Below are 40,696 nucleotides of genomic sequence, written 5' to 3'. Positions count from 1 at the left end.
CGTCAGCATTCACACCTTTGGCAACGCCCCGGCTTGGTTGGCCGCCAGCCTAACCGGCGGCTTTGTGGCCTTTATGGCGATGCTCTTTGCCCTGCCTTTTTGGCTCTGGCAAAGGTTCAATCCGGGCCCCTTGGCGCTCTGGGCACTGCCGCTCCTGTGGGTGTTAAACGAAGGTTTTCGGACCTGGATATTTACCGGCTTCCCGTGGCTGTTGGCGGGCTACGGCCACCTCCAATCCCCCCTGGCTGGTTGGGCGCCGGTGATGGGCGTCTATGGCATTGGCCTGTGGCTATGTTTTACCGCCATTACCCCTATGTACTTCTGGCGCCGGCGCTGGCGCCCAGCCCTATTGGCAAGTAGCTGCACGCTACTCGTCTGGTGGGCCGGCTCCTACCTCCAGGAGCTGCCCTGGACCGAAGCCGCCGGCTCACCCAAACAGGTGGCCATGGTACAACCCAATATTCCCCAACAGCACAAATGGGATCGCGACTGGCTAGAGCCCACCTATGACCGGCTGTTAACCGAAAGCAAACCCCATTGGCTGCAGGCGGACTGGCTGATTTGGCCGGAAGCGGCACTGCCCACACTCCTGAGCGATGCGCAGCCCTTCATGGCCGAACAGGCAACGCACGCCAACGCCACGCACACAGCGCTGGTGACCGGCGTCATTGTCGATAATCCTCAAGTCATCGAGCGCAGTGGCCGCAAGTTCCTGGCCCAGCGCTATCACAATAGTCTGGTGGTGCTCGGCCAAGGCCAGGGCGTCTACCACAAGCAGCGCCTGGTGCCCTTCGGAGAATACGTCCCTTTTGAAGAGCAGTTACGCGGGCTGATCGAATTTTTCGACCTGCCAATGTCGGTATTGCACCGAGGCCCAGATAACCAGGCACCCCTACTGCTGGGCGATACGGCGGTCTGGCCCGCCGTCTGCTATGAAATTGTCTACCCGGATTTGATTGCCGCCGGCAGTCGCAACGCGCAGGCTATTTTGACGGTCAGTAACGACGCCTGGTTTGGCGCCTCCATTGCACCCATTCAGCATTTGCAAATGGCTCAAATGCGCGCGCTGGAGACCCAAAGGCCGGTGGTGCGTGCTACCAATAACGGAATTTCGGCCATCATCGACGCCCAAGGGCGCATTACCGCCCAGGCGCCCCAATTTGCTCAAACCTCGCTCACCGGCAACCTGCAACCCCGTCGAGGGGACACCCCCTTTATGGTCACCGGCAGCTTGCCGCTCATGATCCTTTGCGCTGTGGCACTGGCAGCCGGTTATGGCTATCGGCGGAAACACCTAGCGCGTAGATCCGCATCGGAACCCATTACTCAACAACCCTAAGCACCTCGGCCAATGGCGCCCTTTCGGTGCGGGCATCATTGGCAGGCGCCTGTGCGGCGACACCAAAAGACACCCCCGTCAGCAATCCGCAATCCGCATCGATGCCCAGACACTCGCGCACAATGGGTGCATGGTGCGCCAATGCGCCCTGTACACAGGCGCCCAGGCCGGCCGCGTGTAGCGCCAGCACCAGGTTCTGCACATAGAGCCCCACATCGAGCGCATTGTTGTAACCAAGGCGCTTATCCATGCCGATAAATGCCACCTGAGGTGCATCAAAAAATGCGTAGTTGCGCCGCATGGCCGCCCAGCGGGCGTCCCTGTCTTGCCGGGCAATGCCCATCGCCCCGTAGAGCGCCCGGGCACAGTCTACCTGGCGTTGTCGCAAGGGCCCTTCAAAGTGTTCAACTGCGGGAAACTCCTGTGGGTATATCTCGCCGGCGTCGATGGCCGCCAGCAATCGGGCCCGCAACCGCTTGCAAGCCTCTCCGCGCACCAACCACACTCGCCAGGGTTGTGAGTTACAGTTTGAGGGCGCGCGCTGTGCGGCGCTAAAAATTTTGTCTAATAACGCTTTGGGTACCAGCTCGTCGGTAAACGCGCGCACCGAGTGGCGCCTGCTCAACCAGCGGTCAAATTCGTCGAGGTTCATAGGCTCTATTTGTGCGGGTAAAAACCTGAGTTTGCCGGACAGGGCGACCAGAGCATAGGATTTTTGCAATCAAACATCAGGGCCAATATGCTCACTGTTACCGATTGTGGGTGCCGTCGCAAAAAGGCGTTGTTGCGGTAGCCTTGCAGCCGCAGAAGAATTTTTTCTCATCTTTCGATGCCGTGAAAGCCACAGGCAGGAAGGGTGTGGGCTTGTGGCTACCGTCGCAAAAGGGCTGCGTCTGACTCAGGCCACAGGCGCACCAAAAATAGGTTTTGCCCGCCTGCACATCTATTGCGAAGGGCACATTGGCAGCGCGATGGGGTTTGTTCATGATGAGCTCCCGGCGCGACAACCAAATGGCCGCGCTCCGCTCAGTATAGCCCTTAAACCGCAGACGCCAGATTGCGCAGTTTCGCGTAAGACACCGGCACATGGCGCCCTTCGGTCAAAAACCGGCGAATATTCAGGTCTTCCAACTGCGGGGTCATCATGGCAAAGGTGTAGTGACCAATGGTGCGATCGGCTTTCCAGCCTAGCTGGAAAGCCCCAAACACGCTGCCCTGGTGCGGCAAATAAATATGGCGGTAGAACTGGGTACTGGCCAATGGCAAGTCCAACCGCGCCACCAACTGAGTGATTAAAGTGGCGGCATTGCGCGCAAGCACTGCGGCGGCCGGGCCGTCGGCCATAAATAAGGCATATTTCCCCTGTAGCTCGTACAGGCGAATTTGTAATTGCACCGGGTTGCCGCCCTTATCGTGCAATTCCACGTTGGACAGGTTCGGAAGTAGGTTGGGCTTCATACAGCGGCTCCGCTAAAACTCGTATTGACTCAATGCTCTGGTAAGCCACAAAGGCTTCCTCGCCAAATTCCGTTCAGGCGGCTGCAGCCGTCAGGCTGCTTAACAGTCCATTTATGTGCTTGTGATGCCCTGCTTTCACGGGGATCAACTTGGCGTCCAAAGGGCAGTCTGCCACCCAGTTGAAACGCCAGCGCCATAAATTGGCTCCGTTTTCGAACTCGCGCCACTCCACTATTTGCAAGCGCTCGTGGTCGCTGTCGCACAGGCTCATCAGCTGCCTGGCAAAGGGTTCTATATTTTTGGCTAGCCGACGGGCGGCAATATTATCTGCGATGCGCAGCACCACTAAATCGTGGCTGGCATCCCGGTGGCACAATACATCGACGTCCACCGATTGCCCCAGGCGGTTGCTCAGCACCACCGAGGTAAATTTGCTGTCACTAATGTACATCTCGACTCGCAAAACACGTCTTATCGTTATAGGTATACGCACTAATCTTGTAGATTTTATTGTTGTTATCTACAGGTGTCTGAAGGGCAACCCCCAAGGCGAATGAGTCTACCATAGAGCAATTCGGAGCCAATGCCTTTTCCTCTTATTCCAAAAAAGGCAGCATTTTCGTTTCGAAATGTGACAATAAGATGTTACCGCCGGAGACATTCGCCGCTAAGCGCCGCGCCACTCAGTCAGCGCTCAACACACCCGGTTGCGGCCGGCCTCTTTGGCGCGGTACAGCTGCTCATCGGCCGCCGCCACCAGGGCTTGCCAATCCTCGTCGCAGCCCGCCACGGCGCCAGCGCTTAACGTAACGACCTGTAGGGGACTGGATTGGTGCGGCAGAGCGAGCTGTTCTACCGCCGCCCTGGCCCGCTCTGCGGCCTGATGAGCACCTCGGGCATCGGTGTCGGGCAACAACAGCATCAACTCTTCGCCACCATAGCGGTAGAGTCGATCGCCCTGCCGCAGGGTACTTGCGATAGCCTTGGCCACAGACCGAAGCGCCTCATCGCCCATTTGGTGGCCGTAGTGGTCGTTGTAGCGCTTAAACCAGTCAATATCTAACAATGCCAACCCATAGGGGGCCTGTTTGCGCTTCGCCGCCGCTTGGGTGTAACTCATATCGCGCTCCATGGCGCGCCGGTTGCCAATACCCATCAGCGGATCGACCAAGCTCAGTGCCTTTAATCGCTCATTGTCGGTCTCCAGCGCCAGTTGCCGCTCCAAAATGTGTGCGTAGGCACGCACCAGATCCGTTTGGGTGACCACGCCCACCAGCTCGCCGGCCTCGTTGAGCACTGGTAAATGGCGAATCGACTTGGCCATACACAACTGCAGCGCAACCACTAAGCTGTCATTGCTGTACACGGTGTCCAGGCGCTCGGCCATGATACCGCCCACATGCCCCAGCTGCTGGGCGTTCAATCGCCCCTGGGCGAGCAAACTGTCGACGTGGGTCACCAAGTCGCGCTCGGTAATAATGCCCCGCAAGCCGCCCGTATCCTTCACCAATAAGCAGGAAACATTGCGACTGCGCATAATATGGAGGGCATTGGCCACGGTTTCTGCAGGCGCCACGCAGGTTAGCCGGCGCGACATTAACTGCGCGATGGGTATGTCGTGGAGCAGGGTCACGGGCTAGTGCGCCGTTAGGGTTTTAAACAGATCGCAGCCGCACGCCTGGCAAGGCGCGAGCGTTACGGTACCTTTGATTCGGGTGACAGCCCCGCAAGCCAGGCACTGCAATCGGCCATTTTCGACCACCTCGTCGGCCATGGCCAGCTGTTCGCCGTGACTGATGTGTCGCTGCAATTGCAGCCAATCCACCGAAGTGGGATCTGCAGCCTCCAATAGCCAATTGGCCGCGCGCGACTCCAACAACAACAGCTCGGACTTGAGGTCGGCCAAATACGACTGGGCATGGCGCACATCGTCCTTCAGGTAGGCGCTCACCAGCGAAGCCTCCTCTTCCAACATCTGTTCGGCGGCCAGTTCCAGTTTGACGAAGCTGCCGATTTCAGAGGCTAATGCCTCGCTCAGCTGCTCCGACAGATCGGGTTTTTGGACGCCACCCGGGTCTTGCTCATCGCGAAAATCTGCCATGCTGTCACCTCCCATTCACAGGGCTTGCGCAAAATCGCCAACCACCGTCCCTTCGCCGTACCATTCTGGCAACCGAGGCCCTATAATTGGCCGCTTTGCGCAGACCGCGCTGCACACATTACCAGTAAGTATAGGCCTATCGTGACAACTAACCTGCCGCTCGACGAACACTACCATCCCGACCAGATCGAATCTGCCACCCAGGCTTTCTGGGACGCGCGCCAGAGCTTTACCGTGACTGAAGACGCGCAGCGCGAAAAGTTCTACTGCCTGTCGATGTTCCCCTACCCCAGCGGCAAGCTGCACATGGGCCATGTGCGCAACTACACCATTAGCGACGTTATCGCCCGCTACCAGCGTATGCAGGGCAAGAATGTCCTGCACCCCATGGGCTGGGACGCCTTTGGCCTGCCGGCGGAAAATGCGGCCATCAAGCACAAAACCGCGCCAGCTAAGTGGACCTATTCCAATACCGATTATATGCGCGGCCAGTTGAAGCGCTTGGGTTTTGGGTTTGACTGGAGTCGCGAAGTCACCACCTGCAAGCCCGACTACTACAAGTGGGAGCAATGGTTCTTCACCCGTCTGATCGAAAAGGGATTGGCCTACAAAAAGGTCTCGGCGGTAAATTGGTGCCCTAACGATATGACCGTACTGGCCAACGAACAGGTGATCGACGGCTGTTGCTGGCGTTGCGATACCAAAGTAGAGCGCAAGGAAATCCCCCAGTGGTTTATTAAAATCACCGAATACGCCGAGCTGTTGCTCAATGATTTAGACCAACTCGACGAATGGCCAGAGCAGGTGCGCACCATGCAGCGCAACTGGATTGGCAAGAGTCAGGGCGTCGACATGACCTTCGCTCTGGCCGAGGCCGTGGGCGAACACACAGCGTTCGACGTCTACACCACTCGCCCGGACACCCTCATGGGCGTCACTTATGTCAGCCTCGCCGCCGAGCATCCCATCAGCAAAAAACTGGCTGAAACCAACCCGGCTCTGGCCGCGTTCATCGCCGAGTGCAAAATCCAATCTGTGTCCGAGGCCGATATGGCCACCATGGAAAAGAAAGGCGTGGACACAGGTATCACCGCTCTACACCCGCTCACTGGCGAACCCGTGCCCGTGTGGGTGGCCAACTATGTGTTGATGGATTACGGCTCCGGTGCCGTCATGGCCGTGCCCGCGCACGACCAACGCGACTTCGAATTTGCGCAGAAATATCAGCTGCCCATCGCGCAAGTGATCGACGGCGAAGGCGATCTGAGCCAAGCCGCCATCGTGGAAAAAGGCACGCTCATTAACTCCGGTGAATTTAACGGGCTAGACTTCCAAGCCGCCTTCAATGCTATTGCCAAAAAACTCGAGAGCGAAGGCAAAGGCAAAATCACCACCAATTACCGCCTGCGCGACTGGGGTGTATCCCGCCAGCGCTACTGGGGTTCGCCAATTCCAGTGATGTATCTGAAAGACGGCCAGGAAATACCTGTGCCCGCCTCGCGCTTGCCCGTGCTGTTGCCGGAAGAGGTCACCATGGATGGCGTCCACTCGCCGATCAAGCAAGACGAAAGCTGGCGCAAGACAGAGATTGACGGCCAGCCAGCCGAGCACGAAACCGATACCTTTGACACCTTTATGGAGTCCTCCTGGTACTACGCGCGCTACACCTGCGCCAATTTTGACGGCGGCATGATCGACAAGCAGGCGGCCGATTACTGGCTGCCCGTGGATCAGTACGTCGGCGGTATCGAACACGCTATTTTGCACCTTCTGTACGCGCGCTTTTTCCACAAGCTCATGCGCGATGAAGGCCTGGTGAGCGGCGACGAGCCCTTTAAACGTTTGCTGTGCCAGGGCATGGTATTAAAAGACGGCACCAAAATGTCCAAGTCCAAGGGCAATACGGTGGACCCACAAGAGTTGATCGACCAATACGGTGCCGACACTGTGCGCTTGTTCACCATGTTCGCCGCACCGCCCGAGCAATCGCTAGAGTGGAACGACGCCGGCGTGGAAGGCGCGCACCGCTTTTTGCGCAAACTTTACAAGGCCGTTTACGCGCACCAGCAGGCCGGCACGACACCTGCGCTGGATGTGAACAAACTCACTGGCGCGCAAAAAGATTTGCGCCGCAAGACCCACGAAACCATTGCAAAAGTAAGCGACGACTACGGCCGCCGCCAAACCTTCAACACCGCCATAGCCGCGGTGATGGAATTGCTCAACGAGGTCTCGCGCTTTGACCGCCAGGCCGACCAAGACCTGGCCGTAGAGCGCGAGGCCTTGGTGGCCGCCGTACAGTTGTTGGCGCCCATCGTGCCGCACATCTGCCACCTGTTGTGGCAGGCTTTAGGCCATAGCGACAATCTTCTGGATGCCGGTTGGCCACAAGTCGACGATGCAGCACTGGTAAAAAGTGAGCTGGAACTAGTCGTGCAAATCAATGGCAAGGTACGCGCTAAAATCACCGTGGCGGCCGACGCCGACAACGACAGCATTATCGCCCTGGCCAAGGCCAACGAAAATGTGCAAAAGTTTTTGGACGGGGTTGAGATCAAAATGTGCAAGGTAATTCCGGGCAAACTGGTCACCTTCGCGGTGAAATAATCACCTGCCGCACCTCTGGGTGCGGCGCTATTACACGGATCGACATGAAAATATTGACGCGGGCTACGGCCCTTCTCTGCGTGTTTTTGCTCTCCGCTTGCGGCTGGCACCTGCGCGGTTCCCTGAACTTACCCAGCGATCTGCACAGCATCTACATCCAAGGCGCCAGCGCCAGTCTCCATCAAGCACTGAGCCAACAACTGCAAGCAAGCGACATCGCGGTGGCGCAATCGGCTGCCAATGCACAGTACACACTGGCCATCGCCAACGAGCGCAAGGATCGTCGCACAGCGGCCCTCGGCAGCGACGCACTCGCCGCTCAGTACGAATTTATCAGCAGTGCCGATTTCGAATTCCGCAATCCCGCCGGAGCCTTGCTCGGCTTGCCAGACCAAGTACAAATCACCCGCAGCGTCAACTTCGACGCCAACCAAGTGCTCGGTTCTGCCAGCGAAAGCGAATTAGTCCAGCGCGAAATGACGCGCGATCTCGCGAGCCAGATTATTCGCCGCCTGAGCTTCCTTATCAAAACGCCGCCAACAAACGCGGTAACCGCACAGGACGCCAATGGCACGCCTGCGCCCTGAACAGCTGAGCGCAGCCCTTAACAAAGGGCTGGCGCCTATTTATGTGATTAGCGGCGACGAGCATCTGCTGGTGCAGGAAGCCTGTGACGCCCTGCGCGCAGCGGCGCGAGCCCAGGGGTTTTGCGAGCGCGAGCGCTACCAAACCGACAACCAGTTTGAGTGGCATCAATTGGCCAACGCCGCGGCCAACATGTCGTTGTTCGCCGATAAAAAACTCATCGAATTACACATCCCCAATGGCAAGCCCGGCGCCGAGGGCGGGAAAGCATTGCAGCAGTACGCGCAGCAACCTCCCGATGACAACCTGCTGATGGTGGTTTTGCCCAAATTAGATCGCAACAGTCTCAAGGCCAAGTGGTTCGGCGCGCTCGAAAGCGCCGGCGTGTTTGTACAAATTTGGCCAATCAATAGCGCACAGCTACCGCAGTGGCTGAACAACCGGCTGAAGCAGGCGGGACTAACCGCCGACCGCACGGCGGTGGACATGCTCGCCACCCGTATCGAAGGCAATCTATTGGCCGCCGCGCAAGAAATCGAAAAATTGAAATTGTTGGCCGACGACGGACACATTACGGCACAGCAATTGGGCAACGTCGTGGCTAATTCGGCCCGCTACGATGTATTTGGCCTGGTGGACCGCGCTCTAATGGGCGATACCCAAGGCGCGGTGCGCAACCTCCAAGGACTGCGCGGAGAAGGCACCGAACCCCTCGCCATTTTATGGGCACTGGCCCGCGAAATTCGCAGCCTCATTCAAGTGGCGCACGGCGCCGAAAACGGCAGTAATTTCGACTGGGCCTGTAAACAAGCGGGCGTGTGGGACAGTCGCAAAAATCTTATTAAAACAGCCCTGGGCAGGCTTAGGCTCGCCGAACTGGAGATGCTGCTGCGCAAGGCCAACGGCATAGATCGCGCCGTTAAAGGTATGCGCATGGCCAACCCCTGGGATGAGTTACTCGATGTAGTGCTGCACTTGGCCGGGGTTCGCAGCCTGTCGGCGAGTAATACACGTATGAGTTTAACGCTCTAAATTCCCGCACTGCGCTCGCCATGAATCCCGTAATCGCCCAGCGAGTACTTTCAACGGTGCCAAGCGCTCAAGATTGCGCGGGCTTCACAAATTCCAATAGAAAACGGCTGGTTTTGCCCCGGACACTGGCGTCAAACACACTGACAGCTGGGTCGTCCGTGGCATTTTCCAACAGTGCGCTTTGCGATCGCAGGGTAAAGCCCGCTTGCGTCAAACGCTGTACCACAAAGGCTTTTTCTATGCGGTGCAAAGCCTGCGCCGCCGCGGCACCACTGCCTTGCGCCGCCTGGTGATCGACGATTACTAGGCGACCACCGGGCACCAGGCCTCGATACAACTGCGCAATAAAATGGCTATCGTCAATGGCCGGCCAACCATCCTTTTCATTCACAAAATACAGATCGTGAAAGCTCAGCCCCATATACATTAAGTCGTGCTGGTTGTGTCCCAGCGCCAGATTCGACACCTCTCGATCGTGAATTTGCGCCGGACCGCTTTTACCCGCAAAACGTTTACCCACATCCGGGCCCACAAACTGGCGATAGGCGGCATTATTGTGCACTAACACCTGTCCGTTAGGCCCCACAGCAGCGGCAAATAATTCACTCCAGTATCCACCGCCGGCAAAGATATCTACGACCTTGCTGCCGGGCGCGATGTTCATCCAGCCGATGACCTCGGCAGCTTTATCGCGCTGATCGCGAGCCCGATCCGCCTGCGCGCGATCAGGTGCCGCCAGCACACGTTGTACGCCACTGGCGTCCGCCAAGGCAGGGGGCGCCAGCAGACCGGCCAGAAGTGCAACACTCAAAGCCCGCGCCAGCAGGCCCGTTATGCTTTGCGCTAGTCCAGTCGGGTAAATACGATTGAAGGTGTATTGCATGTGCACATCTCTCCGCTGCTGAAAATCAATAGTGCTGGCACGCGGTCTATTGTGCACGCACCTGTCCACGCCGCGCCTTAACCAGCGTCCGCCCCTTGGGAATTAGCGCATTAACGCTAGGGGTTTAGCTTTGCATCCGCAAGTGCGCTGCGCTCGACGACACTGCCCCTGCGATTAAACGGCCGCTCCGCGTCTCCGCAACTCGCCAACAATTGCCCCAGCCGCAGCGTCGGGCTTGGGCAGATTAGGCAGTTGCGCTTTTTGCGCGGCCAGATAATCGCGTAGCTGGCGAAAAATAATTCCCCTGTCCTCGCCAAGTACGAAGGCGCGCACGCCGGCGTCACACCACGCCGCAAGTTGACCCGGCTGACGAGGAATGGCGCAATAGGGCACCTCCGCCTCGGCACAGTGTCGAGCCATAGTGCGCAGCGCTGCCTGTACAGCCGGATGCCCCACTTGGCTGCCATACCCCATGGCGATACTCAGATCCAGCGCTCCCTCCAACACCATATCGATTCCTGGCAAGGTCAGCATATCAGGTAGCGCTGCCAGCCCGAGGGGATTTTCAACCATTAGCACCAACATCACCGCGCGGTTAGCCCGTGTCATGTAATCATCGATGCCCAGCCGACCAAAGCCGGTAACTCGTCCACCAGTGATTCCGCGAGTGCCCTGCGGCGGAAATCGCACCGCCGCCACCGCGGCTTCGGCCTCCGCTCGGCTGCGCACGCGCGGCACAACTATGCCCTGCGCACCAAAATCCAGCGCGCGGGCCATCATTTGAGGCTCGCAGAGCGGCACCCTGACCCACGCGCAAATCCCCGCCGCCGCCGCAGCCCGCAAACACTGCTGCAACCCCTCAGCTGACAACAGCTGATGCTCGGTATCAATGATCACAAAGTCGTAACCGGCATAGGCTAGCATTTCGCACACCAGCGGCGAGGGGAGTGAGTTCAGCAATCCAAATACTGGCGTACCATTTTCCATTTTTCTCCGCAGTGCATTTTCAACCAACATCCGTACGCCTTAAATCACAAATGAGAACGATTATTATCTTAACTTCGGCGAATAGGCGTCAAGCGACTCATCGGAAACTGGCGTCACCAAGAGGCAATGAGCGACAAAAAAATAAACAAGAACAATTATCATTTGCAAAATTGAATACGCATTCGGTAGAGTGCGCGCCATATCAATTCCCACCCACCGGCAATCGATCGATACGCCGCAGGCAGGTTGACCCATTCATTCGAATTCAGGGAGATCTGCATGCACCGCAACATGCTGCTCATCGCACAGGTATTAAACAGCGCAGTCACCGAGGGCTTTATTCCGGCTGCGCACAAATTAGGTTATCGGGTTACCTTGGTGACCGATCACGGCCGCGCCTACGGCCACTACTACCAACAACATCCCAGTCACGCACCAGCGGCCATCATCGAATGCGATGTGTTTAACCCGCTGGCCATTTTGGCCTGTGTGCAGGCGCGGGGCTTGCACCCACAACTGGTATTTACCAACAGCGATCACCTGCAAACGGCCACTGCGCTGGTGGCAGACTACCTGGGCTTACCCGCCAAAAATTGGCACACCTGCTACCGCGCCAAGCACAAGCACTCCATGCGGGAGCACTTGGCCAAGTTAGCGCTACCCAGCACCTGGTCGCGGCGCCTGACTGCGCATACACCGCTGCCCGAGGACCTCCAGTTCCCACTGATAGCCAAGCCCGCCGAAGGCGTTTCGGGATTACACGTACAGCGATGCAACGACGCCCATGCTCTGCAACTGTGCCGCGATAACTTCTATCGCCAGCACCCCGCGGGGGAGCTGCTGCTAGAAGGCTTACTGGAAGGGCCTTTGTTTACACTCGAAACCCTGGGCGACGGCAACGCGCTAGTGGTAGTGGGCGGCTTTGATGTCACGCTGTCGGCGCCGCCCCACTTTGTAGAACTACAAGCCCAGTGGCAGGGGCCAATCAGTCGTCGGTACCAGCGGGAAGCCGTCGCTCAAATTAAACAATTTGGCGTGGGCCTGGGCGCCTGTCATAGCGAATTTATCGCCACACCCAATGGGCCGGTACTGGTTGAAATCAACTATCGCAGCGTGGGCGACCAGCGCGAATTTCTGTTGGATCAACTGCTGCCCTTCAACTGGTTTGAAACCATTCTACAACTGCACGCCGGCAGGCCGCTGGCACAGATGCCCGAAGTCCATACTGCTCAGACGTCCGACGCGCGCGCACTCATCCGCTACCTGCCCGCCACTCAATCCGGCCATCTTGTCCAGATTCAACCGGGCCACACCCAACGCGCGCACAATGTAACCTTGCAGTTTAAGCCGCTCAAGCAACCCGGTGAGCGAATAGAGCTCAGTCACTCCAACAAAGATTATTTGGGAGTCATAACGGCGAGCACCGATAACGAGTCGGCTCTGCACCCCGCCATGGACCAATTTGTAAAAAGTTTATCCTGGGAGATTCAAGCATGAGCGTCTGTCGAATTAGCCGCCGTATCATTGATGCCTGCCTGCGCGAAAACGTATTTGGCCTTCTAGACCGCGCCCAAGTTATCGCCCCGCCGGCAATTGCAGCGCGCTTTGACAACCATCTTTGCCTGCAAATTCTTTGGCGGCAAAAGATACTGTGTTTACCTGTACAGCCCTCGCAGTACATGCAGCCATGGCGCGCCACCGGCGATTGGTGGCTCGCGCTCAACGGGCAACAATGGCAGTGGCAACAGGGTTTTGCCGCCTGGCTAACGCTGTTGGGTGAGCGCGAAGACGATGAGACTCGTGCCGCCCTGGCCACCTACCAGGCGGAGGCAGAAAGTGCGGTCGAACACCAACAACTTTGCAGTGCGGCCTATGAGGCGCGCGAATTGCAATGGCAAAGCGGCTTACCTGCGTGTGAACAGTGGCACGACCGGCTGCTTTTCAGCGAGCAATTAGCGGCATTTAAGGATCATCCCTACTATCCCACGGCACGCGCCAAAGTGGGCTTTAGTTCAGAGGATCTACGGCACTACGCGCCTGAATTTGCACCAAAATTTCGCTTGCGCTGGCTGGCGGTAGAACGTCAACTCTTGCAACAAACATCCGCACCGCCGGCCTGTTGGCCCAGCATGGGCGATCTGGGACTACCGGCAGATTTCGAACAATCGCACGCCCTGTTACCCGTACACCCGTTGACCTACGATAGCCTGCAATTCTTACCCGAGGGCATCATTAAACTTCAGCCGGCCTACCTGGAAGTTGAACCCACGCTGTCGGTACGCACCGTCATGGTGTGCAGTGCGCCGGCAACGCACATTAAATTGCCGCTGCTCATGCGTACATTGGGCAACAAAAATCTGCGCTTGATCAAACCCAGCACACTGTACGACGGTCATCAATTTGCACAAATTCTTACCCAACTCTCCAACCACGACCGCCATCTAAGTTTTCTGCATTGCGACGAATCCCACGGCGCCCACGTGGGCGACGACAAGCGGTTGGCCTACATAGTTCGGCAATACCCCAGCGCGGTGACAAAGGAAGATAACCCCTCCGCATTGGTACCGGTAGCGGCGTTGACTGCGCAACTGCCCGACGGACGCCTGTATGTCGAACAGCTGGCCGCGCAATACTACAGCGGCGACATTCATACCTGGCTCGAGCAGTATTTGCAGTTAATGCTCGGTATCCACATAAGGCTATGGATTGTGTATGGCGTTGCTCTGGAAGCAAACCAACAAAATGCGGTGCTGATTTTCAATCACAATGCGCCGCTCGGCTTGCTAATGAAAGATAACGACGCCGCCCGACTGTGGCCGGCGCGCTTTAATCAAGCTGCCCCCCAGCTGGCACACTTGCCCAGAGCGCTGCGAGACACGCGGCTGCTGGTTGATAACGAATTGCCGCTGGCGCAAATGTTTACCACCATCACGTTGCAACTGAACATTGCCGCAATTTTCGAAGCTCTGGCTGAAAAAAAAATAGCCCGCCGAAGCGCACTGTACACGCTGCTCCAGCAGGCAATCGACAAGCAACTCTCCGTACTGAGCGCCACTGGCGCAGATACCCACTGCGCACGCGCCTGCCTGCTCGACAGCGAGAAGCTCTACGCAAAGTACTTGTTGAGTGCCGGTAGTTTGCTCACCAAAGTGCGCAGCGGCGCAGCTGATATCAATAAGCACTACGGGCTTACGGCGCCCAATTTTCTACGGGGCCCATGGCATGACTAACGCACGCGGCGCCGGGCACATTTGGCAGTTGCAAAGTGCGGTACTGACCTGTCACTTTCTCGCCGCCTTTACGGTTTTGGGTATGCCACTGTTTCTACCGCGCATGCTCGATACCTTAGACCCCAAGGCACCCATACTGCTGGTGGGACTACTTTTTGCACTACCCACTGTTTGCACAGCGCTCAGCGCCACCCACTGGGGTCGCTTTGCCGATCGATTTGGCAAACGTCGTTCGCTGCTGCGCGCGCAACTGGGGCTGGCGCTGGGTTTTTGGGTAGCGGGAAGCGCCACCAGCATACCTATATTTGCTGCAGGCTTGGCGTTGCAAGGTTTGTGCGGAGGTACGCTGGCTGCCTCCAACGCCTATTTGTCGTCGCAAATGCAGGGCGATCGACTGGCGCAAAGTTTAAACCTCACACAGGTATCTGCGCGCCTGGCGCTTCTGACCGCCCCCCTAGTAATCGGGCTATTTACCCAGCGCACCAACCCGCTTGCAATCTATCAGTACCTGGCATTTTTGCCACTACTGGCATTTTTACTGGCGCTGCGCTTGCCTTCCGACCGGAGCTTACAAGACAAGCGAGAAAACACCACACCAATGAGTGCAGAAAAATTGACCGCGCCATGTAGACCAACGGACGGTGCTGCACCCGAAGTAACGCTAAACGGCGTACTGGCGCTTCAATTCTTATTTTGCGCCGCAATGGTGCTCACCTTTCCCTATTTTTTAGACTACTTGCAAGCGTTGCATATCCAATCCGACAGCCTGGCGGGCCTGCTGTACAGCTTGCCCCACGCTGTGTATCTCGCGGGAGCCTTTGCACTACCCAAAGTACCCGGTAGCGCCGACGCGCAAGCGCGCACGGGGCTGCTGCTGCTATTGTGCGCTTGCGTGCTACATACCCTGCTTTCCGACATCTGGCTGTTGGTGTTAGCACGCCTGCTATTTGGATTGGGCATGCTATTGACCTACCACGGCTTACACCGCTTGCTCAGCGAACACGTTAAATCTAGTAAGCGCGCAGGGGCATTATTTGGCCGCTACGATGCTTACGGAAAATGGGCGGGCGTTGGTGCGGGTTTGTTCGCCGGGCTGTGCGTAAGCGTAACCGATACTCGAAGCCCATTCATTGCCGCGGCGGTTTGCGCCGCCTTGGGTACCGCTTTACTGATCAAACACTCCAGAGGTATCAAGCATGCTGACTACTCCGCTTAACACCCGGTCATCCGAATCTCCCGCAGCACACCACCCTGGCTTATCGAATACAACGCAGTGGTTGCACCGCGAATTGGCGGAACACAATGCCATTCAGTGCCTACTTAACTGCTATCTGCGCGAATATGCGCTACCCACGCACCAAGTAATTTTTAACGCGCAAGTTGCTCATGCGCCGCGCGTACTCACGCACGGCCAAGGCCAGCTGGTACACATTCACTTTGACGCACAAACACAGCTACTAATCTGTGCCGATCACATCGGCCTACTTGGCCGCTGTCGCTTTGTCTCCGCGCCCTACCTTAAGCGCGATGGCAGTTGGCAGCGGATCGCGGCCACGGAGCTCAGCCATCTGCTGCTCCAACACATGGCAAATAGGCTGCGCACCGACTACAACGGCGATTTATTTGAGCAAATTCAAAACAGCATTAGAGTCAGTGAGGCTTTTCTCAATCGACGCGCACAAAAGCGCCCACCCAAGGATGTTTTTTTGGGGGCCGAGCAATCATTGGTATGGGGCCACGCATTTCACCCTGCACCCAAAAGTCGGCATGGCGTGAGCATGGACGACATGCTTGCCTGTTCGCCCGAGCTCTACGCCCGCTTTCCACTGTTTTGGTTTCGCGTACAACCACAACTGATAGAACAAATAGGCACGCAATGCGCGGCTACCGCGCTGTTCGAAAACTTACACGAACAGGCGGACTGCCTCTACCCCTGTCACCCCTGGGAGGCGCAGTACATTCTGCGTCAGCCACTGGCCCGCGCTGCCATTGATGCGGGGCTGATGACTCCCCTGGGGTGCCTGGGCAAAAGCCTGGCACCCACCTCCTCTGTGCGCACCTTGTATCATCCTGAACTGTCGCTACAATTAAAATTTTCCATCCACGTCCGCCTCACCAACTGCGTGCGAAAAAATGCGTGGTACGAGCTGGAAAGTGCCGTGGCGCTCACCGATTTGCTGCGACCATTGGAGCGCGCGCTCAAACAGCAACTTCCACACTTCTCCTGTCTGTTGGAGCCCATTGCCACAACCATTAACTTACAGACCTTTGCCAAACAACAAGGGCTAGACGGCGCGCAGTGCTTGCGGGAATCCTTTGGTATTTTATACCGGGATAATTTCACGGGTGCACAACACGTAAAAGGCGCACAGATAGAAGTGGCCGCCAGCCTGTTCGCCTACGACAGCGACGGTCACAGCCTCGCCACCGCGCGCATCAATCAGATCGCGAACAAGCGACGGCAAAACTATGATTCGGTTGCTCGCCAATGGCTATCAGCCTACGCACAATGCCTGCTTTCAGGCGTGTTGCACTATGCGTTTATCGAAGGGGTGATCTTTGAGCCACACCTGCAAAATGTATTAATTGGCAGTACCAAAGACTGGCCAGATCATATTTGGATTCGCGATCTCGAAGGCACTAAATTGTTGGCTGAACACTGGCCGAAAGAGCGATTAACAGGTTTATCAGTGCGCGCGCGCACCTCTGTCTACTACACCCGTACCCAAGCGTGGCAGCGCATAGCCTATTGTGTTTTGGTGAATAATTTAAGCGAAGCAATTTTTCACTGCGCCGATGGCAGAAGCCAGCTCGAACAGCAACTGTGGCAGGAGCTTGGACAGATAATCGATCGCTGGCAGCGCAGCAACGGCGAACAACCGGAGCTTACGGCCCTGCTTAAGGGCGCCCCAATTCCCTGCAAAACAAATTTTACTACCCGACTGCTACAACAGGCGGACCGCCGATCGGGGTATGTGGATTTAACCAACCCAATAACGGCGATTGCCACTGGCAGCCAATTCCTGGAGGGCGAGGCGTGATTGATACACAGCTGTTAGAAAAGCTACGTGCACAAAGTGACGACCCGCTGTGCGCATACATCTACGACCTGCCCGAACTGCGCCGCCACGCACAGTCAATGGTCGATCAACTGCCAGACAACGCCGAATTGTTTTACGCGGCTAAAGCCAATCCCGATGCTAATATTCTCGCGACATTGGCGCCCATTGTGGCAGGTTTTGAAGCGGCCTCAGGCGGAGAACTGCGTTGGTTGCAACAGCAGCAACCGGGTATACCGCTTATTTTTGGCGGCCCGGGTAAAATGGACAGCGAATTGCGCCTGGCGCTGCAAACCGGCGTGGACGCTCTCCATGTGGAAAGCCTCACCGAACTGCAACGGCTGGCGACACTGAGCGACCAGCTCGATTGCTCCGCCACGGTTTTCCTGCGCATGAACATTACCCTAAACGGCGTGCACAGCACTCGTCTGGCGATGGGCGGTAAACCCACGCCCTTCGGCATCGATCCCTCGGAGCTGGACACAGCACTCAAGCTGATTGCCCGCAACAAGCGATTACAGCTGGCGGGCTTTCACTTTCATTCCCTGTCGCATCAACTGGACGATCTCGCCCAGCTGGCGTTAATTCAGCACTATTGCCGCACCGTTAAACACTGGTGTCGCGACTATCACTTAACGCTACCCGTGCTTAACGTCGGCGGGGGCATGGGTATCGACTATGCGGCCAGCCCAAAACAATTAACGGGCACAGGTGAATGGCCACATTTTAATTGGACGCGCTTTTGCGAGAATCTCAAAACGCTCATCACCCAAGAAGCCATGATAGATACCCGCATGCGCTTTGAATGCGGTCGCTATGTGACCGCCCATTGCGGCTACTACGCCGTTGAAGTACTCGACATTAAACGCAATCACGGGGAATACTTCGCCATCTGCCGTGGCGGCACCCACCACTTCCGCACGCCGGCCGCGCAGGCGCACAATCACCCCTTCGTGGTGATCCCCGGCACCAGGCGAGGTCAGACACTGACGCAGCAATCAGTAACGCTGGTGGGCCAACTGTGCACCCCCAAGGATGTTTTTGCCCGGCAACAACAAGTGGCCTCAATCGCCATTGGCGACACAGTAGTATTTCCGCTCGCCGGCGCCTACGCCTGGAATATTTCGCATCAGAATTTTTTAATGCATGCACCGCCACTGTTTCACATGCTGGAAAACAAGAAAACTTAAACGTACTAGGAATCAGCACTATTTGAAGAGACTGATTTCGAGAGGGCTTAACGCGCTCACGGCAATTGACAAGTCGCAAGCGCGTGAGTATGCGAGTAATTGGGTGAGCGCTATATGGCCATTCATCGCGCCAAAGCCGTTAAGTCCGCCACTGCTATGCACAATGTTGCAACAACAGTATTTCAAAGCGTGGGGCTTCGCCATATTCGCCACCCCACTGGTTTCCAGCTCAATCAGTGGGGCTCACAAGGAAGTAAAGCGGCAATTAATCGTACTGCAGAGCGGCCTATACTGTGTCCAAAATCGCCAGCGCCGAGCGTATATAGGCCAATCGATCTGCCAGGGGTGCATCTTTCGGGCGCACACCTAATTTAATGCCCAGCACGGGCAAATCACTGCCGCCTGCCGCCACTACACATTTTTTCATTTCGACGTCGGTCATCAGCGAGCCGTCGGCGCCAATTGTGCCGTGTGCGGATTTTGCCGCCGGCATGTGGGTATCTTTCCAGGCGCCATATTCGTTGTCGCTGTCGGTGACTCCGGAAAACATTAAACCTGCCAGCAGACCGGCCGCTTTTGCTTGTTCTATATGATCTAAGGCACCGCGCGCAGTGCGGGTTTCGATGACCGAGCGGCCCCAGTTGATGACCACACCCATATCAGCGGCCAGTGTTTGATTTAATTCACCGAGTACCGCCAGTTCTTCACGCAGCGTGAGAAATCCCTTGGCAGGTGTTTGCCCCACAAGGTAGGTATCGCAGTGTTCAACGAGAATACGTGCGCCCTGCCAATCCCAGCTTTGCATAGTCGTGAGTGAAGCCTTGAGCGAGGCCATGGATGCCGAGGCATTTGCGCGGTTGGGCGCCGTTTGTACCTCAATGGCCTTCACCACCGGCTTGCCAACGTGCTGGTTTAATTGGGCGATTGCATCGCGCGCCGCCGCCATGAATGCCAGAGCCTCGTCTCTACCAGCCGCATCGTCCGAGGCAATGCCAAAGTTTGGATTTTTTCCGAGCGCGGCCATGGTGCCGGGTACACAGGTAAAAACGAACTCCCAGTTCGGATCAATATTGTTCAAAAACCAGCGATCGTCTTCGCCGTGGAGCTTACCCACAAATGGGTGCTCCAACCCGCGCACGTTGCCCATGGCTTTCAGTTGGTTGAAGTACTCGGTTTCTAATTCGGGGTCCCAACCCATACTGCTGGGCGAGGTAGCGTAGGCGCCGACAAAATATTTCACTGCTTTTTCTCCGAAACTTGATCCATTGACCAACAATTTAATCCACGGAATCGCGGGCATAAGTATGCGCGCTGCAGTTTAACAAGCTGCCTTGGGTAATCACATAGTGTCAGACCAATTCTTTCACCAATTCTTCAATATCGCTCCAAGCAAACCGGATATACCCAGAGAGAAACCCCAAATTGAGGCTCCTCAGAAGTCAGACAGTCGCATGCCATCGGCCGCGACTGCCGGCTTGGCTGCACGTATTTTTGCATCAGCCCAGCAAAAGCCGGGAATATTTTCTGAGCTGCCGCGTTATTGGAGTGAATCAACCACAATGAGGTATACCCCATGTTTAAACACACTCTGTTATTTACCGCCTGTACTCTGATATCCACTGCAGCCTTTAGCCAAAGTGCCAGTGTGCAAGTGCAGGCATCGGCCAATGTGGCGGCAACGACACAGGCCTCCAGCCACGCCGCCCAGCCTTCCGAATCAAACGCTGTACACGCAAATAGCCACAGCCAAACCCGCGTCAATGGGCAAGCCAACGCCCAGGTGTCTAGCCCCAACAGCGCCGAGGGTGCAGGCACTGCCACGGCGAGCGAAACTGGCGCAGTTATCGATCCAGCACCGAAAAAGTTACCGGCGCTGGCCGGCAAGTCCGACACAGCCCGGGACGGCATCGCAACCACCCAAGTGGCGCAGCGCGCGGCAAGCGCACTTGAACTGCGCACAAGCCACCAGGCAACACAGGCGGCGCAAAGCACCCTGCAACTTGGCGCACAGGCCACCCAGCATGCAGCTCTGACGCTGACAGGCGCGGGCCAATTGAGCCAAACCGATCTTTCTCAAGCGGCGCCATCAAATGCGGCGGGAACCGCCGGCCACGCGGAGAGCGCACTTGCCTCTGCGGCCAGTGCCTCAGCTACCGGCAACCAAAACGTCGGCTCGGCAAAACCGACTGATGCTGTTAACGGTAGCGTTACGAGCGCCACAGCGGCGCAAGGACGGGTGGCGAGCGAAGGCGCCATCAGCGCCCATAAAGCACTGGCGGCCTCTGGCCAACTCGCGCAGTCGGCATCGGGCACCCTCGATCACACGGCGAGCGGCACGCTGACTACTGAAACGGCCGCCGCCATCTCGGGCACTATCGATGATTCCGTCCAGGGAGCCGTATCCACTGCGGTGTCCAGCGCCGTGGACACCGCCGTCAATAGCGCCATCAACGACCAGGTGACCGCTACGGTAAACGAACAGGTAAACGCTGCCGTTGCGTCAGCAGTGGATGCCTCGATATCCGAAGCCATCACCAACCAGTTGTAATTCCTATTAACCGGGCGGCGTCGACTTGCGCGCCGCCCTACTACCGCAGTCCTAACAACCTATTGCGCCTAGACCGAGGACACACCCATGAATACGTTTAACACGCCCATTAAAGCGGTCGAACACGGCCGCAGTGCACTCCGCCAAACGCTCGCTCGCCCTGTGTTGTTCAGCGCTCTCGCACTCAGCTTGCCAGCGGTGGCAGACAGCCCCAGCATCAACTTTCACTTTGAAGCGGGAGGCGAGTACGACAGCAACGTCAGTTTGGTGGAGCTCGATAAAGTCACCCATCAAAGCGATTGGGCCACAACGCTCAGCGCCGGTGTCAAGGCCCATTGGGGCGCCAGCGACCGGTTAAACCTGCGCGCGGGCTTGCAGCAGGACCATAAACACTACCTGACCTACGATGAATTCGATTTGGACGTCACCCGCGGCTTCCTGGAAGCCAGCTACGACTTCAGTGCGCTAACGTTGGGAGTCAGCAAGCACCAGGCCCTCGCCCGGCTAGACCAGCAGGATTTTCTAGCGCTATCGCAAACCCACGTGTTTGCCAGCAAGTTAATCAACTCGCAGCTTTACCTGCGGGGCCAGCTCAGTGATCAGTCAAAAACCTTTAGCACGCAACCCGCTCGCAACGCGCACAACCAGGGCTGGGGTGGCGATGTCTACTGGTTTACCCAACAGGGGCAAAGCTACCTTAGCCTCGGCATCGCTCGCGAGCAGGAGTCCGCGCAACTGGCAAACTACAGCTATGAGGGCACAACGTTGCGCGCGCGCTGGTCCCACAATTTTTCATTGGCTAGTTTGCCAAGCCAGTGGCAATTGGGTTGGCGCTATGTAGAAAAAGATTTTATCGGGCCAGCCACTGAGGCCGCGCCAAACAGCCTTGCTTCAACCAGCACACAACCCAACCGCGCCGACCAACAGTTTCACTGGGACACCAAATGGGCCGTAGAACTCAATCAAGCCGTATCGCTGGCAACCAAAGTGACTTACAGCGATTACCGCTCTAATTTTGACAGTGCGGACTATCGCGAAACGCTCGCAGCCATTCAATTAACCGCCCGCTTTTAGCACCTGCTCGCGCTTTGGCTGTCATAGTCACAGCGCGAGCCACCTATTTACTCAGCCTCAGGGCTTGCTCATTACAAGCGCCGCCATAAGCGGCTTGAACCGCGCGGAAGGTCGTATTTACAAGAACTTGGCCGGTGCGCAACCAGGCATCTTAGCTCATCGCCAAATCACCTCGAAAGCATCGCTGTCGGGCAACTGGATGCGAAGATTTGAGCGACCTACTGCTAGCGAATGAACCCGTCGCCGAATACCGGATCGCGTCCGTCGGCGCCCAAGTCAATCGCCTGCTGGCGCAGAGCATGTTGCGCCGAGGATACCGATAGGCCCGCCGACAGTGCACAGGCCATGTGCGCGGTGATAATGGGCGCCGCCATAGACGTACCAGACTCCCGCCCATAGCGCTCGGTTTGCGCGTCCGATAACGCCCGCGCGGTCTCAACGGAGACCCCAAGTGCAGCAAAATCCACTTGCTCGCCTTGATTGGCCCAGCGGTACACGCGGAGTTGATCATCCACGGCCGTGACGCCTATCACCCCGTCAAAAGCGGCCGGGTACAGGGGCGGCGCAGCCGGGCCTTCGTTGCCCACTGCCGCTACCAGTGCAATATGCCGGGCGGCGATACGTTCGATGGTTATGGCCAGGAGCCGATTGGGCGGGCCCGCCAACGACAAATTAATAACGTCCACGCGCTGGGTCAGCAGCCAATTTAATGCCTGTATCAGGCTTTCCGTGGTGGCGCCCTGGGAATAATCTGAGCGCCCGTAGAATGCGGCCGCGGCAAATAAGTGCGCCTCGGGAAGCCGCGCCCAACCCCGCCCATCTCGACCTACCAACAGCCCCGCCACCGCCGTGCCGTGGGCCTCTGGTGCGGCCAATTCGGCAGGCAAAAAATCCTGCCGGTGCAGTTGCACACCGGTAAACGCCGGGTGCGCCAACTGCACTGCGGTGTCCACCATGCCCACGCGCACGGGGCGCAAACACGCGGGCGGCGAACTGTTCTCGGCACTCCCCCGATTGCCCCCAGACGTTGCTTTAGACGCCACCGAGACCAGGCCCTTGTCGGCCTGACTGTTAAACGTATGATTGCGGTCGAGCTGGCCATGCAGTGCTTGTGGCAAAACCGCCTCCAGGGCCTGCCGGCTATCGAGCGCCGGGCTTACCGTAAAACGCACCAACGCCATACCCAGGGCGGGCATAACCTCTTGGCTGATCAAGGTAATGCCGGGTACTGACAAGGCCTGCAGCTCGGCCTCCGACAACCAGACCAGCCACTCGCGCGCCACGGCCCGCCAGCCGTCCTCGGTGGCGACTTCCACCAACGCCGTCTTACCGTGTAGGTCGCTAATTGGCAGGGCTTCGGGCAGGGCGGCCAGTGGATTAGCCAGGGCGCGAGTGACGGGGTCGAGTGCCGCGTCGCGCGCGCGCGCCTCGGCAGTCATCGCCGCTTGGCGTGCGGAGCTAGCGGCTTCGCCTGCGGCCTGCTCCAGGGCCCGATCGGCTGCCTGGGTCTGGCGGCCGACATCGTTAAGGGTGCCGGTGACGGCCTGGGTGTCCAGCAGCTGCGCGGCAACCGGCCCCGCAGCCAACAGTGCGGCAGTTAGCAAGCTCAGCGTACAGCCAGTGCGTTTTTTACTCATGATCGCTATCCTTGGGCCGCCCGTTTTGGCAGGCCTACGACGAGGCTAGAAGATTGCGGGGCAGTCTTTCAAGCCCCGCATGTGTGCAGTTGTACAGAGTTAACGCACTGGCATAAAAAAAATTCCAAAACACTGGGAATAAACCTCGGCCTGCCCCGTTAACAGGGTGAAACAAGGGGAAACTAACCAATGCACCAAGAATTAACCGACTTATTGCCCGCTCTGCGGCGCTTTGCCTTCTCCCTCACCGGGCAGATGGCGGATGCCGATGACCTGCTGCAAAGCACAGTCGAAAAATTACTGAGCAAGCCGGTGCCTGAGGGTGTCCCGCTGGCCAAATGGGCCTTCCGGGTGTGTCGCAATCAGTGGATCGACGACTACCGGGCCCAGAAAGTGCGCCAGACCGCCGCCCAGTCACCGGAACTTAGCGACGGCCAAATAGTGGACGGCGCCCACGCCATCGAACAAAAGATGACGCTGGAACGCGTCAACCGCGCGATGGACAAGCTACCGGACGATCAACGCTCAATCTTGTCGCTAGTGTGCCTGCAGGGGCAGTCGTACAAAGATGTGGCAGAGATACTCAGCATTCCCATGGGCACTGTCATGAGCCGGCTGGCGCGCGCCCGCGCCGCCCTGGCCAATACGTTAAACGCGCCGGTCGAGAGGATAACCGCATGAACATTACCGACGAAACACTATCGGCATTTCTAGACGCAGAATTGCCCGCAGCGGAAATGGAGGCCGTGCGCAATCGCATCGCCGAAGACGAAGCCATCGCCAATCGGCTGGCAGAACTGGCCGCCGTAGACACCCAGGTGCGCGAGTCATACAGCGCCATTGACAACTCCCCACTACCGACGGCGGTGACCGACTTATTAAGCGCCGCAAAATCAGACGGTAGCCAAAGTCGCGCACGCATTTTGCGCTTCCCCACTGTCCGGCGCCAGCATTTGGCCATGGCCGCGAGCATTGCATTTGCGGTGGGCTTTGGGCTAAGCCATTGGCTGGGATCGCAATCCACTGGCTCCCACAGCTGGTCGCAAATAGCGGCGGCGCTAGATACCACCCCCAGTGGCCAAACCGTCGCGCTGGCGGCCAATGCCGAACTGACGCCGCGCATCAGTTTCACCAATGCCCAGGGGTTGCACTGCCGCCAGTACGACACCCGCAGCGCACATAGTCATACCCAGGCAGTAGCCTGCCGAGGTGCCGAGCAATGGCATCAGGTGGTGACACTCACTACGGAAGTTGGCGAAGAACAACCCAGCGACTATCAAACGGCCAGTGCAGACAACCCCATCAACGCGGTGGTTGAAAAAATGGCTGTGGGAACATTTTTAAACCGCGCCGAAGAGGCGCAAGCCATTGCCAATCAGTGGCAAGCAATACACACCAACCCTTCCACAAACCCGTGAGGTGATGCCCATGAACAAGTTACTTATTGCCGGATTTTTTGCGCTGACCTTAGTCGGCTGCGCCAGCACTAGCGGCTACAAGGCCGCCAACGGCAGTGGCTATGGCTACTCGGAAAGCGAAATCAGCGAAAACCGCTACCGCATTGACTACAAAGCTAAAAGCAGCCACGCGAGCAAAGCCAAAAACTACGCACTGCTGCGCGCGGCTGAGCTAACCACAGAAAAAGGCTACGACTGGTTTGTGGTGGTCGATCGCGAAACCCGTGTGGAAAAAACCGAAGATCGTGTAAGCACCAGTATGCAGTCGGGCCGCACGGTTACCAAGAGCTGCGGCCTGTTGGGTTGCACCCCCCAGAGCCATCCCACCACCAGTTACGGTGTCGGAGTCAGCAGCGGTATGGGTACAGACGAAGCCGTTGCCAGCATAGAGATACGCATGGGCAAAGGTGTAAAACCGGCCACTGGCGACGTGTACGATGCACAGGAAATTAAAGACAATTTAGGGAAACGCGGCTAACAACCCAAGTCGCAGGTTCGCTGCGCCGCAATTAGCGGCGCATTTTTATAGGTCGTAAGAAGATCGATAAGATTAATCACCGCGCTAAGCGCGTACCCCCATGCGCTTCGCAATCAGCCCTTACGTGGGCTTTCAATACAACGGCAGGAGCTGTTAACAACCACCGGCAGAAAAGCGTACAGAATATATGTTTGAGCTTGGGTATATCACGGATAAATTTAACAGCGTTACGCACGCCGCCCCCAAATTTACGGCTTCGGCGCTTGGCGTTTTTCGTCGTACATATTCTCATCAGCGCGCTGCAAAATATCATCCAGCTTATGGTCTGATGCCTGCCACCAAGCCGTGCCAACACTAATACTTAGCACTACTGGGCCGTGTTCGCCATCCTGTACCGGAGTAGACTCCAGCTTTTTCCGCATACGCTGCTTGATGTCGTCGGCCGATGCCTGGCATGCATCGGGGAGCAGTAAAATAAACTCGTCGCCACCAAGACGCGCCGCTAGATCCCCTATCCGCACACTCTCTCGACAGGCCTGCGCCACTGCCTGTAAACACAGATCGCCAAAATGGTGGCCGTAGCTGTCATTGATTTGCTTAAAATCATTGAGATCGATCATAACTATGCCCAGGGGGCGCTTGTGACGCTGTGTCTGCAAAAATTCCCGCTCACTCACCTCTCTGAATCGCCGTCGATTCGCAAGGCCAGTCAGCGAATCGGTACGCGCCTGCTCACTGAGCTTTGCTTCTAATTTCTTTCGATGCTCAATTTCTTCTAATCGCTGGGCATTTAATCGCTGAAAACGCACGGCAACAACCATGGAAAGCAGACTAATGACCACCAAGGTCACAATACTCGACCCCACCCAGGGAGGCATCTCTTCAGAGGGCTGGAACAACAGGCCGTTTAAGTCTTTAGTCCCCGTAGTCAATCCAGCATCGGTAAATAGCGAGGCAATTTTTTCGAGCCGGCTGCCGCTGATGTAGCCCAACTCTACCAATTCATCGCCCAGCAGCCCACTGATGGCATGGGCTTCAAAGGTCAACCCCAGTCGACCTTTGCGCTCAGGGTAGTTGGCAAGTATGTCACTGACAATAGCTTCCGGGTGCCTGCGAGCATAGTGCCAGCCCTGCAGTAACGCATCGCGCATCGCCTTCACCACCTCTGGATTGGCATCGGCATAGGCGCGACTTGTAAAAAGCGAATCACCGTAAAAATCGATACCCAAATCTCTAGGCGATAGAATTTGGTAGGGAATATTGGCACGAATCGCCTGAAACGGTTCTGTAGAAATATAGGCAGTAGAGGCGTGAATGGGGGGGTGGCGCCCTACCTTTAAACTGCGCATGTCGCCAGTATGGGCAACCGAGTTCACCTTTGATAAATCCACTCCCGCCGCTATCAGGTAAACCATAAGCTCGGCAGCATGGGTTTCCCCCATAAGCGTTCTGCCCTCAAGATCCTTCACACTTTCCAGCCCGGCCTCTTCGCGCGCCAAGATAACGAAGGGCGAATGCTGAAAAATCGCGGCTACTAACACCACCGGCTTGCCCTCCAGATAATCCAACACCAAGGAGGAATTGCCCACGCCGAATTCAGCCACACCGGCCAACACCTGCTCAACCGGGTCTATACTAGGACTACCCTCTATTAATTGCACAGCTAGGCCGGCCTGCTCAAAATATCCACGCGATTGCGCCGCATAAAAACCGGCAAACTGAAACTGGTGAAACCACTTAAGCTGCACTCGCACTTCGACCAAATCTTCTGCCGTGGTCAAAGAGCTGCACAATACGCCAAAGAACAGCGTCCAAAGCGCCAAAGCACCTGCCGCGGCATTCATTTTTGCAGTAATTTGTAGAGATTGGCGCATGGGCTAGTTCGGCTTCCTTGAGAGGCTAGGGGCATCCATGCATCAGGCTACCCGGCTTTCGTCGTATACTGCAGTGTAGCAAGCCTTGGCGATGTGTGAGGACTTGGTGATATGCAGGGTGTAAAACCAACTAACGCACCACTTTGTGGCGCACCAGAGGTTAGCTCCAATACTGGCTGACGATTAGATCGGCAGCTACCCGCAGAAAGTCTACGAAGATCACAAGGACGTTAATGACAGCCCAAAAACCCAGGCAAACGGGATGCCTTTTTCAACACCTAGAAATCCCATAATGGGTTAACGCATTCGTACTGCAGGATTTCGAAAAAACAAAGATATAAGCCTTAATAGATTATTGCAGTGTAGATATCCACCTCTCAAAAAAGATAAGAAAGACGGAGCGGCTAAACACTGAACATGGCTGCAAAATGTTGGACTTGCAAACATACAGCCCAATCGAATGTGGCGACTGGCCATAAGCGAAGGTGCGCGACTTAAACTAAAAAACCTTATTAGCGATGATAACCCACCCAGCTCGACACCATTTATTGACAGAACTGCATTCAACACAGGAGAATCCCTTCTGGCACGCCAAAATTTCGCTTTCAACGAAAATTCGCAACTAATATTTTTTATCATGTCTATTCTGTTTTTATCATTGTCCGCTCTATCTTACGCTCTGATTCAGTGGAGATGTTGGTCGGCGTGAATACGCCATACATACCGAACATATAAGAGATCAGTACAAAAAATCATGCGAAAAATTGACAAGAAAAACGACCAGAAAATCACTACGGCACTCACCGACGCCTGTGAAAATCACCTGAAAAATATTCATGGATTTCTTTGGCTAACACACCTAGTAAACTACGCCCAATTTCCAAAAAGTCTCAGGGTGATTTGTGTATTTGATACCAATGATAATCTAAGCAAGTTCCTGGCAACCCCCTGCCGTCACGATAGCTGCACGCTTATTCAACGCAAGCTCTTTGAGATTGGCGTTGATATTGACAGAGCCCGCATCACTTTTGACTCAGAAGAAAACTGTACGAACACCCATAAAGGCAGGTGGTCGGCAAGACTTGCAACACTCAGCTAGTTCACCGCTAAGGCCTACCCGAAATTCCTCCTAGATACTTAGCCTGAAACTTATATCGAGGCGCTATTCCAGATCAATTTCCGCCTGCTGATACTCGGCCGCACTCACATCGCCAAGGATATTCAGCGGCCAGTGGTACTCTAGGCTGGCGGGGCTTTTCAGTGCCCACTTCAGCACCTTCTGCAGCGACGCTTTGGAATCGCCCCTCTGGACCGATCTCGTCATCCGAATAGCTATAAAATTTGCAAGTAGCGCCGCATACAATGCACCCGTGTCCGAAAGCTAAAGACCGTATTGGGTATGCCAAGCGCACGGCCAGTGCTGATTCACCTCCTCTAAAGAAAGCTTATCCACCCACCTTCAGCATTACTCGTCTTTTGCGGAACTTCTTGTTTACCTGCAAAGCACCGCCAGCAGGTTTTCTATCGCTCGTGTTATCGAATAACACTCTTTAAATGCGCGTTAGACCCAGCCAATCGCTTTATCTATAATCAAGCGAACAATGTAGAAATCCGGCGATCCTCTGCACCTGTTCCTCACAAAAAACCACCCTATGAACAAGGAAATAGCACGATGACCAGCCAGAAAAATCCAGCGAAAGCTGAATATTTTTTTGACACAGAGGGCTGCTACATTACCGAGCTATCTAACACCGAGGCCGACCCAGAGGTTTCCATAGCCCAGGCTCGGGTAGAGCCCGGCGTTACGACGGCATGGCATAAATTAAGGGAAACTGCGGAGCGCTATTGTATATTGTCAGGTACAGGCCTTGTGGAGATAGGTGATGAAGCGCCGCGCCCTGTTATCGTTGGCGATGTAGTGCTAATACCGCCAATGGTACGCCAGCGCATAACCAACACCGGCGCAGAAAATCTAGTTTTTTTGGCCATTTGCACGCCCAGATTTGACGTTAAAAATTATCTGCACACTTAGGGACTTCGGCTCTTGTCACGGGCAGCCAGGTAATAGTTTATGCACCAACCTTCTTTGCACATCAACCGTTGAACACTACACACTGCTCGTCAGACGATGCGCCCTGACTGCAAAGGTCGTGGTTTTAGTTCATGGAGGCCGATGCCTCTAACATCGCATGCAACAGCACGTTGCAGCCCGCCTCGCACTGTTCAGGCGTGGTGCTTTCTATTTCATTGTGGCTGATACCGCCTTTGCAGGGCGTGAACACCATGCCCGAGGGTACAATATCGGCCATGTAGCAGGCGTCGTGCCCGGCGCCGGCGTAGATATCCATGTGGCTATAACCCAACTTTTGTGCGGCAATTTTCACGTTTTCCGACGCGCTGAATGTAACTGGCGCAAAATACCAAAACGGATCGACCTCTACCGACACGCCGCGATTTTTGGCGATGTCTGCGCAAAAGGCTTTTAAGCGAGTGTCCATCGCCTCTAGCACTTTAGGATCTGGATTGCGAAGATCGCCACTGAATTTTACCGTACCGGGAATGGTGTTACGGGAGTTTGGGTAGACTTCCATAAAGCCAACGGTGCCCACGCCGTTGGCATAGGCCAGCCCAATGCTTTCTATTTCCGCCACAATCAGTGCCGCGGCCGCCATGGCATCGGCGCGTAAATGCATGGGCGTTGTACCCGCGTGGGATTCCCGCCCGGTAACCAGGATGTTGTACCAGCGGATACCCTGCCCGAGACGCACCACACCAATTTCAGTTTCTTCATCTTCTAAAATCGGCCCCTGCTCGATATGGGTCTCAAAAAAAGCGCCTATATTGCGCGAGCCCGGCTCGGCGTCGCCCAAATAGCCAATTTTTTTCAACTCATCGCGCAGCACCAGGCCGTTGCAGTCGGTCTTGCTTAACTCTGCCTCCAGATCAAAACGGCCCACATAGACGCCCGAGCCCTGCATTGCGGGCGAATAGCGCGAACCCTCTTCATTGGTCCAGACGGCAAATTCAAAGGGCGCCTCGGTTTCTATGTTATGTTCCTCCAGGGTACGCAACACCTCGACGCCGGCCAGCACGCCAAACACCCCGTCAAACTTCCCGCCTGTGGGCTGGGTATCCAGATGGCTGCCCGTGGCAACCGCGGGCAAGTCTGGATTCTTACCTTCGCGGCGCGCAAAGATGTTGCCCATTTTGTCCACGGTAATTGAGCAACCCGCCGCGCGACACCAAGACACAAACAGATCGCGCGCTTGGCCATCCAGTGCCGTGGCGGCTAGTCGATTGCAGCCCCCTTTAGCGGTGGCGCCAATTTTGGCCATTTCCATCAGGCTGTCCCACAGGCGTTGTTTGTTAATTCTAAGTTCGCTGTACATTGGCTCACCTCTTAACGGCGGTTGGCTTAGTGGCTTGCGTATGCTTGCCCATGGCGTGTACATAGTTTGGAAAGCAGGGCCGCTCGACGTAGTTGCCCGCCCCTTTTTGCGCGCGTAGTTCGCCATCGCTGTACACCAGCTTGCCGTTGCTAACGGTGGCGGTATTGACACCTGTCACTGTCATGCCCTCAAAGATATTGAAATCAATATTTTGATGGTGGGTATCTTTACTGATAGTGCGCGTTTTCTGCGGGTCCCACACGACCAGATCGGCATCGGCGCCCACCTGCACGCAACCTTTACGCGGGTAAATGTTGAAAATTTTCGCTGCATTGGTCGAGGTAATAGCAACGAATTCATTGGGAGTTAAACGCCCGAGATTAACGCCCTGGTCCCATAGCACGTGCATGCGATCTTCAACGCCGGCAGTACCATTGGGGATTTTGGTAAAGTCATCTTTGCCCATGGCTTTTTGTGGTTCGCAGAAACAACAGTGATCGGTGGCCGTGGTTTGCAACATGCCAGATTGAAGCCCCTGCCACAGCTTTTCTTGGTGGTGCTTCGGGCGAAAGGGCGGGCTCATGACGTGAGCCGCGGCCGTGGCCCAATCGGGGTGACGATACACAGAGTCATCTATCACCAGGTGCCCGGCCAACACTTCGCCAAACACCCGCTGGCCAGTTTGACGGGCGCGCGTAATAGCGCCCAAGGCCTCCTCACAGGAGGTGTGCACCAAATACAGCGGCACATCCATCACCTGTGCAATTTGGATAGCGCGGTTGGCGGCCTCGCCCTCGACAACCGGCGGCCTGGACATGGGGTGCCCCTCGGGCCCGGTGATTCCCTGTGCCAGTACTTCTTGCTGTAGTTGATACACCAACTCGCCGTTTTCTGCGTGCACGGTGCAAATGGCGCCCAGCTCGCGCGAGCGCCTAAAGGAGTTCACCAATATTTCGTCGTCGGCCATTATGGCGCCCTTGTACGCCATAAAATGTTTAAAACTGTTCACGCCGTAATCCTGGGTGAGAGTTTTCATGGCCGCGTGTACCGACTCGCCCCACCAGGTTATGGCCACGTGGAAGCTGTAGTCGGCCGCAGACTTTTCCGCCCAGCCACGCCACTGGTGATAGGCCTCTAAGATATCCTGCTGCGGGCTCGGTATCACAAAATCAATAATCATGGTGGTGCCGCCCGCCAGGCCCGCGGCAGTACCGGTAAAAAAGTCTTCCGAGGCCACGGTCCCCATAAAGGGCAACTGCATGTGGGTGTGCGGATCTATCCCACCCGGCATGACCAAACAACCGCCGGCATCGACTACCTCAGCGCCCGCCGGAATATCTAGATCGGCCCCGATTGCACATATCTTGCCGTTATCACACAGCACATCGCCCCGGAAACTTTGGTCGGCGTTAACGATGGTGCCGCCTCTGATCAATAGACTCATGAAACCACCCCTTTAAGCATTATTTTTGGCCAACAGAAGGTACACAATGGCGGCCACAAGAAGCCCCACAAACCAGGCATAGTTGTAAATATCTAAAAATAGTGTCGGCACACCTTCCACGAACCCCGCCACTTGTAAAAAGCCGGGCAAGTTGGGCAGTACCCCCACGATTAACGCCGCTATACCCGCGCGATTCCAGCCGCCGTTCGCACTGTACTGGCCCTGGCTGTTAAACAGCTCGGCCACATTCAGTTCACATTTGCGCAATAGAAAGTAATCCGCGATTAAAATCCCGGCGATAGGGCCAAGCAGCGCCGAGTAGCCAATCAGCCAGGTAAAAATGTAGCCACCCGTCGACTCCATGACCTTCCAGGGGAACATGGCGATACCAATGCCTGCGGTAATGTAACCGCCCAAGCGAAACGATATCTTGCGCGGGTTAAGACTGGAAAAACCGTACGCCGGCGCAACCACATTGGCAGCCAGGTTGGTTGTTAAGGTGGCCACGCTCAACGCCGCCAGGGCAAAGATGACACCCCAACCGCCCATGCGCCCGGCCAGCTTTACCGGGTCCCAAATCGCCTCGCCATAAATCACTACCGTGGCAGAGGTAACGGCAACGCTAATAAATGCAAACAGCGCCATCGGCAGTGGCAGACCAATGAGCTGGCCGATCACTTGATCGCGCTGACTGCGCGCAAACCGGGTAAAGTCCGGTATGTTGAGTGCCATGGTGGCCCAAAAACCCACCATGGCCGTTAATCCGCCAACAAAAGTGGTAAAAAATTGACCTTCTTTTTTTCCGCCCTCAATAAATTGCGAGGGCGTCGACAGCATTTCGCCAAAGCCGCCGGCGTTGACATAGGCCCACGCCAGTAGCGCCAATCCGGCCAGCAATAAAAACGGCGCGGCCAAGGTTTCCAGCCAGCGAATAGACTCCGTACCCGAGCGAATAAAATATAAATGCAGCGCCCAAAAGGCCAAAAAGCACAGCGTTTGCGCGAGATCGATACCCAAAAATGGCAGTGCCGCGCCCTGAAATGCATTGCCGGATACGGCGTTAATAATGATATAGATGGCCGAGCCACCCACCCAGGTATTGATACCGAACCAACCGCAAGCCACTAATCCGCGAGCCACCGCCGGTAACTTGGCGCCTTGAGTCCCAAAAGAAGATCGCAACAACACCGGAAAGGGAATGCCGTGCTTGGCGCCCGCGTGGCCAATCAACATCATCGGCACGACCACAATTAAGTTGCCTAAAAACACGGTGAGCACGGCCTGCCACCAGTTAAACCCCTCGGCGACCAAACCTGCAGCCAGCATATAGGTGGGTACACACACCACCATGGCCACCCACAGTGCCGCAAAAGCCTTCCAGTCCCAAGTGCGCTGATCACCGCGCGTGGGGGCCAAGTCCTCGTTCCAAAGTTCATTTCCCTGCTGATTAACGCTTTGAAAATCGGTCATACGAGAACCCTTATCTTATTGTTAGTGCGTTTTAGGAATTCTTGGCAGCCTGGGTGTTAGCGGGATGTTCTGGCCATGTGAGCGGGGGCAATCCGTTAGCTACCGGGCGCATTTCAATACAGTCTGGTACAGGGCAGACGTGGGCGCAAAGATTACAGCCCACGCAATCTTGGTTTTTAACGGTAAATTCCCGACGCCCCTGACCCAGGTCGGTAATGCTGATGGCCTGGTGCGAAGTGTCCTCGCAGGCGATGTAGCAACGCCCGCACTCGATACAATCGTCTTTTTTAATAAACGCCTTGGTATCAAAGTTCATGTTCAAGGCATTCCAATCCACCGTGTTGGGCACGGCCAAGCCGCGAAAATCTTCGATAGAGCGATAACCCTTGTCCTTCATAAATTTCAGTAGGCCCGCGTTCATATCGTCGACAATGCGAAAGCCGTACAACATCGCCGCGGTGCACACCTGCAGGGCCGATGCCCCCAGCGCGATGAACTCGGCGGCATCTCGCCAGGTTTCAATTCCGCCAATGGCCGAAATTTCCAAGCCTTGGGTTTCGCGCGCACGGGCAATTTCTGCCACCATATTAAGTGCGATGGGTTTCACCGCAGCGCCGCAATAACCGCCGTGGGTACCCTTGCCGTCGACGACGGGAGTGGGTGCCATGGCATCCAGGTCGACAGAAATGACCGAATTCACCGTGTTAATTAACGATACTGCATGGGCGCCACCGCGCAGCGCAGCTTCGGCGGGCACCAAGATGTTGGTGATATTGGGCGTGAGTTTGGTAAATACCGGAATATCGACCACCTCGCGTACCCAGCGCGTGGTTTGCTCGACCAAGTCGGGCACTTGACCAATGGCCGAGCCCATGCCGCGCTCGCACATACCGTGCGGACAACCCAAATTCAATTCGATGCCGTGCACGCCTGCGTTGGCAATTTTTATGGCTAAGGCTTTCCAGGCCTGCTCGTCGATGGGCGCCATCATCGAGCCGATAATGACGCGATCTGGCCAGTTTTTTCTGACCTGTTCAATCTCACGCAAGTTTACTTCGAGCGGGCGATCGGAAATCAGCTCGATGTTATTAATACCAATAATGCCGTTATTGCGGTCTTTATGAACACCGTAGCGGCTGGACACGTTCACCACCGGCGGATTTTCACCCAAGGTTTTCCACACCACGCCGCCCCAGCCAGCGGCAAACGCGCGCTCCACATTGGTTTGTTTATCTGTCGGTGGGGCAGACGCAAGCCAAAACGGATTGATGCTGTGAATACCCGCGATAGTGCAATGTAAATCACTCATAACTTAGCCTTTTTTATTCCGCAGGAATTGATCTATGGCTATCGCGGCGCGCTTGCCATCTTCTACCGCTTGCACAGTGAGATCTTCGCCAGAGTTAATGCAATCGCCCCCGGCAAACACACCGGGCATTGACGTCATACCGCTGGCATCTGCCACAATTTTTCCGCCATCAAGGGCGAGCGCATCGAGCCCAGCTTTATTCATCGCCTGGCCAATGGCCAACAACACATGATCGGTGGGCAAGGTAAAGGTGGTGCCCAGGGATTGATAGACGCCGTCGGTTTCGGTCATTTCATTAAAGGTCATGCGCTCGGCATGGGTTATACCTTCGATGGCCAGCGGCGCGGCCCATAAACGCATCACAACACCGTGGCTGCGGGCTAGCTCAATTTCCCAGGCGGTGGCCGACATATTTGCCTCGCCTCGACGATAAACCAAAGTCACGCTGTTGGCGCCCAAGCGTTTTGCCTGAATGGCGGCATCTATGGCGGTATTGCCGCCGCCGATCACCACCACATTGCCACCAACTGGCACGCTAGACTTTCTTTCTGCCTGGCGAATGGCGGCAATAAAGTCGATGGCGTTTTCCACACCCTTTAGGTCGGCGCCGGGAATCGGAAGCGGCTTGGCCTGAGTAAATCCAATGCCGATAAACACCGCGTCAAAGCTTTCAGTTAACTCGGCAAGACTCAAATTACGCCCCAACTGCTGACCGTGACGGAGTGCAATACCGCCAATACCCATTAGAAATTCCACTTCGCGCTGGGCAAAATTGTCAGCCATTTTGTAGGCCGCCAATCCGTATTCGTTTAAACCGCCCGGTTTGGGTTTTGCTTCGAAGATGGTGACATCGTGCCCCAACATTGCGGCGCGGTGGGCGCAGGCCAGGCCTGCAGGACCGGCGCCCAGCACCGCAATGGTTCTGCCGCTCGCGGGCGCGCGCTGAAACGGATGCGGCCCCTCTTGAGCCATCAAATGATCGACGGCAAAGCGCTGCAAGGCACCAATCTGAACGGGCGGTTCGTCATTTAAATTCCGCACACAGGCTTGCTCGCATAACACTTCCGTAGGACACGCGCGGGCACAGGTACCGCCCAGGATGTTTTCAGACAAGATAGTTTCGGCTGCGCCGTTCACATTGCCGGTTTTAATTTGGTGAATAAAGGTGGGGATATCGATGGAGGTTGGACAGGCGGTAATACACGGAGCGTTGTAACAATAAATGCAGCTGTCTGCTGCACCCATGGCTTGAGCAGCGCTCAGAGGCCGATGCAGGTCTTCAAAATTGCAGTCAACTTCTTCTGCAGTCAGTGTCCGACCATTCTTTGGATAGACTGGCTTTTCGACCATGGTGCCGTTTCCTTATGAGCTATATGGAACGCGCTAAGTTGTCTTTTTTATTTGAATTTTCTACACAGTTACGAATTTTCTTTACGCGCTTCTCGCGTTACGCCCGAGGGATATCGATACGTAAAATCCGTGCTGACTGACTGTGTGATGCTCGAAACTATCAAATCCTGACCATTAGGACAAGAAATATTTCAAGCCCACCGCAGGCTCTAGATTAGTGGAGTTCTGCACCTCACTGCCCCAACATTTCTGCAGGTCCAACAGCGCTAAAGAGCGCCGAGCACTGCCCGGGCACAACAATCTTTTGCATTGGCAGTGGCTGATCCTGCGAATAAGCACAGTTAAGCGATTGTTTTTAAAAGACATTAATAGGTGCACTAGGGATGGACGGCATCCGGGGATAAGTTCCAGAGCGCAATAATTGGCCCAAGCAGAGGTCGATGAATTGACGCCTATCGAGCAAACACGGCAAATTCAAAAGTGGTACAATCGCGCCCGCCAAGGGGTGTCTGACTGAGTCAGACTGAGATGTCACCGACGAACCCTGGAACCTGATCCGGCTAGTACCGGCGTAGGAATGGGCAAAAAAGCGCGCAAGACCACGGCGTACAATAACCTCCCCACCAACACGTCTCTTTGCCGGATCTCAATTTTACTGTTTGAATTGAGGTCCTATGACACTGTTAACACACACCCACGCACGAGCACTTCTGGCCGCGAGCATCGCCCTGTGCAGCTTGCCAAGTCTTGCCACACAACTTGAAGAAGTTACCGTGACGGCAGATTTTCGCGACGTAGCCCTCACCGCGCTGGCCGGCAGCATCACCGTAATTGACCAGCAAACGCTGCAAGACGAAAGTGCCCGTCATTTTGAAGACGTACTCAACAGCATTGCCAACTTAAACTGGTCTGGCGCCACCAGCCGCCCGCGCTACTTTCAAATTCGCGGTGTAGGCGAGCAGGAAGACTACCAGGGCGCACCCAACAGCTCCGTTGGCTTCATGGTGGACGACATAGACCTGTCTGGGCTGGGTATGGCCGCCAGCACCTTTGACGTGCAACAAGCGGAAGTCTTGCGCGGCCCGCAAGGTACCCGCTTTGGCGCCAACGCCATGGCCGGCATGATCTATTTAAAAACCAACGATCCCACAGAGGCATTCGAGTTCGACGGCCAGGCCACCCTGGGCGACGACAACCAACAGGGCTTGGGCGTAGCGGTATCCGGCCCTCTGTCGGAGACCCTGAGTTACCGACTGGCGCTGGAAAGCCAGCAGCAGGACGGCTATCGGGACAACACCTATCTCGATCGCACAGACACCAATGGGCGCGACGAGCTAACCAGCCGCGCCAAGTTGCGCTGGACCCCGGGCGAACAATGGCAAATAGATATTAACTATCTTTACGCCAATCTGGACAACGACTACGACGCCTGGACACTGGACAACAATGGCTTTAATACGCTGACCGATAAGCCGGGCGTCGACAACCAGGAAACACAAGCGGGCAGCGTCAAACTGCAATGGCAGGGCGAGCAAATTGCGCTGACCGCCATCACCGCGGGGGCAGATACCGATCACCGCCACGCCTACGATGGCGACTGGGCCAACCCCGATTATTGGGCCAGCAAAACCTGCTCCGAGTACGACGACGATTGGAATGTCATTGGCACTGAACCCTGTGTATACGACTACACCTGGGACAAACAGGCCAATCGCCAAACCCTGTCGCAGGAATTGCGCATTAACTCCACCGACAACAGCCGCCTGTTCGCAGACACCACGGATTGGTTACTGGGCGTTTACGCCAATCGCCTGGAAGAAAACAACGACCTCTATTCCGAGTACAACACCTGGCCCGACGAGGTGCTCCAATCCACCTACGAGGCCACCAACACCGCCCTGTTCGGCCAGACCGACACGCAGTTAACCGAGCGGTTATCGCTATCGGTGGGCCTGCGCGCAGAAAATCGCAAGGCGGATTACAGCGATACCAACGGCGATCAGTTTGCGCCTACCGAATCCATGTGGGGTGGCCACTTGGCCCTGACACAGCGCTTCAACGATGCTCACACGGGCTATGCGCGACTGGCGCGCGGCTATAAGGCCGGCGGTTTCAACATGACCTTGCCCGCAGAACTCGCCGACAAAAAAGAATTTGACGCCGAAACACTGCACAATTTTGAGCTGGGGCTAAAATCCCACTGGTGGCAAGGCAGCGCGACCTCGAGCGTCACGCTGTTTTATATGACCCGCGAAGACCAGCAAGTAGCCGCCTCGCTGCAAGACCCGGACGATCCACAACGCTTTGTGCTGTTTACGGAAAATGCCGGCGCCTCTGAAAACTACGGCTTGGAAGTGGAAGCCCAGTGGGCCGTGAACGAGTGGGTGGAAGTGTATGGCAGCGCCGGCTACCTGCATGCGCAGTACGGCGACTACAGCTACCAGGACAAATACGGTGCAGAAGTGGATCTGTCGGGCCGGGATTTAGCCCACGCACCGCGTTACACCTACAGCGCCGGCATCACCCTGCGCCCCGCCAACGGTTGGTTCGCCAACCTAAACACCAACGGCAAAAGCGCGTTTTATTATTCAGACAGCAATGATTCCAAGTCCAAGGCCTTCACCCTGTTGAATGCAAAGCTGGGCTATGAAGCCCCCCAGTGGGCTGCCTACCTATGGGGTCGCAACCTCACTAACGAACGCTACGGCGTGCGCGGCTTTTACTTTGGCAACGAACCCGATCAAGATTGGGCCGACAAGCAGTACATCCGCTTTGGCGATCCGCGCCAACTGGGTGTAACCTTCAATCTCAAATTCCACTAGGGACTGAGGTAAACATCTTGCTCGCGGGCCTGCACGGGCTCGTCGAGCGCGTATTGGCAGCCTTTGCGCTGCGTGGATGCACAACCATAATAACAATCGTCGCGCCCCCTGCGGGCCTGCTGGAGTAGTCTATGAAGCTCACTGTTGAAATTTCCATGTACCCTTTCCGCGAAGGTTATATCGACCCGATCAAATGGTTTATCGACCGGTTAGCGCAATACCCCAACATTCAGCGGGTCACCAACGCCATGGCCACCCAAGTTACCGGCGACTATCAAGAAGTCATGGCCATGCTGTCGCGCGAAATGCAGGCGGGCTTTGAAAAATGGGGCAAAGCGGTATTTGTGTGTAAATTTATTGGCGGCTCGCTCGATCTGTCACATCGGCAATAAACCATGGATCTACTGAGTTTTATTCAAGCGGCGCTGCAAGAACTCAGCGGGCTAAGCCTGGCTGAAATTGTTGCCGTACTACTGGCCATTGCCTACATAATCCTAGCCGTCCGGGAAAGCCTTTGGTGCTGGCCGGCCGCGTTTCTCAGCACCGCCATTTACACTTGGCTATTTTGGGAAGTCTCGCTGCTAATGGAATCGGCCTTGAATTTGTATTACATGGCCATGGCAGTGTACGGCTATTATTTGTGGCGCTATCGACACAGTGACGACGTCGACACAAAACCCGTCGTTAGCTGGACACTCAAGCAACACCTCGTTTTAATTGGCCTCTGCACGCTGGCATCACTGGCGGTGGGTTTTGTTATGGCCAATTACACGCCTGCGCACTTCCCCTGGCTGGATGCAGCAACCACGGTATTTGCGATGGTGTGCACCTGGTTAGTCGCACAAAAAGTGCTCGAAAATTGGCTCTATTGGATAGCGATTGATATCGCCTCCATTTACCTCTATGTGCACAAAGGGCTCATGCTGACATCGGCGTTGTTCTTGATTTATATCGTGCTGGCAGTTGTGGGTTATCTGCGCTGGCAGGATAACTTGCCCGATGAACCAAAAGCCGCCTAAACGCGATGATTCTGAGCCAAGCACAGCAAACCGAATTAGCGGCGGCGGGGTTCGACCAGCTGCAGTGGGGCGAGCCTTTATGCAAGGGCACCAGCAATAAAAATATACGGGTGCGCGCCAGGGGTAGTGACTGGGTTTTGCGGGTAAATAATCCGCTCACACAATCCCTTTGCCCGCGCAAAAATGAAGTTCAATGTTGGCGCCAAGCTACCGCCGCCGGTATTGCACCGGAATTGGCTTTTGTCTCGTCTGACTACCAGATTTACGTGAGCCGCTTTATCGCACAGGCGCACCCCTGGGATCAAAGCTACCACCAACTCGCCCATACCCTGCCGCTACTGCAAAATTTGTTAA

At 56.0% G+C, this 40,696-nt stretch carries 37 protein-coding genes and 1 riboswitch; of the genes, 20 read left to right on the top strand and 17 right to left on the bottom strand.

The window, feature by feature from the left end:
* On the top strand, positions 1–1,339 hold a 1,339-nt coding region (gene lnt, locus ACW8F6_RS13270; RefSeq protein ID WP_491576357.1), incomplete at its 5' end, for an apolipoprotein N-acyltransferase.
* On the opposite strand, the gene ACW8F6_RS13265 is transcribed toward lnt, so the two are convergent.
* The 6 genes from ACW8F6_RS13265 to ACW8F6_RS13240 all read right to left on the bottom strand — a co-directional run bounded on the left by ACW8F6_RS13265 (position 1,323) and on the right by ACW8F6_RS13240 (position 4,898).
* A complete protein-coding gene (locus tag ACW8F6_RS13265; protein WP_491576356.1) occupies positions 1,323–1,991 on the bottom strand; it encodes a nitroreductase in 669 nt (222 codons plus the stop codon). The two genes, lnt and ACW8F6_RS13265, sit on opposite strands and share 17 nt — an antisense overlap.
* A 97-nt stretch (positions 1,992–2,088) precedes the next feature.
* Positions 2,089–2,325, bottom strand: a complete 237-nt coding sequence (locus tag ACW8F6_RS13260) for a CDGSH iron-sulfur domain-containing protein (protein WP_491576355.1) — start codon at positions 2,323–2,325, stop codon at positions 2,089–2,091.
* Positions 2,326–2,377: 52 nt separating this feature from the next.
* Positions 2,378–2,797 (bottom strand): hypothetical protein, encoded by a 420-nt coding sequence (locus ACW8F6_RS13255; protein ID WP_491576354.1) that lies wholly within the window; start codon positions 2,795–2,797, stop codon positions 2,378–2,380.
* 73 nt (positions 2,798–2,870) lie between these two features.
* Positions 2,871–3,248, bottom strand: coding sequence for a hypothetical protein (locus ACW8F6_RS13250; protein ID WP_491576353.1), 378 nt, complete (start codon positions 3,246–3,248; stop codon positions 2,871–2,873).
* Between the two features lie 243 nt (positions 3,249–3,491).
* Positions 3,492–4,430 carry a diguanylate cyclase domain-containing protein gene (locus ACW8F6_RS13245; RefSeq protein ID WP_491576352.1) on the bottom strand — a complete coding sequence of 313 codons (939 nt, stop codon included), beginning with the start codon at positions 4,428–4,430 and terminating at the stop codon, positions 3,492–3,494.
* 3 nt (positions 4,431–4,433) lie between these two features.
* The gene (locus ACW8F6_RS13240) at positions 4,434–4,898 is read right to left on the bottom strand and encodes a zinc ribbon-containing protein (protein ID WP_491576351.1); all 465 of its coding nucleotides are present in this window, start codon (positions 4,896–4,898) and stop codon (positions 4,434–4,436) included.
* A 141-nt stretch (positions 4,899–5,039) separates the two neighbouring features.
* On the opposite strand from ACW8F6_RS13240, the gene leuS reads away from it, so the two are divergent.
* Genes leuS through holA form a run of 3 tightly spaced genes read left to right on the top strand, consistent with a single transcriptional unit; the run spans position 5,040 to position 9,122 of the window.
* Positions 5,040–7,505 (top strand): leucine--tRNA ligase, encoded by a 2,466-nt coding sequence (gene leuS, locus ACW8F6_RS13235; RefSeq protein WP_491576350.1) that lies wholly within the window; start codon positions 5,040–5,042, stop codon positions 7,503–7,505.
* A gap of 44 nt (positions 7,506–7,549) precedes the next feature.
* A complete protein-coding gene (locus ACW8F6_RS13230) occupies positions 7,550–8,092 on the top strand; it encodes an LPS-assembly lipoprotein LptE (RefSeq protein WP_491576349.1) in 543 nt (180 codons plus the stop codon).
* Entirely contained in the window at positions 8,073–9,122 is a 1,050-nt protein-coding gene (gene holA / locus ACW8F6_RS13225) for a DNA polymerase III subunit delta (RefSeq protein WP_491576348.1), read from the top strand. Before ACW8F6_RS13230 ends, holA begins: the two co-directional genes overlap by 20 nt.
* 67 nt (positions 9,123–9,189) lie before the next feature.
* On the opposite strand, the gene ACW8F6_RS13220 is transcribed toward holA, so the two are convergent.
* Both ACW8F6_RS13220 and ACW8F6_RS13215 read right to left on the bottom strand, forming a co-directional pair.
* Positions 9,190–10,005, bottom strand: a complete 816-nt coding sequence (locus ACW8F6_RS13220) for a hypothetical protein (protein ID WP_491576347.1) — start codon at positions 10,003–10,005, stop codon at positions 9,190–9,192.
* Between the two features lie 174 nt (positions 10,006–10,179).
* Entirely contained in the window at positions 10,180–11,022 is an 843-nt protein-coding gene (locus ACW8F6_RS13215; protein WP_491576346.1) for an HpcH/HpaI aldolase family protein, read from the bottom strand.
* A 249-nt stretch (positions 11,023–11,271) separates the two neighbouring features.
* Here ACW8F6_RS13215 and ACW8F6_RS13210 point away from each other — a divergent pair, with 249 nt between their 5' ends.
* From ACW8F6_RS13210 to ACW8F6_RS13190, 5 genes are read left to right on the top strand one after another with little or no spacing between them, the layout of a single operon-like run.
* Complete coding sequence (locus ACW8F6_RS13210; RefSeq protein WP_491576345.1) at positions 11,272–12,489, top strand: hypothetical protein; 1,218 nt, start codon at positions 11,272–11,274, stop codon at positions 12,487–12,489.
* Positions 12,486–14,222 carry an IucA/IucC family protein gene (locus ACW8F6_RS13205; protein ID WP_491576344.1) on the top strand — a complete coding sequence of 579 codons (1,737 nt, stop codon included), beginning with the start codon at positions 12,486–12,488 and terminating at the stop codon, positions 14,220–14,222. The genes ACW8F6_RS13210 and ACW8F6_RS13205 overlap by 4 nt, the downstream gene beginning before the upstream one ends.
* Positions 14,215–15,438: an MFS transporter gene (locus ACW8F6_RS13200; RefSeq protein ID WP_491576343.1), complete on the top strand. Its 1,224-nt coding sequence runs from the start codon at positions 14,215–14,217 to the stop codon at positions 15,436–15,438. The genes ACW8F6_RS13205 and ACW8F6_RS13200 overlap by 8 nt, the downstream gene beginning before the upstream one ends.
* Complete coding sequence (locus ACW8F6_RS13195; RefSeq protein WP_491576342.1) at positions 15,419–17,263, top strand: IucA/IucC family protein; 1,845 nt, start codon at positions 15,419–15,421, stop codon at positions 17,261–17,263. Before ACW8F6_RS13200 ends, ACW8F6_RS13195 begins: the two co-directional genes overlap by 20 nt.
* Positions 17,260–18,471 (top strand): type III PLP-dependent enzyme, encoded by a 1,212-nt coding sequence (locus ACW8F6_RS13190; protein WP_491576341.1) that lies wholly within the window; start codon positions 17,260–17,262, stop codon positions 18,469–18,471. Before ACW8F6_RS13195 ends, ACW8F6_RS13190 begins: the two co-directional genes overlap by 4 nt.
* A 286-nt stretch (positions 18,472–18,757) precedes the next feature.
* Here the strand turns inward: ACW8F6_RS13190 and ACW8F6_RS13185 are convergent, their stop codons facing one another.
* On the bottom strand, positions 18,758–19,711 hold the full coding sequence (locus tag ACW8F6_RS13185; RefSeq protein ID WP_491576340.1) for a DUF4862 family protein: 954 nt from the start codon (positions 19,709–19,711) through the stop codon (positions 18,758–18,760).
* Positions 19,712–20,044: 333 nt separating this feature from the next.
* Here ACW8F6_RS13185 and ACW8F6_RS13180 point away from each other — a divergent pair, with 333 nt between their 5' ends.
* Positions 20,045–21,019, top strand: coding sequence for a hypothetical protein (locus ACW8F6_RS13180; protein ID WP_491576339.1), 975 nt, complete (start codon positions 20,045–20,047; stop codon positions 21,017–21,019).
* 87 nt (positions 21,020–21,106) lie between these two features.
* Positions 21,107–22,093 carry a hypothetical protein gene (locus ACW8F6_RS13175; RefSeq protein WP_491576338.1) on the top strand — a complete coding sequence of 329 codons (987 nt, stop codon included), beginning with the start codon at positions 21,107–21,109 and terminating at the stop codon, positions 22,091–22,093.
* Positions 22,094–22,317: 224 nt separating this feature from the next.
* Here ACW8F6_RS13175 and ACW8F6_RS13170 read toward each other — a convergent pair whose 3' ends face one another.
* Positions 22,318–23,730, bottom strand: coding sequence for a S8 family serine peptidase (locus ACW8F6_RS13170; RefSeq protein WP_491576337.1), 1,413 nt, complete (start codon positions 23,728–23,730; stop codon positions 22,318–22,320).
* 189 nt (positions 23,731–23,919) lie between these two features.
* Between ACW8F6_RS13170 and ACW8F6_RS13165 the strand changes: the two genes are divergently transcribed.
* The 3 genes from ACW8F6_RS13165 to ACW8F6_RS13155 are packed head-to-tail and all read left to right on the top strand — an operon-like array spanning position 23,920 to position 25,665.
* On the top strand, positions 23,920–24,411 hold the full coding sequence (locus ACW8F6_RS13165; RefSeq protein ID WP_491576336.1) for an RNA polymerase sigma factor: 492 nt from the start codon (positions 23,920–23,922) through the stop codon (positions 24,409–24,411).
* Entirely contained in the window at positions 24,408–25,148 is a 741-nt protein-coding gene (locus tag ACW8F6_RS13160) for a hypothetical protein (protein ID WP_491576335.1), read from the top strand. Before ACW8F6_RS13165 ends, ACW8F6_RS13160 begins: the two co-directional genes overlap by 4 nt.
* 10 nt (positions 25,149–25,158) lie before the next feature.
* Positions 25,159–25,665 (top strand): CC0125/CC1285 family lipoprotein, encoded by a 507-nt coding sequence (locus ACW8F6_RS13155; RefSeq protein WP_491576334.1) that lies wholly within the window; start codon positions 25,159–25,161, stop codon positions 25,663–25,665.
* A 248-nt stretch (positions 25,666–25,913) separates the two neighbouring features.
* Here the strand turns inward: ACW8F6_RS13155 and ACW8F6_RS13150 are convergent, their stop codons facing one another.
* The gene (locus tag ACW8F6_RS13150; RefSeq protein WP_491576333.1) at positions 25,914–27,539 is read right to left on the bottom strand and encodes a diguanylate cyclase domain-containing protein; all 1,626 of its coding nucleotides are present in this window, start codon (positions 27,537–27,539) and stop codon (positions 25,914–25,916) included.
* Between the two features lie 754 nt (positions 27,540–28,293).
* On the opposite strand from ACW8F6_RS13150, the gene ACW8F6_RS13145 reads away from it, so the two are divergent.
* Positions 28,294–28,638: a Fis family transcriptional regulator gene (locus ACW8F6_RS13145; protein WP_491576332.1), complete on the top strand. Its 345-nt coding sequence runs from the start codon at positions 28,294–28,296 to the stop codon at positions 28,636–28,638.
* A gap of 63 nt (positions 28,639–28,701) precedes the next feature.
* Here the strand turns inward: ACW8F6_RS13145 and ACW8F6_RS13140 are convergent, their stop codons facing one another.
* Positions 28,702–28,863: a hypothetical protein gene (locus tag ACW8F6_RS13140; RefSeq protein ID WP_491576331.1), complete on the bottom strand. Its 162-nt coding sequence runs from the start codon at positions 28,861–28,863 to the stop codon at positions 28,702–28,704.
* A 348-nt stretch (positions 28,864–29,211) separates the two neighbouring features.
* Here ACW8F6_RS13140 and ACW8F6_RS13135 point away from each other — a divergent pair, with 348 nt between their 5' ends.
* On the top strand, positions 29,212–29,571 hold the full coding sequence (locus tag ACW8F6_RS13135; RefSeq protein WP_491576330.1) for a cupin domain-containing protein: 360 nt from the start codon (positions 29,212–29,214) through the stop codon (positions 29,569–29,571).
* Positions 29,572–29,695: 124 nt separating this feature from the next.
* On the opposite strand, the gene ACW8F6_RS13130 is transcribed toward ACW8F6_RS13135, so the two are convergent.
* The 5 genes from ACW8F6_RS13130 to ACW8F6_RS13110 are packed head-to-tail and all read right to left on the bottom strand — an operon-like array spanning position 29,696 to position 36,501.
* Positions 29,696–30,928, bottom strand: coding sequence for a Zn-dependent hydrolase (locus tag ACW8F6_RS13130; RefSeq protein WP_491576329.1), 1,233 nt, complete (start codon positions 30,926–30,928; stop codon positions 29,696–29,698).
* 4 nt (positions 30,929–30,932) lie between these two features.
* Positions 30,933–32,372, bottom strand: coding sequence for a dihydropyrimidinase (hydA, locus tag ACW8F6_RS13125; protein WP_491576328.1), 1,440 nt, complete (start codon positions 32,370–32,372; stop codon positions 30,933–30,935).
* A 12-nt stretch (positions 32,373–32,384) separates the two neighbouring features.
* Positions 32,385–33,842, bottom strand: coding sequence for an NCS1 family nucleobase:cation symporter-1 (locus tag ACW8F6_RS13120; RefSeq protein ID WP_491576327.1), 1,458 nt, complete (start codon positions 33,840–33,842; stop codon positions 32,385–32,387).
* Positions 33,843–33,873: 31 nt separating this feature from the next.
* The gene (gene preA / locus ACW8F6_RS13115; RefSeq protein WP_491576326.1) at positions 33,874–35,151 is read right to left on the bottom strand and encodes an NAD-dependent dihydropyrimidine dehydrogenase subunit PreA; all 1,278 of its coding nucleotides are present in this window, start codon (positions 35,149–35,151) and stop codon (positions 33,874–33,876) included.
* 3 nt (positions 35,152–35,154) lie between these two features.
* Entirely contained in the window at positions 35,155–36,501 is a 1,347-nt protein-coding gene (locus ACW8F6_RS13110) for an NAD(P)-dependent oxidoreductase (protein ID WP_491576325.1), read from the bottom strand.
* Between the two features lie 491 nt (positions 36,502–36,992).
* A riboswitch (TPP riboswitch) is annotated at positions 36,993–37,096 on the top strand.
* A 79-nt stretch (positions 37,097–37,175) separates the two neighbouring features.
* Between ACW8F6_RS13110 and ACW8F6_RS13105 the strand changes: the two genes are divergently transcribed.
* The 4 genes from ACW8F6_RS13105 to ACW8F6_RS13090 form a co-directional block, all read left to right on the top strand.
* Complete coding sequence (locus ACW8F6_RS13105) at positions 37,176–39,323, top strand: TonB-dependent receptor (RefSeq protein WP_491576324.1); 2,148 nt, start codon at positions 37,176–37,178, stop codon at positions 39,321–39,323.
* Positions 39,324–39,454: 131 nt separating this feature from the next.
* Entirely contained in the window at positions 39,455–39,715 is a 261-nt protein-coding gene (locus ACW8F6_RS13100; protein WP_491576323.1) for a YkoF family thiamine/hydroxymethylpyrimidine-binding protein, read from the top strand.
* A 3-nt stretch (positions 39,716–39,718) separates the two neighbouring features.
* Positions 39,719–40,342 carry a nicotinamide riboside transporter PnuC gene (gene pnuC, locus ACW8F6_RS13095; RefSeq protein ID WP_491576322.1) on the top strand — a complete coding sequence of 208 codons (624 nt, stop codon included), beginning with the start codon at positions 39,719–39,721 and terminating at the stop codon, positions 40,340–40,342.
* 5 nt (positions 40,343–40,347) lie between these two features.
* Positions 40,348–40,696, top strand: a 349-nt coding sequence (locus tag ACW8F6_RS13090; protein ID WP_491576321.1) for a protein kinase family protein, incomplete at its 3' end; no start/stop codon positions are given.

This window comes from Simiduia sp., from assembly GCF_058345725.1.
This window is presented reverse-complemented; position numbering and strand designations above follow the sequence as displayed.

Bases quoted from the DNA above. Each gene is read 5' to 3' on its own strand.
- ACW8F6_RS13265 (WP_491576356.1), bottom strand. From the start codon at position 1,991: ATGAACCTCGACGAATTTGACCGCTGGTTGAGCAGGCGCCACTCGGTG.
- ACW8F6_RS13260 (WP_491576355.1), bottom strand. From the start codon at position 2,325: ATGAACAAACCCCATCGCGCTGCCAATGTGCCCTTCGCAATAGATGTG.
- ACW8F6_RS13255 (WP_491576354.1), bottom strand. From the start codon at position 2,797: ATGAAGCCCAACCTACTTCCGAACCTGTCCAACGTGGAATTGCACGAT.
- ACW8F6_RS13250 (WP_491576353.1), bottom strand. From the start codon at position 3,248: ATGTACATTAGTGACAGCAAATTTACCTCGGTGGTGCTGAGCAACCGC.
- ACW8F6_RS13240 (WP_491576351.1), bottom strand. From the start codon at position 4,898: ATGGCAGATTTTCGCGATGAGCAAGACCCGGGTGGCGTCCAAAAACCC.
- ACW8F6_RS13230 (WP_491576349.1), top strand. From the start codon at position 7,550: ATGAAAATATTGACGCGGGCTACGGCCCTTCTCTGCGTGTTTTTGCTC.
- holA (WP_491576348.1), top strand. From the start codon at position 8,073: ATGGCACGCCTGCGCCCTGAACAGCTGAGCGCAGCCCTTAACAAAGGG.
- ACW8F6_RS13220 (WP_491576347.1), bottom strand. From the start codon at position 10,005: ATGCAATACACCTTCAATCGTATTTACCCGACTGGACTAGCGCAAAGC.
- ACW8F6_RS13215 (WP_491576346.1), bottom strand. From the start codon at position 11,022: ATGTTGGTTGAAAATGCACTGCGGAGAAAAATGGAAAATGGTACGCCA.
- ACW8F6_RS13210 (WP_491576345.1), top strand. From the start codon at position 11,272: ATGCACCGCAACATGCTGCTCATCGCACAGGTATTAAACAGCGCAGTC.
- ACW8F6_RS13205 (WP_491576344.1), top strand. From the start codon at position 12,486: ATGAGCGTCTGTCGAATTAGCCGCCGTATCATTGATGCCTGCCTGCGC.
- ACW8F6_RS13200 (WP_491576343.1), top strand. From the start codon at position 14,215: ATGACTAACGCACGCGGCGCCGGGCACATTTGGCAGTTGCAAAGTGCG.
- ACW8F6_RS13195 (WP_491576342.1), top strand. From the start codon at position 15,419: ATGCTGACTACTCCGCTTAACACCCGGTCATCCGAATCTCCCGCAGCA.
- ACW8F6_RS13180 (WP_491576339.1), top strand. From the start codon at position 20,045: ATGTTTAAACACACTCTGTTATTTACCGCCTGTACTCTGATATCCACT.
- ACW8F6_RS13175 (WP_491576338.1), top strand. From the start codon at position 21,107: ATGAATACGTTTAACACGCCCATTAAAGCGGTCGAACACGGCCGCAGT.
- ACW8F6_RS13170 (WP_491576337.1), bottom strand. From the start codon at position 23,730: ATGAGTAAAAAACGCACTGGCTGTACGCTGAGCTTGCTAACTGCCGCA.
- ACW8F6_RS13165 (WP_491576336.1), top strand. From the start codon at position 23,920: ATGCACCAAGAATTAACCGACTTATTGCCCGCTCTGCGGCGCTTTGCC.
- ACW8F6_RS13160 (WP_491576335.1), top strand. From the start codon at position 24,408: ATGAACATTACCGACGAAACACTATCGGCATTTCTAGACGCAGAATTG.
- ACW8F6_RS13155 (WP_491576334.1), top strand. From the start codon at position 25,159: ATGAACAAGTTACTTATTGCCGGATTTTTTGCGCTGACCTTAGTCGGC.
- ACW8F6_RS13150 (WP_491576333.1), bottom strand. From the start codon at position 27,539: ATGCGCCAATCTCTACAAATTACTGCAAAAATGAATGCCGCGGCAGGT.
- ACW8F6_RS13145 (WP_491576332.1), top strand. From the start codon at position 28,294: ATGCGAAAAATTGACAAGAAAAACGACCAGAAAATCACTACGGCACTC.
- ACW8F6_RS13140 (WP_491576331.1), bottom strand. From the start codon at position 28,863: ATGACGAGATCGGTCCAGAGGGGCGATTCCAAAGCGTCGCTGCAGAAG.
- ACW8F6_RS13135 (WP_491576330.1), top strand. From the start codon at position 29,212: ATGACCAGCCAGAAAAATCCAGCGAAAGCTGAATATTTTTTTGACACA.
- ACW8F6_RS13130 (WP_491576329.1), bottom strand. From the start codon at position 30,928: ATGTACAGCGAACTTAGAATTAACAAACAACGCCTGTGGGACAGCCTG.
- hydA (WP_491576328.1), bottom strand. From the start codon at position 32,372: ATGAGTCTATTGATCAGAGGCGGCACCATCGTTAACGCCGACCAAAGT.
- ACW8F6_RS13120 (WP_491576327.1), bottom strand. From the start codon at position 33,842: ATGACCGATTTTCAAAGCGTTAATCAGCAGGGAAATGAACTTTGGAAC.
- preA (WP_491576326.1), bottom strand. From the start codon at position 35,151: ATGAGTGATTTACATTGCACTATCGCGGGTATTCACAGCATCAATCCG.
- ACW8F6_RS13110 (WP_491576325.1), bottom strand. From the start codon at position 36,501: ATGGTCGAAAAGCCAGTCTATCCAAAGAATGGTCGGACACTGACTGCA.
- ACW8F6_RS13105 (WP_491576324.1), top strand. From the start codon at position 37,176: ATGACACTGTTAACACACACCCACGCACGAGCACTTCTGGCCGCGAGC.
- ACW8F6_RS13100 (WP_491576323.1), top strand. From the start codon at position 39,455: ATGAAGCTCACTGTTGAAATTTCCATGTACCCTTTCCGCGAAGGTTAT.
- pnuC (WP_491576322.1), top strand. From the start codon at position 39,719: ATGGATCTACTGAGTTTTATTCAAGCGGCGCTGCAAGAACTCAGCGGG.